The 55,906-nt window shown below is 64.9% G+C and carries 52 protein-coding genes and 1 pseudogene (1 of these 53 cut by a window edge); 26 read left to right on the top strand and 27 right to left on the bottom strand.

What is annotated here, in order from left to right:
• Positions 1 to 137 carry the start of a rubrerythrin family protein gene (locus NO876_RS05405; protein WP_305882868.1) on the bottom strand. It extends 547 nt beyond the left edge of the window, so 137 of the gene's 684 nt are visible here — the first part of the coding sequence; its start codon is at positions 135 to 137; its stop codon lies off the left edge, out of view.
• Positions 138 to 286: 149 nt separating this feature from the next.
• On the opposite strand from NO876_RS05405, the gene NO876_RS05400 reads away from it, so the two are divergent.
• Positions 287 to 2,191: a globin-coupled sensor protein gene (locus NO876_RS05400; RefSeq protein WP_256420662.1), complete on the top strand. Its 1,905-nt coding sequence runs from the start codon at positions 287 to 289 to the stop codon at positions 2,189 to 2,191.
• 142 nt (positions 2,192 to 2,333) lie between these two features.
• Here the strand turns inward: NO876_RS05400 and NO876_RS05395 are convergent, their stop codons facing one another.
• The 3 genes from NO876_RS05395 to NO876_RS05385 form a co-directional block, all read right to left on the bottom strand.
• Positions 2,334 to 2,660, bottom strand: coding sequence for a 2Fe-2S iron-sulfur cluster-binding protein (locus NO876_RS05395; RefSeq protein WP_256420661.1), 327 nt, complete (start codon positions 2,658 to 2,660; stop codon positions 2,334 to 2,336).
• A gap of 102 nt (positions 2,661 to 2,762) precedes the next feature.
• Positions 2,763 to 3,206, bottom strand: coding sequence for a universal stress protein (locus NO876_RS05390; protein WP_256420660.1), 444 nt, complete (start codon positions 3,204 to 3,206; stop codon positions 2,763 to 2,765).
• Between the two features lie 144 nt (positions 3,207 to 3,350).
• The gene (locus NO876_RS05385) at positions 3,351 to 3,695 is read right to left on the bottom strand and encodes a DUF7964 domain-containing protein (RefSeq protein WP_256420659.1); all 345 of its coding nucleotides are present in this window, start codon (positions 3,693 to 3,695) and stop codon (positions 3,351 to 3,353) included.
• A gap of 171 nt (positions 3,696 to 3,866) precedes the next feature.
• Here NO876_RS05385 and NO876_RS05380 point away from each other — a divergent pair, with 171 nt between their 5' ends.
• Positions 3,867 to 5,609: a flippase activity-associated protein Agl23 gene (locus tag NO876_RS05380; RefSeq protein ID WP_256420658.1), complete on the top strand. Its 1,743-nt coding sequence runs from the start codon at positions 3,867 to 3,869 to the stop codon at positions 5,607 to 5,609.
• A 39-nt stretch (positions 5,610 to 5,648) separates the two neighbouring features.
• On the opposite strand, the gene NO876_RS05375 is transcribed toward NO876_RS05380, so the two are convergent.
• Positions 5,649 to 6,602, bottom strand: a complete 954-nt coding sequence (locus NO876_RS05375; protein ID WP_256420657.1) for a transcription initiation factor IIB — start codon at positions 6,600 to 6,602, stop codon at positions 5,649 to 5,651.
• A 108-nt stretch (positions 6,603 to 6,710) separates the two neighbouring features.
• Here NO876_RS05375 and NO876_RS05370 point away from each other — a divergent pair, with 108 nt between their 5' ends.
• The 3 genes from NO876_RS05370 (at position 6,711) to NO876_RS05360 (ending at position 8,919) form a co-directional block, all read left to right on the top strand.
• Positions 6,711 to 7,697 carry a lamin tail domain-containing protein gene (locus NO876_RS05370; protein ID WP_256420656.1) on the top strand — a complete coding sequence of 329 codons (987 nt, stop codon included), beginning with the start codon at positions 6,711 to 6,713 and terminating at the stop codon, positions 7,695 to 7,697.
• 82 nt (positions 7,698 to 7,779) lie between these two features.
• Positions 7,780 to 8,100: a quaternary ammonium compound efflux SMR transporter SugE gene (gene sugE / locus NO876_RS05365; protein WP_256420655.1), complete on the top strand. Its 321-nt coding sequence runs from the start codon at positions 7,780 to 7,782 to the stop codon at positions 8,098 to 8,100.
• A gap of 171 nt (positions 8,101 to 8,271) precedes the next feature.
• Complete coding sequence (locus tag NO876_RS05360; RefSeq protein ID WP_256420654.1) at positions 8,272 to 8,919, top strand: METTL5 family protein; 648 nt, start codon at positions 8,272 to 8,274, stop codon at positions 8,917 to 8,919.
• 49 nt (positions 8,920 to 8,968) lie between these two features.
• Here the strand turns inward: NO876_RS05360 and NO876_RS05355 are convergent, their stop codons facing one another.
• The 3 genes from NO876_RS05355 to NO876_RS05345 form a co-directional block, all read right to left on the bottom strand.
• Positions 8,969 to 10,666 carry a rhomboid family intramembrane serine protease gene (locus NO876_RS05355; RefSeq protein WP_256420653.1) on the bottom strand — a complete coding sequence of 566 codons (1,698 nt, stop codon included), beginning with the start codon at positions 10,664 to 10,666 and terminating at the stop codon, positions 8,969 to 8,971.
• A gap of 134 nt (positions 10,667 to 10,800) precedes the next feature.
• Positions 10,801 to 11,079 (bottom strand): UPF0058 family protein, encoded by a 279-nt coding sequence (locus NO876_RS05350; RefSeq protein WP_256420652.1) that lies wholly within the window; start codon positions 11,077 to 11,079, stop codon positions 10,801 to 10,803.
• Between the two features lie 54 nt (positions 11,080 to 11,133).
• On the bottom strand, positions 11,134 to 11,343 hold the full coding sequence (locus NO876_RS05345; RefSeq protein ID WP_103991912.1) for a ribbon-helix-helix domain-containing protein: 210 nt from the start codon (positions 11,341 to 11,343) through the stop codon (positions 11,134 to 11,136).
• Positions 11,344 to 11,577: 234 nt separating this feature from the next.
• Here NO876_RS05345 and NO876_RS05340 point away from each other — a divergent pair, with 234 nt between their 5' ends.
• From NO876_RS05340 to NO876_RS05325, 4 genes are all read left to right on the top strand, one after another.
• Entirely contained in the window at positions 11,578 to 12,171 is a 594-nt protein-coding gene (locus NO876_RS05340; RefSeq protein ID WP_256420651.1) for a sulfite oxidase-like oxidoreductase, read from the top strand.
• An 81-nt stretch (positions 12,172 to 12,252) separates the two neighbouring features.
• Complete coding sequence (locus NO876_RS05335; protein ID WP_256420650.1) at positions 12,253 to 13,611, top strand: isochorismate synthase; 1,359 nt, start codon at positions 12,253 to 12,255, stop codon at positions 13,609 to 13,611.
• A gap of 78 nt (positions 13,612 to 13,689) precedes the next feature.
• Positions 13,690 to 15,486, top strand: a complete 1,797-nt coding sequence (gene menD, locus NO876_RS05330) for a 2-succinyl-5-enolpyruvyl-6-hydroxy-3-cyclohexene-1-carboxylic-acid synthase (protein WP_256420649.1) — start codon at positions 13,690 to 13,692, stop codon at positions 15,484 to 15,486.
• Positions 15,487 to 15,559: 73 nt separating this feature from the next.
• Entirely contained in the window at positions 15,560 to 16,477 is a 918-nt protein-coding gene (locus NO876_RS05325; protein WP_256420648.1) for a 1,4-dihydroxy-2-naphthoyl-CoA synthase, read from the top strand.
• Between the two features lie 98 nt (positions 16,478 to 16,575).
• Here NO876_RS05325 and NO876_RS05320 read toward each other — a convergent pair whose 3' ends face one another.
• Positions 16,576 to 17,019: an acyl-CoA thioesterase gene (locus NO876_RS05320; RefSeq protein ID WP_256420647.1), complete on the bottom strand. Its 444-nt coding sequence runs from the start codon at positions 17,017 to 17,019 to the stop codon at positions 16,576 to 16,578.
• 110 nt (positions 17,020 to 17,129) lie between these two features.
• Here NO876_RS05320 and NO876_RS05315 point away from each other — a divergent pair, with 110 nt between their 5' ends.
• Together NO876_RS05315 and NO876_RS05310 are read left to right on the top strand one after the other, a co-directional pair.
• Positions 17,130 to 18,080, top strand: a complete 951-nt coding sequence (locus NO876_RS05315) for a 1,4-dihydroxy-2-naphthoate polyprenyltransferase (protein ID WP_256420646.1) — start codon at positions 17,130 to 17,132, stop codon at positions 18,078 to 18,080.
• A complete protein-coding gene (locus NO876_RS05310; RefSeq protein ID WP_256420645.1) occupies positions 18,080 to 19,120 on the top strand; it encodes a mandelate racemase/muconate lactonizing enzyme family protein in 1,041 nt (346 codons plus the stop codon). The genes NO876_RS05315 and NO876_RS05310 overlap by 1 nt, the downstream gene beginning before the upstream one ends.
• A 226-nt stretch (positions 19,121 to 19,346) precedes the next feature.
• On the opposite strand, the gene NO876_RS05305 is transcribed toward NO876_RS05310, so the two are convergent.
• The 4 genes from NO876_RS05305 to NO876_RS05290 all read right to left on the bottom strand — a co-directional run bounded on the left by NO876_RS05305 (position 19,347) and on the right by NO876_RS05290 (position 23,467).
• A complete protein-coding gene (locus NO876_RS05305; protein ID WP_256420644.1) occupies positions 19,347 to 20,195 on the bottom strand; it encodes an alkaline phosphatase family protein in 849 nt (282 codons plus the stop codon).
• Between the two features lie 540 nt (positions 20,196 to 20,735).
• Entirely contained in the window at positions 20,736 to 21,206 is a 471-nt protein-coding gene (gene pyrI, locus NO876_RS05300; protein ID WP_256420643.1) for an aspartate carbamoyltransferase regulatory subunit, read from the bottom strand.
• Positions 21,203 to 22,123 carry an aspartate carbamoyltransferase gene (pyrB, locus tag NO876_RS05295; protein WP_256420642.1) on the bottom strand — a complete coding sequence of 307 codons (921 nt, stop codon included), beginning with the start codon at positions 22,121 to 22,123 and terminating at the stop codon, positions 21,203 to 21,205. Before pyrB ends, pyrI begins: the two co-directional genes overlap by 4 nt.
• A 93-nt stretch (positions 22,124 to 22,216) precedes the next feature.
• Positions 22,217 to 23,467, bottom strand: coding sequence for a Glu/Leu/Phe/Val family dehydrogenase (locus NO876_RS05290; RefSeq protein WP_256420641.1), 1,251 nt, complete (start codon positions 23,465 to 23,467; stop codon positions 22,217 to 22,219).
• Positions 23,468 to 23,785: 318 nt separating this feature from the next.
• Between NO876_RS05290 and NO876_RS05285 the strand changes: the two genes are divergently transcribed.
• Both NO876_RS05285 and NO876_RS05280 read left to right on the top strand, forming a co-directional pair.
• Positions 23,786 to 24,553 carry an IclR family transcriptional regulator gene (locus NO876_RS05285; protein WP_256420640.1) on the top strand — a complete coding sequence of 256 codons (768 nt, stop codon included), beginning with the start codon at positions 23,786 to 23,788 and terminating at the stop codon, positions 24,551 to 24,553.
• 75 nt (positions 24,554 to 24,628) lie between these two features.
• Positions 24,629 to 25,606 carry an amidohydrolase family protein gene (locus tag NO876_RS05280; RefSeq protein WP_256420639.1) on the top strand — a complete coding sequence of 326 codons (978 nt, stop codon included), beginning with the start codon at positions 24,629 to 24,631 and terminating at the stop codon, positions 25,604 to 25,606.
• 209 nt (positions 25,607 to 25,815) lie between these two features.
• On the opposite strand, the gene NO876_RS05275 is transcribed toward NO876_RS05280, so the two are convergent.
• A complete protein-coding gene (locus NO876_RS05275; protein ID WP_256420638.1) occupies positions 25,816 to 26,601 on the bottom strand; it encodes a 2-keto-4-pentenoate hydratase in 786 nt (261 codons plus the stop codon).
• Positions 26,602 to 26,774: 173 nt separating this feature from the next.
• On the opposite strand from NO876_RS05275, the gene NO876_RS05270 reads away from it, so the two are divergent.
• The 3 genes from NO876_RS05270 (at position 26,775) to dmpG (ending at position 30,440) form a co-directional block, all read left to right on the top strand.
• A complete protein-coding gene (locus NO876_RS05270; protein WP_256420637.1) occupies positions 26,775 to 28,259 on the top strand; it encodes an aldehyde dehydrogenase family protein in 1,485 nt (494 codons plus the stop codon).
• A gap of 191 nt (positions 28,260 to 28,450) precedes the next feature.
• Positions 28,451 to 29,395 (top strand): acetaldehyde dehydrogenase (acetylating), encoded by a 945-nt coding sequence (locus NO876_RS05265; protein ID WP_256420636.1) that lies wholly within the window; start codon positions 28,451 to 28,453, stop codon positions 29,393 to 29,395.
• Complete coding sequence (gene dmpG, locus NO876_RS05260; protein WP_256420635.1) at positions 29,388 to 30,440, top strand: 4-hydroxy-2-oxovalerate aldolase; 1,053 nt, start codon at positions 29,388 to 29,390, stop codon at positions 30,438 to 30,440. Before NO876_RS05265 ends, dmpG begins: the two co-directional genes overlap by 8 nt.
• Before the next feature lie 89 nt (positions 30,441 to 30,529).
• On the opposite strand, the gene NO876_RS05255 is transcribed toward dmpG, so the two are convergent.
• Positions 30,530 to 30,916: a VOC family protein gene (locus NO876_RS05255; RefSeq protein ID WP_256420634.1), complete on the bottom strand. Its 387-nt coding sequence runs from the start codon at positions 30,914 to 30,916 to the stop codon at positions 30,530 to 30,532.
• A gap of 136 nt (positions 30,917 to 31,052) precedes the next feature.
• Here NO876_RS05255 and NO876_RS05250 point away from each other — a divergent pair, with 136 nt between their 5' ends.
• Complete coding sequence (locus tag NO876_RS05250; RefSeq protein ID WP_256420633.1) at positions 31,053 to 31,835, top strand: 2-keto-4-pentenoate hydratase; 783 nt, start codon at positions 31,053 to 31,055, stop codon at positions 31,833 to 31,835.
• A gap of 33 nt (positions 31,836 to 31,868) precedes the next feature.
• Here NO876_RS05250 and NO876_RS05245 read toward each other — a convergent pair whose 3' ends face one another.
• From NO876_RS05245 to NO876_RS05225, 5 genes are all read right to left on the bottom strand, one after another.
• Positions 31,869 to 32,813, bottom strand: a complete 945-nt coding sequence (locus tag NO876_RS05245) for a VOC family protein (RefSeq protein ID WP_256420632.1) — start codon at positions 32,811 to 32,813, stop codon at positions 31,869 to 31,871.
• Between the two features lie 185 nt (positions 32,814 to 32,998).
• Complete coding sequence (locus tag NO876_RS05240; RefSeq protein ID WP_256420631.1) at positions 32,999 to 34,675, bottom strand: aldehyde ferredoxin oxidoreductase family protein; 1,677 nt, start codon at positions 34,673 to 34,675, stop codon at positions 32,999 to 33,001.
• A gap of 89 nt (positions 34,676 to 34,764) precedes the next feature.
• On the bottom strand, positions 34,765 to 36,162 hold the full coding sequence (locus tag NO876_RS05235; RefSeq protein ID WP_256420630.1) for an SLC13 family permease: 1,398 nt from the start codon (positions 36,160 to 36,162) through the stop codon (positions 34,765 to 34,767).
• 623 nt (positions 36,163 to 36,785) lie between these two features.
• Positions 36,786 to 37,574, bottom strand: coding sequence for an ABC transporter permease (locus NO876_RS05230; protein WP_256420629.1), 789 nt, complete (start codon positions 37,572 to 37,574; stop codon positions 36,786 to 36,788).
• Position 37,575: 1 nt separating this feature from the next.
• Positions 37,576 to 38,382: an ABC transporter ATP-binding protein gene (locus tag NO876_RS05225; RefSeq protein WP_256420628.1), complete on the bottom strand. Its 807-nt coding sequence runs from the start codon at positions 38,380 to 38,382 to the stop codon at positions 37,576 to 37,578.
• 228 nt (positions 38,383 to 38,610) lie between these two features.
• Between NO876_RS05225 and NO876_RS05220 the strand changes: the two genes are divergently transcribed.
• The 3 genes from NO876_RS05220 to NO876_RS05210 all read left to right on the top strand — a co-directional run bounded on the left by NO876_RS05220 (position 38,611) and on the right by NO876_RS05210 (position 41,567).
• A complete protein-coding gene (locus NO876_RS05220; RefSeq protein ID WP_256420627.1) occupies positions 38,611 to 39,696 on the top strand; it encodes an ABC transporter substrate-binding protein in 1,086 nt (361 codons plus the stop codon).
• A 79-nt stretch (positions 39,697 to 39,775) separates the two neighbouring features.
• Entirely contained in the window at positions 39,776 to 40,483 is a 708-nt protein-coding gene (locus NO876_RS05215; RefSeq protein ID WP_256420626.1) for an ABC transporter permease, read from the top strand.
• A 175-nt stretch (positions 40,484 to 40,658) separates the two neighbouring features.
• Positions 40,659 to 41,567, top strand: a complete 909-nt coding sequence (locus NO876_RS05210) for a DMT family transporter (protein WP_256420625.1) — start codon at positions 40,659 to 40,661, stop codon at positions 41,565 to 41,567.
• 28 nt (positions 41,568 to 41,595) lie between these two features.
• Here NO876_RS05210 and NO876_RS05205 read toward each other — a convergent pair whose 3' ends face one another.
• The 4 genes from NO876_RS05205 to NO876_RS05190 form a co-directional block, all read right to left on the bottom strand.
• Positions 41,596 to 42,324, bottom strand: coding sequence for an SDR family NAD(P)-dependent oxidoreductase (locus NO876_RS05205; RefSeq protein ID WP_256420624.1), 729 nt, complete (start codon positions 42,322 to 42,324; stop codon positions 41,596 to 41,598).
• Between the two features lie 123 nt (positions 42,325 to 42,447).
• Positions 42,448 to 42,972, bottom strand: a complete 525-nt coding sequence (locus NO876_RS05200) for a universal stress protein (RefSeq protein WP_256420623.1) — start codon at positions 42,970 to 42,972, stop codon at positions 42,448 to 42,450.
• Between the two features lie 87 nt (positions 42,973 to 43,059).
• On the bottom strand, positions 43,060 to 43,869 hold the full coding sequence (locus NO876_RS05195) for an ABC transporter permease (RefSeq protein ID WP_256420622.1): 810 nt from the start codon (positions 43,867 to 43,869) through the stop codon (positions 43,060 to 43,062).
• A 167-nt stretch (positions 43,870 to 44,036) separates the two neighbouring features.
• Complete coding sequence (locus NO876_RS05190; RefSeq protein WP_256420621.1) at positions 44,037 to 44,834, bottom strand: ABC transporter ATP-binding protein; 798 nt, start codon at positions 44,832 to 44,834, stop codon at positions 44,037 to 44,039.
• 331 nt (positions 44,835 to 45,165) lie between these two features.
• Between NO876_RS05190 and NO876_RS05185 the strand changes: the two genes are divergently transcribed.
• The 3 genes from NO876_RS05185 to NO876_RS05175 all read left to right on the top strand — a co-directional run bounded on the left by NO876_RS05185 (position 45,166) and on the right by NO876_RS05175 (position 49,128).
• Positions 45,166 to 46,410 (top strand): twin-arginine translocation signal domain-containing protein, encoded by a 1,245-nt coding sequence (locus NO876_RS05185; RefSeq protein ID WP_256420620.1) that lies wholly within the window; start codon positions 45,166 to 45,168, stop codon positions 46,408 to 46,410.
• Positions 46,411 to 46,416: 6 nt separating this feature from the next.
• On the top strand, positions 46,417 to 47,238 hold the full coding sequence (locus NO876_RS05180) for an ABC transporter permease (RefSeq protein WP_256420619.1): 822 nt from the start codon (positions 46,417 to 46,419) through the stop codon (positions 47,236 to 47,238).
• A 171-nt stretch (positions 47,239 to 47,409) separates the two neighbouring features.
• Positions 47,410 to 49,128, top strand: coding sequence for a thiamine pyrophosphate-requiring protein (locus NO876_RS05175; protein ID WP_256420618.1), 1,719 nt, complete (start codon positions 47,410 to 47,412; stop codon positions 49,126 to 49,128).
• Positions 49,129 to 49,157: 29 nt separating this feature from the next.
• On the opposite strand, the gene NO876_RS05170 is transcribed toward NO876_RS05175, so the two are convergent.
• Positions 49,158 to 50,603 carry an aldehyde dehydrogenase family protein gene (locus NO876_RS05170; RefSeq protein ID WP_256420617.1) on the bottom strand — a complete coding sequence of 482 codons (1,446 nt, stop codon included), beginning with the start codon at positions 50,601 to 50,603 and terminating at the stop codon, positions 49,158 to 49,160.
• Positions 50,604 to 50,760: 157 nt separating this feature from the next.
• On the opposite strand from NO876_RS05170, the gene NO876_RS05165 reads away from it, so the two are divergent.
• The 3 genes from NO876_RS05165 to NO876_RS05155 all read left to right on the top strand — a co-directional run bounded on the left by NO876_RS05165 (position 50,761) and on the right by NO876_RS05155 (position 54,602).
• The gene (locus NO876_RS05165; protein ID WP_256420616.1) at positions 50,761 to 51,750 is read left to right on the top strand and encodes an amidohydrolase family protein; all 990 of its coding nucleotides are present in this window, start codon (positions 50,761 to 50,763) and stop codon (positions 51,748 to 51,750) included.
• A gap of 122 nt (positions 51,751 to 51,872) precedes the next feature.
• Positions 51,873 to 53,216: a hypothetical protein gene (locus tag NO876_RS05160; RefSeq protein WP_256420615.1), complete on the top strand. Its 1,344-nt coding sequence runs from the start codon at positions 51,873 to 51,875 to the stop codon at positions 53,214 to 53,216.
• Between the two features lie 627 nt (positions 53,217 to 53,843).
• Positions 53,844 to 54,602 carry an IclR family transcriptional regulator gene (locus NO876_RS05155; RefSeq protein ID WP_256420614.1) on the top strand — a complete coding sequence of 253 codons (759 nt, stop codon included), beginning with the start codon at positions 53,844 to 53,846 and terminating at the stop codon, positions 54,600 to 54,602.
• Between the two features lie 106 nt (positions 54,603 to 54,708).
• Here NO876_RS05155 and rdfA read toward each other — a convergent pair whose 3' ends face one another.
• Both rdfA and NO876_RS05145 read right to left on the bottom strand, forming a co-directional pair.
• Complete coding sequence (gene rdfA, locus NO876_RS05150; protein ID WP_256420613.1) at positions 54,709 to 55,335, bottom strand: rod-determining factor RdfA; 627 nt, start codon at positions 55,333 to 55,335, stop codon at positions 54,709 to 54,711.
• A gap of 64 nt (positions 55,336 to 55,399) precedes the next feature.
• Positions 55,400 to 55,906 (bottom strand): annotated as a pseudogene (locus NO876_RS05145) (archaea-specific SMC-related protein); the annotation flags it as partial.

Genomic DNA, 55,906 nt, shown 5'->3' with positions numbered 1-55,906 from the left:
GGTCCGCCCGCTGCGGCGGTGCGGAACCGCTCCGATCCCAGCAACGCGAGTTCCGCGGAGTACTCGGATTCGAGTCGCGTCCGGAGGCCTTCGGGGGTCCGCTCGCTCCCGGTGGCGGTCGCGTCGTCGCTGCCCATATCGATACCGCGGGTCCCCGTCACCTAATCGTTGCTCCCGACGCCAGAGCGTCTCCGAAGCCCGGGGTGATTCTACACACGCTCCCCGCGGCTATCAGATGTGATATCCGCTGCGAACAATCTTAAGTCGAGACGTCGGTATCCCACGTATGAACACTCAGGACGTCGCCGTCGACGAGCAGAACCGGGGGGGCGTCGACGGCGAGGAGCTGATCGACGCGCTGGACATCGACGACGCGGAGATCGAGTGGCGGAAGTCGTTCGTCCGTCTCGAGGACGCGGACAGAGAACGGATGCGGGGCCTGGAGTCGACGTTCGACGACGTGGCGGACGAGGTCGTCGACGAGTTCTACGAGCACCTCACGAGCGACGCCAACGCGACGGACGTTCTCGGCCGATCGAGCAAGGGTATCGATCGACTGAAGACCGACCAACAGTCGTATCTGCGATCACTGACCGACGGGGACTACGATCGGGACTACTTCGCACGGCGGGCGCGTGTGGGCAAGGTCCACGAGATGCTGAATATGGGGCCGAAGTTCTATATGGGCGCCTACAGCGTCTACTACGAGGGCCTGATCGACGCTATCGGTGAGAAAGTGAAAGCGGAGTACGGGAGTGCGGACGGTTCGGGAGTCGAGAGCGGTGAAGACGGGGCGGCCCACGCCTCCGGAGGCGGGAGATCTTCCGATGGCGGCGTCGGGAATGCGGCCGACTCCCGATCGGAACGACGTGGTCTCCTCGCCGGCCTCCTGGGTGGATCGACGGACGAGGACGTGGACGCCGAGACGACAGCAGCGGACGACGCAACCGACGCAGCCGTCGACGAGGCGGTCGACGCCGTCGTCGCGCAGACGACGTCACTGTTGAAAGTACTCGCGCTCGATCAACAGATCGCGATGGACACGTACATCCACGCGTACAGCGAGGAGGCACGCCGCGAAGCGAAACACCGCGAGCAGTTGGCACGGGACGTCGAACAGGATCTTCAGGAGCCGATCGACGACGTCTCTTCGTCGTCGTCGGTCGTCGCGGAACGCTCGGCGGCGATCCGCGACATCGCGAACGAACAGGCCGGTGATATGGAGGACGTCGCGGCGGAGATCTCACAGATGAGCGCGACGGTCGAGGAGATCGCCGCGACCGCCGACGAGGTGGAGGGAACGAGCGACGAGGCGGCGTCACGAGCGCGCTCGGGCGAGGAGGCGGCCGACGAGGCCATCGACGTGATGGAGGAGGTCGCCGACGCCGCCACGGAAGCGTCGGCGGACCTCGAGCGCCTGCAGTCGCAGATCGACGAGATCGACGCGGTCATCGAGGCGATCGACGACATCGCCGAGCAGACGAACCTCCTCGCGCTGAACGCGTCGATCGAGGCCGCGCGAGCGGGCGAGGCGGGCGACGGGTTCGCGGTCGTCGCCGACGAGGTGAAGCAACTGGCCGAGGAGTCCCGCGAGCGCGCCAGCGACGTCGAGGAGACGGTCGGACGCGTGAAGGCCGACGCCGCCGACACGATCGAGAGCCTCTCGGAGACGACCGACAAACTCCACGAGGGAATCGACCGCGGCGAGGACGCGATGGACAGCCTCGACGAGATCGTCGACGCGGTCGAGCGGACGACGGAGGGGATCACCGAAGTGGCGGTCGCGACCGACGAACAGGCCGTCAGCGCAGAGGAGGTGACGGCGATGGTCGAGAAGACACGCGATCGGGCCGACGAGGTGGCAGAGCGCGTCGACGACGTCGCCGAGGCGAGCAAAGAACAGACGCAGCAGATGGAGCGAATCCGGCGCGCCGCGGATCGACTGGCCGACCTGGACGCCGGCGGGACCCCGCCGAACGGGGGCACGGGCGAGCCCGCTCCGGCGCCGATGAACGAGTTCTCCGGCGATGCAACGCGCTCGACTGACGGGGACGGATCCCCGGACGCGTCGGCACCTCCCACCGATCCGGTCGCGGAGGGACTGTCCGACAAAGAGTTCGCCTTCGTCGGAACCGGCGGCGGCGTGTCGTCGGAGGACCCGGACGAGCGGTCGAACGGCGTCGGTCAGTGAGGATCGGCACTGGGACGTATCGAGACCGCGACGAAACACACGTCCCCGGACGCTGCGGCGTGACTCTTCGTCCGATTCGAGGCCGTGCCTGCGAAACGGTTCGAGATGGACTAGTACGACTACCCACCGGCGAGAGAATCTATCAGTCGTCGTCGGCCGCTGCGGCCGCGTCCGCGGCGTCCTGTTCGATGCTCGGCGGATACACGCCCCGATCGAGTTTCAGATCGCTCTGCGGGCGGGCCATACAGGTGAGCGCGTAGTTCTCGCGCTCCTCGTCGGTGAGCCCTCTCGCTGCAGGCTGGGCGACGTCGCCCGCGACGATCTCGGCGGAACAGGCCAGACACATCCCGACGCGGCAGGAGTACTCCTGGGCGATGCCCGCCTCGATACAGGCCTTCAGAATCGTCTGCTTGTCGGAGACTTCGATCGTCTCGCCCGTGCCGACGAACTCGACGGTGTAGTCAGTCATACCTCGCCGTTCGACGGACCGATTCAAAACTCTTCGCGAAGCGGTCGGCGTGTGGCCGTCCCGGACGGTAACCCTGACTCGCGGCGTGCGTCCCGACCCCGTTCACTCTTCGGTTTCCTCCTTGTTGGCTCGAACCGTCATTACCGGTGCGTCGGCCGTTCTGACGACCTTCTCGGCGACGCTGCCGAGGAGGAATCGACCGACGCCGGTCCGACCGTGAGTTCCCATCACCACTAGGTCGATCTCCTCCTCGGAGACGTACTCGACGATCGCTCGATGGGCGATTCCGGTTCGGACCGACGTTTCGACCCGGATCCCGGCATCGTCGGCCTCGCTCGCGACCCGCTCGACCGCCTGGTTGCCCTCCTCCTGGAGCGCCTCGATGACGATGTCCGAGCCGACTTCCATCGACGAGTACGCGCCGGTATCGACCACGTACAGCGCGTGCAACGTCGCGTCGTACTGTTTCGCGAGTTCGATGGCGTGATCCACTGCCCCCTCGCTGGCGGCGCTACCGTCGGTCGGAACGAGGATGTTGTCGTACATCGTCTCAGACTGGAGTACGACGCCGAGGGTTTAGAAACTACCCCGTCGGTGCGATTGCCAGACGGCCGGTCGCGACGCGCCGGATCGGTACCTCGTCAGCCGTAGAATCACGCATAGACGGCGGGTTTCGATTCTCCGCTGGCGTCACTCGTTCCCGTCGACGGCTGGTTCGTAGGTCCCGGGTGCATTCGCGGCTGTCACTTCCGCCGGGTCGTCGCCGCGGAACCGAAGGATCTCGGCCTCACAGGCCTGCAAGGCGTCGACGCGCTCGATTCCGTCGCCGAGCGAGACGGTCTCGACGACCGCCCACGACCCGGCGTCCGGGTCGAAACCCAGGCCTTTCACCCAGGTCGCCGTCGCGATCAGCACTCCCGTCACTCGGCCCTCGTCTTCGATCGGAACGGCCATCTCCAGCGCCTCGGCGGCGTTGAGTTCCAACAGCTCCTGCGGTTCCAGCGGTCGCGACGGCAGCGACTCGACCACGCTCATAGGCGGACTGGGGCGGGAGGTCGCTTGTGCGTTGCGGATCGCGGCTGTCCGCCTGGCGAGCCCGTCGGTGGCGGAGTCGATCCGGGGCGATACGAACCGTTTCGGCGAGCCGGCGCCGCTCCCCCGGCGCCGATCACAAAACTTCTACCCCCCGAGCGGCGACGGCACCGTATGTCCGGCGAGGACGAGGACGCGTCCGATGGATCCGAAAAGCGGCGCGCGCCGCTCGCGGACCCGATTTCGCTATCGGACTCTGTCGTTCTCGCCGTCGTCGCGGTCGCGCTCGGGGGTCTCGGACTCCGGCTGGTCGGCCTCGGCGCTCGGCCGTTCCACTGGGACGAGGCCCGCGTCGGGTACTGGGCGCTCAGGTTCATCGACACCGGCGCGTACCAGTATCGCCCGATCGCGGGCGGGCCGCTACTCTACCTGCTCGATCGCGCCCTGTTCGCCCTCCTCGGCGTCTCAGAGGGGATCGCACGACTTCCAGTCGCCGTTCTCGGAGCCGCACTCCCGCTCGTCGCGCTGCTCTTCCGGGACTACCTCGACGACGCGGAGACGGTGCTCTTCGCGGTGATCCTCGCTGTCCAGCCGTTCCTTCTGTACTACTCACGCTTCCTTCGCGGCGACGTCCCGCTCGCGCTGTTCGGCCTCGCCGCCGTCGGTTTCGCGCTCAGAGCGTGGGATCGCCGGAGCCGACGCGACGCCTACGCCGCGGCCGTTTCGCTGCCGCTCGCGGCGGCGTCCTCCGGCTTCGTCAGCGGCTATCTCGTCTGCTGGGTCGTGGCGTGGATCCTCCTCGTCGACCAGCGGAGCGTCGCCGCCGATCGGGGATCGAGCGTTCGGGCGACGCTGGGCGTCCTCCGCGGTCGACTCGCGGGAACGACGACGCCCGCGGCCCGCGCCGGCCTCCTCGCGGTGGGCGTCACGGCGTTCCTGTTCGCCCCGCGGTCGGGTCCCGGGGTCGAGGTGGGAATCTACGATCCGACGACGCTTCACCTGGCGTTCTACGAGGGGACGGTCGGCGCGCTCAGGCGACTCGTCGGCGTCCGCATCGTCCACCGATTCCCCGACGGCACGCACGCGTTCCTCCCGTACGTCGGCGACGCGGTCGGACTCCTCGTTTCGGCTGCGCTCCCGGTGCTCCTGCTGGGCGTCGCAACCACGCTCTGGACGCGCTACGCGCCGTCTCGCCGACCGCTCGTCGAGGGCGTCGGCTACTGGGGTCTCGCCGCAGTCGTCGTGTTTCCGACGCTCTCGGAGGTGTCCGCGCCGTGGACGCTCGTCCACGTCGTCGCACCGCTGTCGCTGCCCGCGGCCGTCGGCCTCGCTGCGGTTCTTCGACGCGGTCTCGCCGCCGTCTCACGGGTCGAACCCGACGCGGGAACGATCGTCGCGGTCGTCCTCGTCGTCGTCGCCGTCACCGCACAGGCGGGCGCGGTCACCGCGGCCGACGTCTACGGGCCGTCAGACAGGAGCAACGAACTGGCCCAGTTCGCGCAGCCGAGCGACGACCTGGAAGGGCTTGAATCGACCGCCCGTGACGTTGCCGACGACGACCCGTCGACGGCGGAAGTGCACTACGTCGGTTCGGCCTATCACGTCCCGGCGGATCGAAGTACCCGCTATCCACCTGTCGACGACGCCTGGGGGAACCGTCTTCCCCTGCCGTGGTACTTCGAGGCGGCGGGCGCGGACACGGCGAGTACGGGGAACGTTTCGACGTTCGATTCGACGTACGCGAACGCGTCGCTCCCGCGGATCGTCGTCGCCGACCCCTCCCACCGCGACGCCCTCGCGGAGCGTCTCGGTCCGGACTACGAAGTGACGACCTACCGGCTGGGACTGTGGAACCGCGAAGTGGTCGTGTTCGTTCGGGAAACGGGCGTGGCGGAACAGCGCGCGGTCGAGACGTGAGACGTGTGGGAGCAGCGGAGAACCGTCGGTGTGAGAACGCTAGCGGAAGCCCATCGCTTCGATCTGCTCCTGATACCGATTTCGGATGGTGACCTCGGTCACCTGCGCGACGTCGGCGACCTCGCGCTGGGTCTTCTTCTCGTTGCAGAGCAGCGAGGCCGCGTAGATCGCCGCGGCCGCGAACCCCGTCGGGGACTTCCCGGAGAGCAGTCCCTGCTCGGCGGAGACGTCGATGATCTCCGTCGCCTTCGACTGGACCTCCTCGGAGAGTCCGAGCGAAGAGGCGAAGCGCGGCACGAACTGCTTGGGATCGACGGGTTTCAGTTCCAGGCCGAGTTCCTGAGAGATGTAGCGATACGTCCGTCCGATCTCCTTCTGGGGGACGCGCGAGACCTCCGCGACCTCGTCGAGTGAGCGGGGGATCCCTTCCTGGCGACAGGCGGCGTAGAGCGCGGAGGTGGCGACGCCCTCGATGGATCGCCCGCGGATGAGGTCCTCGTTGAGCGCGCGCCGATAGATCACGGAGGCGACCTCCCGTACGGAGCGCGGGACGCCGAGCGCCGACGCCATTCGATCGATTTCGGAGAGCGCGAACTGGAGGTTGCGCTCGCCCGCGTCCTTCGTCCGGATGCGCTCCTGCCACTTGCGCAGGCGGTGCATCTGCGAGCGCTTCTCCGAGGAGAGCGATCGCCCGTAGGCGTCCTTGTCCTTCCAGTCGATCGTCGTCGTCAGGCCGCGATCGTGCATCGTCTCCGTGATCGGCGCGCCCACGCGGGACTTCGATTGCCGCTCGGAGTGGTTGAACGCCCGCCACTCCGGCCCTCTGTCGATCTGCTGTTCGTCCAACACCAGGCCACAGTCGTCACAGACGAGCTCCCCCTGATCGGCGTCCGTGACGATGTTTTCGGACTCGCACTCCGGGCAAACGACCCGTTCGTCGCCTGTCTGTTCGGTCTCCTGCTCTCGCTGGCGCTGACGACGCGAACGTTCCATTATAAGGTTTGTGGTGAACAGTGAATTTAAACCTTTGTGACAGAATACCAATATGAAATCCCGCGGAGCCCCCAATCGGTATATGCCTCGGCCGTCCCAAAGCCGTGTATGCGCGCCCTGACGGTCGTTATCGTCTTTCTCGTCGTTACCACTGGTTGCCTCTCCGGAACGCCGGTCTCCGAGAGCGAGGCGGGTGCGACGACCACGGCTGCTGGCACGGAGGCACCGACGCTCGATCCCTCCGTCGAAGGCCTCCGAGTCACCGTCACGGACGTGGTAGACGGGGACACGGTAACGGTCGCGTATCCGAACGGGACGCGGGAGACCGTCCGGTTGCTCGGCGTCGATACGCCGGAGGTACACGGGTCGAACTCCCCGGACGAGTTCGAGGGCGTGCCCGAGACGGAGGCGGGCGAGGCCTGTCTCCGGTCCGCGGGAGAACGGGCATCGGCGTACGCGAACGAGCGGTTGGCCGGGGAGACGGTCTCGCTCGTCTTCGACGAGCGGTCGGATCGGCGAGGGTACTACGGGCGGCTGCTCGCGTACGTGTTCGTGGACGGCGAGTCGTTCAACCACGCGCTCCTCCGGGAGGGCCACGCCCGCCTGTACGAGAGCACCTTTACCGAACGTGAACGGTACGAGCGGACCGAGGCGAGCGCGCGGGAAGACCGGCGCGGCCTGTGGGCCTGCGCCGACCCCGAAGCCGTCTCGAACACGGCCGGATCGACGACCGACGCGGCCGCGGCCCGCACCGACGGCGGCGACGGGTCGCTGACCGTCGCGGAGATTCACTACGACGCCGCGGGCAACGACAACGAGAACCTGAACGACGAGTACGTCGTGTTCCGTAATTCGGGCGAGGAACCGCTCGACGTCTCGGGATGGATCGTCTCCGACGCGGCGGACCACACCTATCCGTTCCCCGAGGGGACCGTCGTGGATCCCGGTTCGGACTTGACTCTGCGAACCGGGTCGGGAGCAGATACCGAAGAGACCCTCTACTGGGGCGCTGGGGGCGCCGTCTGGAACAACGACGGCGACGTGGTCACCGTCCGCGACGCCGACGGGTCGGTGGTCGTGCGGAAGTCCTACTGACAGCGGCGTCCGACCGACGCCGGCGAGTTCACGTTCGTCGAAACACGGAACCTATAGCCGGGTAGGGAACGGAGCAGACGCTATGTCGTGGTATCTCCTGATCCTCGCGGGCCTGTTCGAGATCGGCTGGGCGATCGGACTCGAATACTCCGAGGGGTTCTCGAAACCGGTGCCGACGCTCGGCACGGCGGTCGCCATCGTCGCCAGTATGGTGCTGTTGGCTCGGGCCGTCGAGGACCTCCCGATCGGAACGGCGTACGCCGTCTGGACCGGTATCGGGGCGGTCGGAACGGCTTCTCTGGGCGTCGTTCTCTTCGACGAACCGGCCTCCCCGCTTCGGGTGGCGTTCATCGGCCTGATCGTCGTCGGCATCACGGGGTTACACGCAGTTTCCGGTGGCTGACGACGGGAGAGCGATCGTGTGAGTGCGCCGTGAAGGGCATCGAACGGAGCCGGGTTTTTATACTCTCGGGGGATACGCTACGGCGATGAGACCGATCTTCGCGCCGCCCCGTTACGCCGAGGGAGCCGCCGCGGACGGGGTCGCCGTCGGGGTGACCGGGGGGTGTCACTGATGGGAACGAAGTCGGCGCTGGAGACGCAACTGGCCGTCGTCGCGGGGTTCGAGGATCCGCAGGCGGACCTCGAACAGTATCCGACGCCCCCGGAACTGGCCGCCCACGTCGTCCACGTCGCGGATCTGAACGGCGACGTCGAGGACCGGCTCGTCGTCGACCTCGGTACCGGCACGGGGATGTTGGCGCTCGGGGCCGCGCTCAGGGGTCCGTCCCGCGTCGTCGGCATCGACGTCGATCGCACGGCGCTTTCGACGGCCGTGAAGAACCGACGACGGGTCGGGACGCGGGCGCCGATCGACTGGGTCCACGCGGACGCGACGCGTGCACCGCTGTGTCCGGACGGCCCGACGACCGTCCTGATGAATCCCCCCTTCGGCGCGCAGCGCGGGAACGAACACGCCGACCGGGCGTTCCTCGAAACCGCCGCGTCGATCGCCGACGTCTCCTACTCGGTCCACAACGCGGGATCGCGGGAGTTCGTCGAGTCCTTCGCGGCCGACAGGGGAGGCTCGGTGACGCACGCGTTCCAGGCGACGCTCGCTTTGGAGCGGCAGTTCGACTTCCACGAGGCCGACGCCGAGGAGATCGACGCCGAGGTCTACCGGATCGAGTGGTCCGGCGGTGACGGCGACAACCGCGAGTAGTGGCCGGGGATGGCAAACGGCGGATTCGTGTGTGAGCGCCCCGCCCGACTCACTCGTAGGTTTCCTTCGCGAGCAGTTGTAACCGGGTCCCGTCGTAGGAGACGGACACGCGGGAGCCGTTGCGCGTGAACGTCAGTCCGTCGAGCGTCACCGACTCGTTTTTCGCCGGGATCTGAGTGCTGAGAGACTCGTTTCCGCGGTCGACGCGCAGGAGATACCGGTTTTCCGTCGGAACGACGGTCACGTTCCGCTCGGCGAGCGTCGGCGCGGCGGTAACCGGATCGGACGTGTACACGACCCGTCCGGACTCGTTGTCGCCGAGCGCGACGCGGTAGGCCGTGCCGTTGCCGAGCACGTTCCACCCGTCGCGCTGTGCGTACACGGTTTCTCGCCACCCGACGCCCCCGAGGCGGACGGCGACCTGCCCGTCGAAGGCGAGTCGCCCCTTCGTGACCGTCGTCGTCCAGATGCCGCGCTGCTCGCTGCGAACGATGACGCCGGAGGTGTTGACGGCGGTCGTCTCCCCGAACGCCTCCACGTCGACGACCGCGACGAGACCGTTCTCGACGTCCTCGGCGTACGTCACCTCGTAGTCGCGGACGGTCAGTTCGTCACCCGGAAGCTCGCCGGACTCCGCGGTGAACAGGTTCGCAGGTACCGCGGGACCCGCGATCGCAGCCGTCGAGAGCAGGAGAACGACGGCGGCGACCTGCCAGTTTCGCACGACCACGCTGTCGCGGGACTTCGTCCGGCTGTCAGAGGCGCTTTGGGCCTCGCTGTCGCCGGCGAGTTCCCAAGTGAAGAGCGGGTCGTCGCGAGCGACGACGGCGAAGACGACGACGAGTGCGAGCGCCGCGACGAGGATCACGCCCGCGGCCCGGTAGAGCACGAAGGTCTCGCCGCCCCGGAACCAGTACACCGCCCACAGCGACTGTTCGACGGCGAACAGCACTGTGCCGAGCCAGAGACGCCGCGCGCTCGGTCGATCGCCGCGGGAACGGCTCCGGACGACGGCGAGGCCGACGAGCACGCCGATGAGCAGGCCCAGGGCGTGCCCCTGGATGGCGATGTCCGCCCACCACGGCGTGATGTATCCCGGGCGGCCGCTGGCGGTGAGCACCGGCGTCTGGAGCGTGTTGTACACCAGTCGAAGCGCGCTACCGCCGGCGAGTGCGACGACCGTTCCGAGAGGATAGTTGACGAGGGCGACGCCCGCGAACGCGAAGACGACGCCGGAGAACCCGATGATCGGACCGATCGCGAAAACGGACGTGAGCAGTCCCACGACGACGACGGCGACCGGAAAGACGAGAAAGGCGCGGACGTAGGGGTTGGTCCGCAGCGACCCGAACGAGTGCGACCCGCGTTCGCGCGGGAAGTGTCCCCAGGCGTACTCCGCGAGGGGCGCGAGCGTCAGCGTCCCGACGAGGTTGCCGACGAGGTGCCCCGCCCCGCCGTGTGAGAACGCGGCGCTGGCGATTCCGAGCGGGTAGAAGTACGACCACGCCCGGAACGGGATCGTGACCGGCGAGTACCAGTGCTCGTACCCGCCCTGGAGGAAGAGATACACCGCGAGCACGAAGACGACGGTGACGAGCGTCCCCCACGGGACGCCGAGGACGAACCGTCGGCGGAGTCGCGCACCGAGCGTCGACGGCCGATCCAGGAAGAACACGACCCCGAGGGAGAACAGCAGCGCGATCACGACGCCGATACGCTGCAGCAACTCGACCGGGAGGGGCTCCATCGTCTCCCAGAAGTGACTGGGCGGTTAAGAAACTACGTCGTTTCGACCGGGCGATCGATCAACCTACGGAGAGCTTCCGAGGAGTGCACACGAGTGACTTGCGGGCGGTGTTCGTCCGGATACGAGCCCCGAACTCAGATCTTCCCTTCGGCGTCCTTCGCGAGTTCCTCCATCCGCTTGCCCACGCGTCCGGCGTTCGAGAACTCGTCTTCGCTCATCGCCGTCGCGAGCGCGTTGCCGAGCACGAAGACGGCGTGTTTGTGCTCGCTCTTGGATTTGTGCACGTGAGACGGGTCGACTTCGAGGTTCTCGTACTTGTCGAAGATGCTGCCGTCGACGTCCTCGCGCGCCGCGAAGTTGTCCTTGATGATCACCATCTGCTCGTGCAGTTCCAGAAGCTCGTCTTTGTGCATAGACGTGGATACGTGAGAGCCCGATTTAAGGATTATTGGTGGGAACTGACACGGTCAGAAGACGTACTCGTCCTCGTGGCCCATCATCCCGTCGTCTTCGAAGCGATCGTCTTCGTCCATCGGGCCACTCGTCTTGAACGCCCGCAGACCTGTGGAGAGCAGTTCTTCGATGGCTTCCTCCCTGTTGACGAACTCGCCCTGGTCGACGAGTTGTGCGATCTGCATCTCGAGGTGTTCGGGGACGTTGATGTTCACCTTGGGCATCTGAACGTGAGGGGGTTTGGAGCCGGGTTATTTAAACCCTACGGCGAAGTTTCCCGGATAAGAGAAGTATAGTTTACAAAATGAGTATCTTAATTTGTTAATAAGCGCATAATTATTAGGTTTCGTGGTACTCGGCGCGGGGGCTGATCCAGCACGGAGGAGCTAGTCATCCGTAGTCAACCTCCAACCATACAGGAACGGCACCGTAAGGTGTGTCGACTCATAGGAGTACGTATGGACGAAGACGTGACAGACCTCTATCGGGAGTTTGGGGATTCACGACTCCCGCCCGGACAGCGTGAAACCGACGACTTCCCCGTGCTCTCGAAGAGCGGGACGCCATCCTGGACGCCCGAGACGTGGTCGTTCGACGTTTGGGGTGCCGTCGACGACGAGCGCAGCTACGATCTCGAGGAGTTCCGGGGCCTCCCAGCCACCACGCAACGCCAGGACTTCCACTGCGTCACGGGATGGAGCACGTTCGACTGCGAGTTCACCGGCGTCCCGTTCCCGACGCTCGCCGCGGAGGCCGGGATTCGAGACGAGGCGACGCACGTGCTCTTTCACGCGCTCGACGGGTACACCACCGACCTCCCACTTTCGGAGTGTCTGCGTGAGGACGTCCTGTTCGCGTACCGTCTGGACGGCGACGCGCTGCCGGAACCCCACGGCGGGCCGCTCCGTGTCGTGACGCCGCACAAGTACGCGTACAAGGGGGCAAAGTGGGTCGACGGCGTGGAGTTCCTCACCGAGACCGAGCGGGGCTACTGGGAGCAGCGCGGCTACTCCGCGTCGGCGAACCCCTGGGAGGAAGAGCGGTACGGTTGACCGGGCGCGAACTGGATCCGTGGTCCGATCTTCGCCCCCGGTATAGTCAAATAAAAGAGCGTGGCGTCCTCAGGACGGGTAATGGAATCGTTGCGGACCGACGCCGCGGAAACTGACCTCGTCAGCCGGTCGGTCCCCCTCTCGACGCCGTCGTTTCGGGCCGTTCTGCGCGACGCCGACGCGCCGCGAACGGTCTGGAGCGCTCCCGAGGAGGCCACCGTCGTCGGCAGCGGCGCGGCGGCGACGCTCATCGCCGACGGTTCGAGCCGCTTTTCGTCGATTCGCGAAGCGGCTGAGTCGCTCTTCGCCTCCGGGGACGTCCACGCCGGGACGGAAGCCGCCCGTCCCAGACTGTTCGGAGGGTTCGCCTTCCACGCTGACAGCACCTCGGGACCGCCGTGGGAGGACTTTCCCGGGGCGAGATTCGTCTTTCCGCGCGTGCAGGTCACGTGGACCGACGGCGACGCGTGGGTGACAGTCAACGCCGTGGGACGGGACGTCGACCCGGATACCGTCGAGTCGCGACTCGACCGAGAACGTGAACGCATCGACTCGCTCAGGGGCCCGGGTTCGACGGCCGGTCCCCCGGGCGTCACCGACCGACGACGCACTACGGCGCGGGCGGACTGGCGGACGGGCGTCGAGGCCGCCGTCTCTCGCATCAAGTCCGGCGACCTCCGGAAGGTCGTCCTCGCGCAGGCGCTCGACGTCGACCTCGCGGGGACACTTTCGCTCCCGGACGTCCTCACCCGGCTCGGGCGAGCGTATCCGGAGTGTTACCGCTTCCTCGTCGAGCCCGAACCGTCCGAATCGCGTCCGCAGCCCTCCTTCTTCGGGGCGACGCCCGAGCGACTCGTCTCGCTGCGCGGTCGGACGGTCGAGACCGACGCGCTCGCCGGGACGACGGGTCGCGGCGAGACGCCCGCCGAAGACGAGTGGCTGGCGCAGGAACTCGCTCGGGACGAGAAGAACGCCCACGAGCACGACCTCGTTGCGGAGACCATAGCCGAGCAGCTCTCGCCGTTCGCGGGGACCGTCAGCACCGGCTCGCGCCGGGTTAAACGTCTGGCGACGGTCCAGCACCTCTGGACGCCGATCACGGCGACGCTGGATCGCGACGAGCACGTCCTCTCGCTGGTGGAGGCCCTGCACCCGACACCGGCGGTCGGTGGACTTCCGCCCGAGCGGGCGCTGGCGACGATCCGAGAGACGGAACCGTTCGACCGCGGCTGGTACGCCGCGCCGGTCGGCTGGATCGACGCCGCGGGATACGGCACCTTCGCCGTCGCGCTCCGCTCTGCGGTCGCCCGCGGCGACACTGCGACGCTGTTCGCTGGCGTCGGCATCGTCGCCGACTCCGATCCCGACCGGGAGTGGGACGAGGTGCAGCTGAAGTACCGGCCGATCCTGGACGAACTGGAACGGGAAGGCGATGATTGAACGACACCGACGGGGCAGCTATGACCGAGCGAGAACGAACAGGACGACGATGACCGAGCGAGAGCGAACAGGCCGACGATGACCGAGCGAGAACGAACCGGTGAGCCTCCGCGGAACCGCGACCCCAACCGCAACACGCTCTGGGCCCGCGTGCTCGTCGACGAACTCGTCGCCGCCGGCGTCGACGCCGTCTGTATCTCCCCCGGGAGCCGGTCGACGCCGTTGACGGTCGCGTTCGACAGACACGAGGACGTCCACGTCTACTCGCACCTCGACGAGCGCTCCTCGGCGTACTTCGCGCTCGGCCGCGCCCGCCGAACGGGCGAGGTGACGCCGCTGGTGTGCACGTCGGGGACGGCGGCCGCGAACTACCATCCGGCGGTGATCGAGGCCTCTCAGTCCCGCGTGCCGCTGCTGTTGCTGACGGCTGATCGCCCACCCGAGATTCGCGACTCGGGAGCGAACCAGACCATCGACCAGGAGAAGCTCTACGGCGACGCCGTGCGGTGGTACCGAGACGTCGCGGAACCGGAGGCGACGCCGCGAAAGCTCCGGTCGCTCCGGACGACGGCCGCCCGGGCGGTCACCAAGGCGACGGGGACGCCCGCGGGGCCGGTCCACCTGAACTTCCCGTTCCGCAAACCGCTGGAACCGACGCCCGTGGAAGGCGACGTGCCCTCGGACCTACCAGACACCGCCACCGACGGCCGCGACGGCCCGTTCGTCGACACGACCGCGGGCGTAGCTGAACTCGGCGACGATGCGCTGCGAGACCTGACCGCAGACCTCTCGGAGCCGCGCGGACTGCTCGTTGTCGGGCCCGCGGACGCTCCCGGAATCGATCCAGAGGCGGTCGCCGCGTTCGCCCACGCGAGCGGTTTCCCCGTTCTGGCCGACCCGCTCTCGGGGATCCGCTACGGCGGGCCGGTCCGCACGACGCCGGTGATCGGCGGGTACGACGGCTTCCTGGGCGAGCGCGTCCGGGAGGCGTGGCCGGATCCGGACGTCGTCGTCCGCGTCGGCGCGTCGCCGACGTCCAAGCCGCTCCGAGAGTACCTCGCCGCCGCGGACGCCCGTCAGTACGTCGTCGACCCGGCGGCGGGGTGGCGCGAGGCGGAGTTCACCGCGACCGACCTGATCGTCGCGGACCCCTCACGGCTGCTCGGCCGGCTCTCCCGGCTGCTCGCGGGCCCGGGAAGCACCGCGTGGCGCGATCGTTGGACGGACGCCGAGGCGGCCCACTCGACCGTGATCGACGAAACCGACGCGTTCTGGGAGGGGCGGGTTCTGTCTGACGTCGTCGACCTCGCGCCCGACCCCGCCACAGTGTTCGTCTCGAACTCGATGCCGGTCCGTGATCTGGATCGGTTCGGCGGAGCCACGACCGCGACGCGGACGGTCCTCGGCAATCGCGGCGCGTCCGGGATCGACGGGATCGTCTCGACGGCGCTCGGTGCCGGTTCGGCGACGACGGACGACCTCACGCTCGTTACTGGTGATCTGGCGTACTACCACGATATGAACGGGCTGCTGGCGCTCGGTCGCTGCGACGTCGAGGCGACGATCGTCCTCCTCAACAACGACGGGGGCGGCATCTTCCATATGCTCCCGATCGAGGCGTACGATCCGCCGTTCACGTCGCAGTTCGTGACGCCGCACGGTCTGGACTTCGCACCCACGGGGGATCTGTACGACCTCTCGTTCGCGCGTGTCGCGGGCGAGGATCGAGAGGGGTTCCGCGAGGCGTACGCCGAGGCGACGGAAAGCGACGGATCGCACGTCGTGGAAGTCGTGACCGACGCCGAATCGAGCCACGAGGTCCGAGCGGATCTTCGAGAGCGAGCCATCGAACGGGTTCTCGAAGAGACGACGTAGCCGCCTGCGACGACGGGACCGCTGCCGAACGGACGAAACCAATCTTTTTGCGGATTCCCGGCCCTCTCCGGGTATGGTCTCGGAGATCTTCGACGACGCGCGCTGGGAGCAGGTCGACGGCGCCGACGCCTTCGACGACGTCACGTACCACCGTGCAGTCGACGTTCCGGCGGTCCGGATCGCCTTCGACCGCCCGGAGAAGCGCAACGCGTTCCGTCCGGGCACGGTCGACGAACTCTACGCCGCGCTCGACGACGCCCGCAAACGAGCCGACGTCGGCTGCGTCCTCCTGACGGGGAACGGACCGTCCTCGAAGGACGGCGGCTGGGCCTTCTGCGCCGGTGGAGACCAGTCGGTCCGCGGCGAGTCGGGCTACGAGTATCGCGACGACGACGAGGCCGACGAGGCCGACGACCCGCTCGTCCGCGAGGCGAAGGCCGGTCGGCTCCACATCCTGGAGGTACAGCGCCTCATCCGATTTATGCCGAAACCAGTCATCGCCGTCGTCCCCGGCTGGGCGGTGGGCGGCGGCCACTCCCTGCACGTCGTCTGTGATCTGACGCTCGCCTCGGCGGAGCACGCCAAGTTCCTCCAGACCGATCCCGACGTCGCTTCGTTCGACGGCGGGTTCGGGTCGGCGTATCTCGCGAAGCAGATCGGACAGAAGAAAGCCCGAGAGGTGTTTTTCCGGGGGAAAACCTACTCGGCCGAGGAGGCCGTCGAGATGGGGATGGCGAACGAAGCGATCCCGCACGGGGAACTGGAAGCTGTCGCCCTCGATTGGGCCGACGAGATCACCGATAAATCACCCACCGCGATACGAATGCTCAAGTACGCGTTCAACCTGACCGACGACGGCCTCGTCGGCCAGCAGGTGTTCTCGGGAGAAGCGACGCGCCTGGCGTATATGACCGAGGAGGCCCAAGAGGGACGGGACGCGTTCCTCGAGGGACGCGACCCCGATTTCTCGGGGTACCCTTGGCACTACTAGGGTCCGATTTTCGAGACGGGTTTTCCCCCAACTTCACGCCAGGATCCAGCAGGCCCTTCGGTCGCCGTCGATTTGCTGAAACCTGTGCATAATTGCTCTCAATCGCCGCCTTCACCGGCGAGCGCCGCGTCCCGCAAGTTCTCACAGCGCTCGGACTCGACCGTGAGTTCCGGAACCGGCGCGGGCGTTCCCGCCTCGTCGACGGCGACGAAGACGAAGTAGGAGTCGGTCGTCTGCTCGCGCTCGCCCGTTCGCGGGGCCTCGTGAAACGCCTGCAATCGGACTCGGAGGCTCGTCCGGCCCGTTTCGTACACGTAGCCGCTGATGACGCAGGTGTCTCCCCGGGGAATCGGACGTTTGAAATCGAGGTTGTTGACGTACGCCGTCACACACGTCTCCCCGGCGTGGCGCATCGCACTCATCGCGCCGATCTCGTCCATCCACCGCATAATGTTGCCGCCGTGAGCACTGCCGTAGTTGTTGGTGTCGTTGGGTTGAATGCGTTCTCTGTTCTCGATGTACGTCTCGCTGATGTTCGCCATACCGTGCTGTCTCGTCCGATCCACAAAAACGAGATGCCGCCGAGGGCATCGATCTCCGATTGAACCACCAAACCGAACTTTGACGCCGTCGCCGTTCTGAGGTAGCACCAATGAGCACGCAGGACGTCACGAAACGCGAGGCGTGGGTGATGGCCGCCCGCCCCCAGACGCTGCCGGCGGCCGCTTCGCCGGTGGTCGTCGGAACCGGAATCGCCGTCCACGACGGCGTCTTCGCCGTTTTTCCGGCCCTGGCGGCCCTCGTCGGTGCCGGGCTCATCCAGATCGGCACCAACTTCGCCAACGACTACTACGATCACGTGAAGGGAGCCGACACGGAGGCACGCGAAGGCTTCACCCGCGTCACGGCGGGCGGTCTCATAGACCCCGAGACGGTCAGGCGCGCGATGTATCTCACCTTCGCCGCGTCGATTCTCCTCGGAACGTACCTAGTCTACGTCGGCGGCGCGCCGATCCTCGTGATCGGGCTCCTCTCTGTCGCCTCCGGGATCGCCTACACCGGCGGCCCGTACCCGCTCGGCTACCACGGCCTGGGGGACCTGTTCGTCTTCGTGTTCTTCGGTCTCGTCGCCGTCACCGGAACGTACTACGTCCAGGCCGCTGCGGTCCTCGCGGACCCGTTCCCGCTCGGGGTTCCACCCGAGACGCTCCCGCTCGCGGTCGTCGTCGCGGCGCTCCCCATCGCGGCGCTGTCGACTGACATCCTCGTCGTCAACAACGTCCGCGACAAGGAGGAAGACGCCACCACCGGCAAGCGGACGCTCGCGGTCCGGTTCGGCTACGGGTTCGCCCGCGCGGAGTTCCTCGCGATGCTGCTCGTGGCCTACGCCGTGCCGCTGTGGTTCCTGAGACAGCCGGGGTTCACGGTCGCCGTCGCGCTCCCGTACCTCACCCTCCCCTACGCCGCCAGCATCACGCGGACGATCCTCGGAGAGACCGACGGTCGGATCCTCAACCCGACGCTGGAACGGACCGGGCGGCTCCTCGCAGGCTACGCCGTCCTGTTCGCCGTCGGCCTCTCGTTCGCGACGCTCCCGCTGTAATGGACTCCGAATCGTTCTCTCTCGCCCTCCGGTCGCCGCTGTCGACTGCCGCCGGGTCCATCAGACGACGAGATGGCTTTCTCGTTCGGGTCGACCGCGACGGCGTGATCGGCCTCGGCGAGTCGACGCCCCTCCCCGGCTGGACCGAGTCCCACGAGGAATGTGAGGCGACGCTCGCGGCGACGCAGGATCCCGAATCGATGCTCGCCGAGACCGACGAGACCGGCAGATCCCGTCGTCCGGCCGCCCGGCACGGCGTCGAACTCGCCGTCGCGGACGCGGAGGCGCGTGTCGCCGGGAAATCGCTAGCGGCATTTCTCTCGGACGGGGCGATCGCCGAGACAGTCCCGGTCAACGCCACCGTCGGCGACGGATCCGTGGATGCGACCGTCGAGGCGACGTGCGAGGCCGTCGACGGGGGGTTCAGTGCGCTGAAAGTGAAGGTCGGCGCGCGCGATCCGGACGTCGACGCGGCCCGACTCCGAGCGGTCCGCGAGGCCGCCGGCGACGGCGTCGAACTCCGCGCGGACGCCAACGGTGCGTGGGACGTAGAGACTGCGACGCGAATGCTCGATGTCGCCGCCGAGCTCGACTTCTCGTACGTGGAACAGCCGCTCGACGCCGACGATGTCGAGGGCCACGCGGAGCTCCGAGGTCGCGGCGTCGGCGTCGCGCTCGACGAGTCGCTTGCGACGGTCGGTCCCGCGCGGATCCTCGCGTCCGACGCCGCCGACGTCCTCGTCTGCAAACCGATGGCGCTCGGTGGTCCGATCCGGACGCTCGACGTGGCGTATCAGGCCTCGGAGCGTGGCGTCGACGCCGTCGTCACGACCACGATCGACGCCGTCGTCGCACGCGTCGGTGCGGTACACGTCGCCGCTGCGCTCCCGGAGCGACTCTCCTGCGGCCTCGCGACTGGGTCGATGCTCGCTGACGACCTCGCGCTCGATCCGGCCCCGGTGGAGGGTGGTCGCGTACGCGTTCCGGCGGGTCCGGGACTCGCGGGCGACACATTCTCCGCTCTGCGTGAGCGGTCGTAGCGACGACGTTTCGGTCCCCCCGAGGACCGACCGGACGCCCTGCCGGCGAGTATTTACGAGACTGGTCCATACGCCCGGATATGGCCGAGCCGACCCCGGAGCAACGCCGACTCCTCGCCGGGTTGTTCGTGTTTGCGGTGCTCGTATTCGTCGTCGGAATCGTGGTCGTCGCCTTCCTCGCCGGTGCAATCTGACGGGCGCTACTCGGTGCTCTCGTTCCGCTCTCTCACTCGGATCCGCTGTCCGGTCGGTGGGTGACGCCCGATCGCTCGTCCGCCCCCTTGCGGCGGATCGCCGCGGCCGCGTTGGAGGCGTCGTACCCGAAGTACACGTCCTCCGCGTACGTCTCCACGACCTCCGTCGCTCCGACGAGCGCATCGAGATCGACGTCGACGGCGTACAGTTCGATCGAGAAGGGTATCCCGTACGGGTCGAGCAGGCTCTCGAACCCCTTGGCGATCGTCTCGAGCCAGTAGGTCGTCGCGTAGGCGGTGTCGTACAGCGGGACGACGAACTCGTCCACGTATTCGGCGAGCGCCTCGACGTCGATCCCCTCGCGGCCGAAGAGGTGTCCCGGGTACGGATCCGGATACAGCGTCAGGTAGGTCCGTCCCGGAATCCGCTCGGCCGCGTCGGCGACGAAGCCGGTGATCTCGCTGGCGCGCCAGTCGAGACGGTCTTCGTGGTCGCTCCCCGCGAAACGCCGTTCACAGCGATCACACCGACAGTATCCCTCCCGTGGAAACCCGACGTCGTCCAGTCTGACGTCGCCGTTTTCGGCCGCGCAGTCTGCGACGATTTCGAGGAGCCCCGCGCGATACTGTTCGTTGGTCGGACAAACGTGCGACCAGTCGAAGTAGGGCTGCTCGCGGGTCGCCGGCGTGCCGTCGCCGTCGACCGCGACGAGGTCTCGGTCGGCGTCGACCGCCGCGTTGTCGCCGAAACACGAGATCATATTCACCGCGTTCGGAAGCGGCTGTGCGGCCCGCCCTGTCACGTCCTTGACCTCGTAGAAGCCGACGTCGAACTCGCTCCATTCGACCTCTTCGGCGTTCCGCGTGACGACACCGTACATAGACGCCGTTTCGGGCCGAGCGGTATGAGTCCGTCGGCACGGTTCGAAGCGACCGGGCGAACCTGCTAAACGCAGGGTGGCGACTGAAGCGTTCTCCACGCTCGAATAGCAAGGTCCGAGCGTATGTCGGAGTTCGAGGGCCACGAGCGTACGGTCCGTCGAGCGTGGTTCGCGGCGTATCCGGACGTCAACGCCGCACGGCGTGGCCACTGCTCGCCGTCGTGTGTGTTGGAAGGGAAAGGCCTCAGATAGCGAGGCCTCGATAACGCAGTCGATCGGGCGTTACTCGTCGTCGACTTCGACCTCGACGGGGTCCTCGCCGCCGGAGACGACGAAGTAGACGAGTGCGATGAGGGCCAGTACCAGGATGAACTTCGATTTTCCGGACATACCAGTGTCTATACCCCCTCGGTACAAAGTGGTTTCCCTCCCGAGAGACCGCGCCACGGCGGGGCGGAAACCGATCGACGCCCGGAGAGTGTCGCCGTCACCGGCTCTCCCGCCGTCCGAACCTGCGATAAAAAGGTCCGTCGCAGCGGCTCAGGCGACGTCCAGGTGCGTTGCGACCTCTTCCTCGCGGACGATCTCGCCGCAGTAATCGCAGCGGAGCGCGTCGTCGAGGACGGCAAAGCGCGTCCGAATCGGTTCGTCGTCGTTGGTGATGCAGTTCCGGTTCGGACACGAGAGGACGCCGTCGACCGACTCGGGACGGTCGATCCGCTTCTTCTCGACGACGTCGTACTCCCGGACGATGTTGATCGTCGCCTCCGGGGCGATCACCGCGAGCACGTCGACCTCCGACTGGCTCAACTCCCTGTCCTCGACCTTCACGATGTCCTTCTTCGCGAGTTTGTCCGAGGGGACGTTCATCCCGACGGAGACGCTCTCGCCCCCGGACCCGTCGATTCCGAGGAGCGCGAGGACGTTCAGCGCCTGTCCGGCGGCGAGGTGATCGATGACGGTGCCGTTTCGGATCTTCGAGACGCGGAGTTCGCGATCGGTGTCGCTCATCGATCTCCCTCCGTCGACAGCAGCATATCGAGAAGCGCCATCCGGACGGGGACGCCGTTGTGGGCCTGCTCGAAGTACGTCGCGTGTTCGGTCTGATCGACGTCCGGTGCGATCTCGTCGACCCGGGGAAGCGGGTGCATGACGGTCAGCGAATCCTTGGCCGCCTCGAGGTCTTCGGCGCTGATTTGGTACTCCCCCGCGACTTTCAGGTACTCGTTCTCGTCGGGGAAGCGTTCCCGCTGGATACGGGTGACGTACAGGATGTCCAGTTCCGAGAGCACCTCCTCCAGTGCGGTGTGCTCTCGCACCTGTGCCCCCGATTCGTGGAGGTCGTAGCGGACGCCCCGTGGGAGGCGGAGACTCTCCGGGCTGATGAAGTGTTGGCGGGTATCGAAGTTCGTCAACGCGGCGGCGAGCGAGTGCACCGTCCGGCCGTACTTGAGATCGCCCATGATCCCGACGGTGACGTCGTCGAGCCCGGCGTTCTGTCGCATCGTGTAGAGGTCGAGCAGGGTCTGCGTGGGGTGTTGGCCCGCGCCGTCGCCCGCGTTGACTAGCGGGACGTCGACGAACTCCGTGGCCATCTTCGCCGAGCCCTCGGAGGGGTGTCTGAGGACGAGCGCGTCCGCGTACCCCTCCAGGACGCGCATCGTGTCGGCCAGCGTTTCGCCCTTCTTCACCGACGACGACTCGACCGATCCCATATCGATCGTGCGGCCGCCCAGTCGTTTCATCGCGGTGTCGAAACTCATCCGCGTCCGGGTGCTCGGCTCGAAGAAGCAGAGGCCGAGGATCGCGCCGTCGTGTCGCCCCTGTAAGGCGCTCGGGTCGGCGTCGATCTCCGCCGCGCGGTCGAGCACCGCCTCGATGTCGGGTCGCGACAGTTGTGTCGCGGAGATGAGGTGGTCCTGACGCATTGTATGCAATCCCGCCCGGAACCGACTTGAATCGCTCGGGTCGGAGGCGAGTGTGCTCCGCCACGGTCGGCAGATCCCGGACCGCGCCGGAAACTACGGCCAGTTGCCGCCTTCGAGGTAGGAGTCGACGACCCGGCGAGTCGCGACGACGTACGCCGCCGTCCGGAAGTTCGGGAGGTCGTTAGTCTCGTACGCGGCGACGAGGTCGTCGAAGGCGTCAGTGATCACCGCTTCGAGTTCGTCGTTCACGCGCGCCTCGGTCCAGGAGAAGCGCTGGCGGTTCTGGACCCACTCGAAGTACGAAACGGTGACGCCGCCGGCATTCGCGAGGATGTCCGGCACGACGTGGACGTCGCGCTCGGTGAGGACGTCGTCGGCGCGGGGGGTCAGCGGCCCGTTGGCCGCCTCGACGATCACGTCCGCGGAGACGTCCTCGGCCAGATCGCCGTCGATGGCGTTCTCCAGCGCCGCCGGGACGAGGAGGTCGACGTCGAGCGCGAGCAGCTCGTCGTTCGTCAGCTCCTCGGCGTCGTCGTAGCCGGTGACCGTCCCGGTCTCGTTCTTGAACGACTTCACCGCGCGTGCGTCCAGTCCGTCAGAGTCGTATATTCCCCCGGACGAATCGGAGACGGCGACGACGGTCGCGCCGAGATCCTCGATCAACCTCGCGGCGATCGATCCCGCGTTTCCGTATCCCTGGACTGCGACGGTGGCGTCCGAGACGTCTCTATCGAGGTATTCGAACGCCTCACGGGCAGCGAGCATCGTCGAACGACCGGTGGCCTCGACGCGACCCGCGCTCCCGCCGGAACTGATCGCCTTGCCGGTGATCACGCCCGGCGCTGTCGTCCGCTCGAGCGTCTCGTAGGTGTCTTTGAACCAGTTCATCTCCCGCTGGCCCGTGTTCACGTCGGGGGCGGGAATGTCACGATCTGGGCCGACCAGCGGGCGAAGTTCCGTCGCGAACGCCCGCGTCAGCCGTTCGATTTCCGAATCCGAGTAGTCGTCGGGGTCGACGACGATACCGCCCTTGCCACCCCCGAACGGGATCCCGACGATCCCACACTTGTACGCCATCCATCCTGAAAGCGCTTTGACCTCGTCCCGAGAGACGTCCGGATGATACCGGATCCCGCCCTTATACGGCCCTCTATCGCCGTTGAACTGTGAACGGAACCCCTTGAATCGACGGAGCGATCCATCGTCGAGTTCGACCGTGAGATTCACTTCGAGAACGCGCTCCGGGTGTTTCAGCCGAGTGAGAACGTCCTCGTCGATATCGAGATAGGCCGCAGCGTCGTCGATCTGCTCTTGAAGGCTCTCAAATGGGTTGGGGTCGGACATAGCGAGGCATTCAGTCGGGGGGAATTTAAGAACTACTGTATTGCGGCCAACGTCGTTCGGGCGGTTGGTGATTCGATAGCGATCCCGATGTAGCTAGCGACACGGCGAGGAATAACAACTTCACTATAATTGTAATAAAATATTGTGGTTCTGAAAACAGTTTATGAGCGCCGAATTATGGTGTTCTTGCGCCACCTATGGTTCTATTCAGTTAAAAATGAATTTTACTATGATTGTGGTTGTTAATTTCACCCTCTCCCGCGAGAGATGTGTTTTCACACCGAAAATGTATGTGTCCCCCGCGCGTATCGAGTAGATATGGGGAAAAAGGCGAACCATCCCGTCCGCACGAGCGAAAAAACACTGAGGCTGATCGAGACGCTCGACACCGACGACGGGTTTCGACTCAGCGAACTCGAAGATCGCCTGGATATGAGCAAAAGCGGGATCCACAACCATCTCAGCACCCTTCGGGAACACGGGTACGTCAAGAAAGATGGCGACGAGTACGCCCTCAGCCTGAAGTTCCTCTCGCTCGGGGGACACGTTCGAAGTCGATCGCCGCTGTACCAGTACGGTCGCTCGAAGATCGACCAGTTGGCGAGCGACACGGGAATGCTCGCGAACCTCGCGACCGAGGAGGGCGGGCGGGCGGTCTATCTGTACCAGTCCCGCGGGAACTACGCCGTTCACCTCGACACGCACGTGGGATACCGACTCAGACTGCACAATATCGGCATCGGAAAAGCCATCCTCGCTTCGCTCTCCCGCGACCGAGTCGAGTCCATCGTCGAGGAGTGGGGATTACCGGAGGCGACCGAGAACACGATCACCGACCGCGAGGAACTGTTCGAGGAGTTAGAGACGATCCGCGAACGGGGGTACGCGACCGATAACGAGGAACGAACCGAGGGACTCACCTGTATCGGCGCGCCGGTCAAACTCGGCGGGGACGTCCTCGGAGCTATCAGTATCTCCGCGCCCACGAAGCGACTCGGCAACGCCGGCTTCGACGACGACATCACCGCGGAAGTGGAAAGCACCGCCCACGAACTCGCCTTGGATATCAAGTACGCCAGGCAGTGAAGCGCGACCGCGAAGTCGGTGAGGACGAAACGCAGTGAGAACAATTATCACCTCGTTCGCGCGTACAACTCATATATGCCGGAAATCGTCGACGGCTACACGCACGTACTGACGGAACGGTTCTTCGAGGACCTCACGGACAAGTTCGGCTTCCAGGGCCTCTCGGGACGTCCGGAGTTCCTCTGGGATCACGACCAGCGGAAGCAGGACATGGCCGATTACGGGGTCGACAAGCAGGTCATCACGCTCGCGCTGCCGACGATGTTCCAGGGGATGGACCACGACCTCGCGCTGGACATCACCCGGTTGGCCAACGACGAGATCCGACGGCTCGCCGACGAACACCCGGACGATTTCATTCCCGTCGGAACGATTCCGAAGGTGAGCGAGGAGTTCCTCGCGGAGTTCGACCGCTGCGTCGACGACCTCGATATGGCCGGCGTCCAGATCTTCTCGAACGTCGACGGGAGACCCCTCGACGACGATCGCTTCTGGCCGCTCTTCGAGCGCGCGGAGGCGACCGGCACGCCGCTGTGGATGCATCCCCAGCTCTGGGAGTGGTACGACTGGGCCTCCGAGTACATGGAACACCGGCTCTTCGGGTGGCCGTTCGACACGACACTCGCCCTGTCGCGGCTGGTCTTCGGCGGCGTGATGGAGGAGTACCCCGACCTCCAGATCGTCTCACACCACGGCGGCGGGATGGTCCCGTTCTACGGCCGCCGGATCGAGATGTTCTACCAGCAGCGGATGGCCTACCCAGAGAACTACCAGGGATACCACGAGCACGCCGCCGAACTCTCGAAACCCGCCGAGGAGTACTTCAAGAAGTTCAACGCGGACACGGCCGTCTCGGGGTCGACGCCGGCGCTCGAATGCGCCGAGTCCTTCTTCGACGCCGGGAACGTGGTCTTCGGGACCGACTACCCGTTCAGCCCCGAGCGGGGTCGTCAAACGGTCGAGTACACCATCGACGCCGTCGACCGGATGGACGTCGACGACGGCACCCGTGAGAGCATCTTCGCAGACAATCTCTACGACCTCATCTCGTAGACCCCCCAGTTTCACGAATTCCGTTTTCACGGGCAAAACGCCGTCGTCAGTCTGGCGCCACCTGTAGACGTCGCGCTCCTACAGAAAACAGGCGTACATATGTTATCTGTTTCGGCGGACCGAGAGCGGTTTGGGCGAGTTAGACCTCCTCGCGTCGAGTTGGTTCGGCAGAGCAGATATTTTCAGATACAGAACTCCGGTCCGCTTCGTTACTCGGCGCGGATCTCCATCGAGCCGAGGTTCGCGAACTCGACGGTGTAGACGTCGCCGGGTTCGATGTCGATGGCGGCGGAGATGCCGCCGCTCATCACGAGTTCGCCCTCGCGGAGACCGTCGTCGACGTCGGCCAGTCGGTCCGCGAGCCACGCGACGGGGCGCGCGGGGTTGCCCATGATGTCGCCGCCGATGCCGGTGGCTTCGACCTCGCCGTTCACCGAGACGGCGACGCTCTCCATCTTCAGGTCGACGTCCGTCACGTCGCGGTACTGCTCGCCGACGATGACCTTGCCGGCGGAAGTCAGGTCTGCGATGACGTCCTGTGCGGAGGGGATCGCCCAGCCCTGATAGCGGCTCTCGAGGATCTCGACGACCGGGACCACCGCTCGCGTCGCCGTGAGGACGTCCATCGTCGAGACCGGTGCCGTGAGGTCCTCGTCGAGGATAAAGCCTATTTCGGCCTCGATCCGGGGAGCGATCATCTCGTCGGTCGGAATCGGCTCGTTCTCCAGTACCGTCTCGTGGGCGACGTAGCCGAAGATGGGTTCCGGAATGCCGAGTTGCTCCTGTTTCGCCTCACTCACGAGGCCGAGTTTGTGGCCGACGACGTCCTCGCGCCCACCCTCGCTGAGGCGGTCGAACACCTCGAACTGGATACGATAGGCGTCCTCCGTGGAGAATTCGACGTCGTCGGTCAGCGGTTCGATCGGCTCCTTCTCGTCGTAGGCCTCGTAGAGTTTCGTCGCGAGGCGGTCGACCTCGTCCTGGCTGAGTGGCATACACTCTACCCCTTCGCCGGTGCACTCATTATACTTTCGACAGGCAGATTTCTGATCACGAGAGGATACCGTTAGGTAACTGTATTTAGTTACTCGACATCGTTCAGAATATAATGAGAGCTGGGTTCCGGGGTCGACATCATTTTACTCGTGGCGCTCGTTGCATCGAGCGTATGCAAGAAGCCGAACGCGACCAACGGATATCGATCGATGCGCCCTGGGGCGGACTCTACATCGACGGCGAGTGGGAGGCGCCCGACGGCCGAGATCGGATCGACATCCGGAACCCGACGACCCAGGAATCGATCACGGAGGTGCCGGCGGCGACCGTCGAGGACGTCGATCGCGCGTTCGAGGCAGCGACCCGCGCACAGACGGAGTGGGAGGAGACGACCCCCGACGAGCGCGCCGCAGTCGTCCGTCGGACGGCCGATCTGATCGACGAGTACGAGGACGAGATTCGGGAGATCCTCGCCGTCGAGACGGGGGCCGCAAAGCCGCGACAGGACATCGAACACGGCGGAACGGTCACCTTCGTTCACGACGCCGCGTCCTTCGCGTTCCGCTCCTCGGGCGGCCACAACCAGTCGAAGATCCCCGGCAAGGAGAACATCATCCAGCGCGACCCCGTCGGCGTCGTCGGCGTGATCTCGCCGTGGAACGTCCCGATGAAGCTCTCGATCCGCGCGGTCGCGCCCGCCATCGCGCTGGGTAACAGCGTCGTGCTCAAGCCCGCCCAGGAGTCGACAATCTCCGGCGGCCTGCTGCTCGCGCGCCTCTTCGAGAAGGCCGGGCTCCCCGACGGCGTGCTCAACGTCGTTCCCGGACGCGGCTCCGTCGCGGGCGACCGCACGGCGGCGCACCCCGACTGCGACGTCGTCGCGTTCACGGGATCGACCGGCGCGGGCCGGCTCGTCGGCGAGAACGCCATCCAACACTTCGCGTTCCCGGCTCTGGAACTCGGCGGCAACAACCCCCACGTCGTCCTCGAAGACGCCGATCTGGATCAGGCCGTCGACGCCGGGGTCTTCGGTTCCTTCTGGAACCAGGGACAGGTCTGCATCTCGATCAACCGTCACCTCGTTCACGAGTCCCTCTACGACGAGTACGCCGAGCGGCTGGCCGAGCGCGCCTCGGAGCTGAAGATCGGCGATCCCACCGACGACGACGTCGTGATCGGACCGATCATCAACGAGTCCCAGCGCGACGAGATGCTGGATTACATCGACCGGACGGTCGAGGAGGGCGGTACGCTCCTCACCGGCGGCGACGCCGACGGCCTGTTCGTCGAGCCGACCGTCATCAGAGACGTCACGAACGATATGGCCGCCGCGTGCAACGAGCACTTCGGCCCCGTCGCGCCGATCATCCCGTTCGGCGACGACGACGAGGCGGTCGAACTCGCGAACGCGACCGAGTACGGCCTCGCGGGTTCCGTTCACTCGGTCGACCGCGGACGCGCACGCGACGTCGCCGACCGGATCCACGTCGGAATGATCCACGTCAACGACCAGCCGGTCAACGTCGAACCGCACGTCCCGTTCGGGGGCGTCAAGGATTCCGGACTCGGCCGCTACAACGGTAAGTGGATCATCGACGAGTTCACCGAGACCAAGTGGACGTCGGTCCAGCGGGAGCCGCGTGAGTACCCGTTCTAAGCGCGGGCGCTGACAGGCTTCCCGGATCGACTACCCGGATCTGTCAGCATCCCCCGGGACTACCCCGATCTGTCGGCACTTCGGTTGGACGCCGTTTTCGAGCCTTTCGGCACTATCTGTCGGTGAAACGCTCTCCAGTGCCGCTCGGTGCCAAGCGAAGTTATTAGTACGATAGATTCGTACCTGAGCGTATGTCGTTAGATGCGGCGATCGTCGGTCCGGGTAACATCGGAACCGACCTGATGTACAAGATACTCGACCGCGGAGAGGAGATCGATCTCCAGCGGATGATCGGCATCTTCCCGGTCGAGGAGAGCGAGGGGCTCCAGGCGGCCGTCGACGAGGGCGTCGGCGTCGGCACCGACGGCATCGACAGCGTCAAAGAGTACGCCGACGAGTTCGACGTGGTCTTCGAGGCCACCAGCGCGGGTATCCACGAGCAGCACGCGCCGGTCTACGAGGAACTCGGTCTGTTCGCCGTCGACCTCACGCCGGCGGCGATCGGCCCCTACACCGTCCCGGTCGTCAACGTCGACGACGTCGTCGCGAGCGGTCACGAGAACATCAACATAGTCACCTGCGGCGGGCAGGCGACGATCCCGCTCGTCCACGCGGTCGACCGCGTTTCGGACGTCGAATACGCGGAGATGCTCTCGCACATCGCCTCGAAGAGCGCCGGCCCGGGAACCAGACAGAACATCGATAAGTTCACGCAGACGACCGCGGCCGGCCTCGAAGAGGTCGGCGGCGCCGACGAGGGGAAAGCGATCATCACGCTGAACCCGGCGGAGCCGCCGATTATGATGCGGAACACCGTCTACACGATGGTCCACGAGGACACGGACGTCGACGAGGTCAAAGACTCCGTCTCCCGGATCGAATCGGCGGTCCGGGAGTACGTCCCCGGCTACGACGTCACGCTGGAACCGACGGTGAAGGATCAGGACGACGTCGCCTTCGACCTCGAAGACAAGATCATCCTCACCACGATGCTCGAAGTCGAGGGCGAGGGCCAGCACCTTCCCCCCTACGCGGGCAACCTAGACATCATGACAAGCGCAGCACTCGGAGCGGCCGAACGGGTGGCACAGCACGCAGTCGACGCCGACGCCATCGGGGGTGTCAGCGATGACTGACGCGGACGTCCGGCTGGTCGATATGACGCTCCGAGACGGGATGCACGCCGTCGACCACCAGTTCACGCCCGAGGAGATGGCCGAGGTCGCGGCCGCGCTCGACGCCGCGGAGATGGACGTCGTCGAGGTCTCCCACGGCGACGGGATGGGCGGCTCCTCGATCAACTACGGCTTCGCCGCGGCCGACACCGAGGAGTACCTCGACGCGGTCGTGCCCGAACTCACCGACACCGAGCTCTCGGTGCTCCTGCTCCCGGGCATCGGCACGGTCGAAGAACTGGACACGGCCGTCGACCACGGGGCGGACATCTGTCGGATCGCGACGCACGTCACCGAGGCCGACGTCTCCGAGGACCACTTCGAGTACGTCAAAGACCGGGGACTGGAGGCCAACGGCCTGCTGATGCTCTCGCATATGGCCGAACCGGAGCGGATCCTCAAGGAAGCGAAACTGATGGAGGAGTACGGCGCGGACGCCGTCTACCTGATGGATTCCGCGGGCGCGCTCCTACCCAACGACGTTCGCGACCGCATCAGCCTGCTCGTCGACGAACTCTCCATCGACGTCGGCTTCCACGCACACAACAACCTCGGGCTCGGCATCGGCAACACGCTCGCGGCGCTCGAAGAGGGCGCGGTGACCACCGACGGCTGCCTCCGCGGCCTCGGTGCCGGGTCGGGCAACGCACAGATCGAGGTCCTGGTCGGCGTCTTAGAGAAGGCCGGCTACGACATCAACCCCGACTTCTTCGGCGTGATGGACGCCGCCGAGGACGTCCTGGTTCCGATGATCGACGAGGACGAGATGCCGAAACTCGACAACGACTCGCTGATGCTGGGCTACGCTGGCGTCTACTCGTCGTTCCTCCGACACACCCGTCGCGCGGGGAAGAAGTACGGTATCGACCCCCGGGAGATCCTGGTGGAACTCGGCGAGATGGAGGTCGTCGGCGGCCAGGAGGACCTGATCACCGACGTCGCGTCCCGCCTCGCAGAGGAACGGGACGCTGGTCCGGCCGCGGAAGCCGCTTCCGACGACGACTGATCGGTCGGTTCCGATCGCAGAATTCGGTTCGCGCCGTTCGCGGTTTTCGCCCCGATTTTCCGACTCGATTACCGGCCGCCTGCTACGATTCAGAGGTCCTCGCGCGGCTCGATCAGTTCGATCACGTGGCCGTCGGGGTCGGTGACGAAGGCGATCCGCGCGCTCGCGCCGGTCGAGTCGAGGGGGCCGCGGAGGAGTTCGCTCTCGGTCTCTTCGGTGAGTCGCTCGGCTAGGGCGTCTGTGTCGTCGACTTCGAGAGCTAAGTGATCGAACCGTTGGGTAGAAGGCTCGCCGAGGTCGTGGTCGGCCTTGTGTTTGAACTGAATCTCCGTCTCGCTCTCGCCGCGCACGTAGACGTTCCGGGCGTCGTCGCCGCCGACGAAGTCGTTGGTCTTCTCCAGTCCCAACTCACCGACGTAGAAGTCGAGCGTCTGGTCGATGTCCGAGACCCAAATCGCGCTGTGGATTACGTCCATACCGGTGAATCGGGGGTAATATCGCATAAATGTCCGGGATCCACGTCTCCGGCGGAAATCGCCGACATCGCGCCGTCGTCTTGGTGGCATCGGCCGGATCACCAACCTATTTGACGCCTCCGGCGGTAGCGATCCTATGGCAGTTTCAGACGAGACACGCGAAGAGCTGGCGGAGGCGCTCTACGACGCGCTGCGGACGCAGGAACCGGTCGATCGGCTCACCGCCGAGCACGACCTGACGATGTCGGACGCCTACGACGTCCAAACGAGGTTTATCGACCGTCGCCTCGACGACGGCGCGGAGATCGCCGGCCACAAGATCGGCCTCACGAGCGACGGCATCCAGGAGCAACTCGGCGTCGACGAACCCGACTACGGCCGACTGCTGGACACGATGTTCGTCGAAGGGAGAGAGATCCCCGGAGAGGACCTGATCCAGCCGCGGATCGAACCCGAGATCGGCTTTATCATGGACGAACCGCTCGAACCGCCGGTGACGTATCTCGACGTCCTCGACGCGACGGGATCTGTCCTCCCCGTCGTCGAAGTCATCGATAGCCGCGTCCGCGACTGGGACATTCGAATTCAAGACACCATCGCCGACAACGCCTCCTCGGCGCTGTACGTCGCGGGCGAGCAGACGAGCCTCGCCGACACGGACCTCTCTCTGGAGGGCGTCAAACTCTACAAGAACGGCACGCTCGAGTCCTCCGGCGTCGGCGCGGCCGTCCTGGACCACCCGGCTCGGTCGGTGGCCTGGCTCGCGAACACGCTGTCGGACCTCGATGAGCGGATCGAATCGGGGCACGTCGTCCTGAGCGGTTCGCTGACGCCCGCGGTCGATCTGGAACCCGGCGACGTCGTCTCCGTCGAGTTCACTTCGATCGGGACCGTCAACGCCCGACTCGCCGACGAGTAGTACAGAACAGCGGAGATTCGCGGTGCAGACTACCTAGCGATCCGTGTACGGGATGCCGCCGAGGCTGTACTGTGTCCCGAACCACTGGTGGTCCGATTCCGAGCCGATGTCCTCCTGCCAGACGACCGTCTCCCAGTCGGGTTCGAAGTTGAGATAACCGGGTCCGGCGAACAGTTCGAGCCTGATGCCGCTAGCGGGGTCGTTCACGTAGAGGTAGTTCGCGTTCGTGATGGCGTGCTTGCCCGGTCCGCCGTCGATCTCGACGTTGTTCTCCGAGAGGATGTCGGCGGCGTCCCACAGGTCCTGGAGGTGATCGAGGTGGTAGGCGATGTGGTGGAACTCCGTCTCGTCCTCCTCAAGTCGGTGGACGGCGATGTCGTGCGGCAGCGGCGTCGTCGCGTGCCACCAGCCCCACGTCGTGCCGTCCTCGGATTTGAAGACCTCGTTGAGCCCCATCCCGAACTCCTCCTCGAAGAGCCGGGAGGTCGCCTCGGGATTGCCGTCCTGCACGTGCGTGTGGTCGATTCGCTGGGGGTACACCCGGTTCGCGTACTCGGGGCTGTACCGGCGCATCGGGATGTTCGAGCGCTGCTCGCCGTCGATGTCCGGCTTCTCCATCTCGTAGTAGATCTCGAAGCGGTGGCCCGACTCCGATTCGAACATTATCGAGTCGCCGATGCCGGCCTCGTGGCCGTCCTCAGTCCACCAGACGTCTCGACCGAGTTCCTCGAACCGGTCCGCGTACTCCTCGACGGACTCGGGGTTTTTCGCACGGAACCCGATGTGGTCGACCGCGCCTTTCTCACCCTCCGTGAGGCTCATCGTGTGATGCTCGTAATCCCGGAGCGCACAGAGATATGCGGTGTCGTCGTCGCGTTCGACGACCTTCATTCCCATCAGATCCCGGAAGAACCACAGCGACTCCTCGAGATCGGGCGTCTCGAAGGCTATGTGTCCGAGTTTGGCAAGTTCTGCCATACAAAATAGGTTGGTAGTTCTCTTATATACATTTTTCTAAGATGCGTAGCTCCGAGACCGCTGATCAGGTAAATATATGAGTTCTTTCGCAACGCGTCACGAGCCCGACGTCGGTACCCGTCGGGGGGGTGAGCCACCGAGTCGAAACGGCTCGCAGAAAACGAAGATTCGAGCGCCGAGGCCGTTCAGTCGTCGGCGGCCTGGGCGAAGTCCGCGACGAGGTCGCCGGGGACGATTCCGTCGTCGGTCCACCCGCGGGCCTCGTAGTACTCCTGAATCGAGGACTCGAGGTCCGGTAGGTCGTAGGGGAGGCGGTCGTCGTCGGCGTCGCGGCCGCGCTGGTTGCTGAAGTGCCGTTCGAGGTTCACGATTCGATCGCCGATCGCGAGGATGTCCTCGTAGTCCTCCTCGAAGAGGGCCTCGAAGACATCCTCTTCGATGACGCGGCCGAGCCCGAACTGACAGAGCACTGCACAGTCGCGGACAGCGTTGCGGTTCTCGTGATCGATCAGGAAGTCGGCCTTCCCGGCCGTCCCTTCCGCGGGGATGACGTCGTTGTACTCCGGAATCATCAGCGTCGAGTACATGTGGTCGGCACCGCGGTTAGCCACCGCGTAGGAGAGCCCCTGCCCGTGGACGACGCGGCCGTCGTGGGCGGCGAAGTCCATCCCCTTCACCGACCAGTTCTCGACGTCGAGGTCCTCGTGGATGCGGTCGATGCCCTCGGCGAGTTTGTCGCCGACGCCCTCGCGGCGGGCGATCTTCTCGATGAGTTCGTGGATCAACTCGACGTTGCCGAACTCGTCCTCGCTGGCGAGGTAGGCGGCGATGGTGTTTCCACAGGAGATGGTGTCCATCCCGAGATCGTCACAGAGGCCGTTAGACTTCATAACGTCGACGATGTCGCCGACGCCGGAGTTACTGCCGAAGGCCATGACCGTCTCGAACTCGGGTCCCTCCGTCTCCACGCCTCGCTCCTCGTCGCGGGTCGGGAGCTTACAGGCGAACGCGCAGACCGAACAGGCCGCCTTCTTGTACTTCTTCTCCTCGACGCGGTCGCCGTTGATCTTCTCGGCGTGCTCGAACGACATCTCCGAGAAGTACCGCGTCGGCAGCGAGAAGTTGTCGTTGAGGACCTGCACGAGGTGGGTCGTCCCCTGTCGGCGGAAGATGTCGTCGCTCGTGGCCGCCTGCCGATGGACGTCCATGTGGACGTCCTCGTTCGGCAGGTCGACGTCGGGGGCGGAGTCCCCCTCGAAGGTGAGACACTTGACGTTCTTCGAGCCGAGAATCGCCCCGAGGCCGCCGCGACCGAACGCCCGTTCGTCGTAGGTCATCGCGGCGGCGAACCGAACCTCGTTCTCGCCCGCGGGGCCGATCGTGACGAGGTTCTCCGCCTCGAGTCCGTACCGCTCGTTCATCTCCTCGGTCACCTCGGGGACGGTCGCGCCCGCCAGCTCCGGGACCTCCTCGAACTCGACGCCCTCGTCGGTGACGTGGACTGCGAGGAGTTCGTCGCTCTCGCCGGCGACTTCGACGACCGAGTGGCCGGTTCCGACGAAGTTCCGCGAGAGATACCCGCCGGCGTTCGAGGAGAGCAGTCCGTCGGTCAGCGGTGAGAGGCCGGTCATGTTCATCCGGCCGGTGAAACTCATCGATGACTGCTGGAGGGGCCCCGAGGCGAGGTAGACGCGGTTCTCCGGGCCGAGCGGGTCGGCGTCGAAGGGGATCCGGTCGTGCGCGAGTTTCGTCGAGACGCCTCGTCCGCCGACGAACTCCTCGAGTTCGTCGTCGATGTTCGTCGTCTCCGCTGTGCGGTCGCCCACGTCGACCGTCAGCAGCGAACCGTTGGCGTGTAGCATCGTACATAGATACGCAAGCGAGTACAAAAATCCGTCGCAGTCGCGCCCTCTCGTTCGAGGCCGATAGTGGATCGAATTCGGGGGAACGATCAGAACGCTACCGAGAGAATACCGAGTTGGATCGGCATCAACACCAGAACCGTGGCGAGGGCGACGGCAGATGCGACGCGGATCAGTTCCCGGGCGTCGACGATGTCGAACGCCAGGATGACGACGAGCACCGCCGACTGGTACGGGACGAACGGGACGCCGAGGGCGGCCGTAGACGCCAATATGACCGGAACGAGCGGGACCCCCGCGTCCGACGCGAGCGCGATGACGATCGGCGTCGCGACGCTCACGGCCGCGAGTCCGCCCATCACGACCATCAACCCGATAGTCGCGAGGAATACGATCGCGAGAACGGCGAACAGCGAGGCGTCCGTCGGGACGACGGTCAACATCCTCTCAGCGAGCGCGCCGGCGACGTTCGTGCGCGTCAGGCCCTCACCGATGGCGAGGACGGCGGCGACGAAGAACAGGATCGAGAAATCGACCTCGCCGACGGTCTCCTCGAAGTCCGCGATGCCGACGCGCGGGAGAAACACGAGCACGACCACCAACAGCGCGCCGTACACCGGGTGGAAGCCGTGGAAGGCGTCCGTCACCCACACGGCGACGCCGGCGGCGAGGAACCCGAGCATCCGACGCTCCGAGGCAGTCATCGGCGGCAATCTTCCCGCGGTCTCCTCCATTTTCAACGTCGCTGGCGGCCGGTACATCGCATATACGACACCGCCGATGAGGAGCAGGCGGCCGATCCCCATCACGGGGAACATCAGGAGGAACCACTCGGTCCAGGGGATCGACGTCCCCGCGACCGATTCGAGGACGCCGAGCACGATGATGTTCGGGGAACCGCCGGTCAGCACGGCGAACGTCCCGAGATACGTGGTCAGGATCGGTCCGAAGAACAGGCCGAGTTTGACCCGTCGAGAGTCGAAGCGCTCGCCGACTTCGAGGACGATCGGAGCGAGCACGAGCACGCGAACGATGCCGACGGGGATCACCAACACGAGGCACAGCCCCGCAGCGGAGAGCCCGAACAGCAGCCTCCGGTACGATCGCTTCGGATTCGAGGCCGGCGACTCCAGCGTAACGCGGTGAATGACCCACCGACCGGCCCACTCTGCGAGCCCGCTCCGACGCGTCGCCTCGCCCATCACCAGCCCGAACGCGATCAGCCACGTCGCCGGCGAACTGAACCCGGCGAGCGCGAGGTCGAGCGAGAACGCCAGGCCGACGAGCCCCAGACAGAGCACGCCAGTATAGGCTGGAGGAATCAGGTTTCCGACCCAGAGCACGATGCAGAACGTCGTGATCGCGAGCATCGTCGCGCCCGCGGGAGCGAACGGCGCGCCGATCCGCACGGCTATCGCCGCCAGTATCGCCATCGGAACCGAGAGCGCCGCGAGGTCCGGGATCCCTCCGTTCGAAAATCGCGTCATATCACGACATTGTGTCCCCTTTCGTGTCTCGGTACGCACATAACTCGGTTCTCGATTATCGACGACATATAGGTACGGGTTCGGTCGTCCTCCTCGGGAGGGGTACTGTGACGAGACGGTCGTCTGTCGACGATCGCCACCCTTTCATCATCGCCCACCACGCGGCCGTGTGGATGGTCTCACTTCGTCCCCGATCCAGAGACTATTACGAACGAGAAAATTCTGAATGTCAAAACGAATTGGTAGCTCGGTTGTATGTTCCTTGGGGAAAATTGATCGTCTATTCGTGGATTTCTTGGCGGTTTGTGACACCGAACCACCGACCGATCGGGGCTTATCGTCTATTATCGACAAAAATAAATAGCAAATATACCGATACTTGTAGGTCGCTCTGCACTGAATATATGGAGACACTCCGCAGCGGATATTTTCATTTTGAAAACTAACGTCGTGCGAGTTTTCGAGAGCTGATTACCGGTTGAGGGACGGTTCCTCCGATCGGTTCGGGCATCCGCGTATCTGACCGATGACAGCGTTGAGTGAGGCCAAATGATGCCGCTGGTTGGTCTATCGAACGGAAGCCACGCTCCCCGAAGTCGATGCCGAGAGGCCGATGAGTGGACTTATTCCGTCACCCTCACCCCCTCGGCGTCGGGTCGCCACTCCATCACGCGTTCGTGCAGCGGGGCGAGGACGCCGTACTCGACGACGATGAGGAAGACCACGAAGATGATGAGCCAACTCATCATCGTCGGGAGGTCGTACTGATCGAAGTACCGCCGGAACATGAACCCGACTCCCCGAGTGAGCAGGAACGCCTCCACGAGCAGCGTGATCTTCCACCCGATCGAGAGCGCCGAGCGGAAACTGGCGAACAGGAACGGCGCGAGCTGTGGGATGATGATGTCCGTGAACGTCTGGACGCGCCCCGCACCGAAGAACTCCGCCATCTCCGCGAGGTCGTCGTCGAGGTTTCGAGCGCCCTCCCACATGTTCAGGCCCACGAACGGCGTGATCACGAGCGGGATGGCGAAGTAGCCGCTGCTGGCGTCGAACCCGATCCAGATGGCCGAGACGAACACGATCACCAGCGAGGGAATCGCCAGCCAGGCGTATACCCACGTGGCGAGCGTGCTTTCGAGCGTCTCGCTGCGGCCGAGTGCGACGCCCAGGAGGGTTCCCGCGATCATCGAGACGATGAGTGACGCGAAGAGCATCTGGATCGTCTTCCAGACGTGGAAGTAGAACATATGGTCGTACGGTCCCGGCGTCGTCAGCACGACGACAAGTGCAGTGTAGGTCTCCGGCAATCCGGGGACGACCTCGGGGAGCGTGACGCCGCCGGCGTACCACAGCGCCAGGAGCGTGACGATCGACGCGACGGTGTAGAGGTACCGTGTCAGCCGGTCCATCTCAGTCCACCACTTGCTCGTGGAACTCCTTGTACAGTTCCGCCTCGCGCTGTGCGATGTCCGGATCGTCGTACTGCCTCGGTCTGTCGATGTCGATGTCCCGCCGGGCGAACATCTCGCCGTCGGTGTTCATCATGTAGATGTAATCGGAGAGGAACACCGCCTCGTTGATGTCGTGGGTGACGAACAGGATCGTCTTCTCCTCGCGGTTCCAGATGTCCAGGAGCTCTTGGCGGAGGTCGCGAGCGGTGATCTCGTCGAGGCTGCTGAACGGTTCGTCCATCAGCATGATCTCCGGTTCGGTCGCGAGCGCCCTGGCGATCGCGACGCGCTGTTTCATTCCGCCGGAGAGCCGCGTCGGGTAGTTGTCTCCCTCGTCCGCCAGGTTGACCATCTCCAGATAGCGCTCGATCCGCTCGTCCCACTCGGCCTCCGGGACGTCTCTGGCCTCGAGCGCGAACTCGATGTTGCCGGCGACGGTCTTCCAGTTGAGCAGACGGGGCTCCTGGAAGATGTACCCGAGCGAGAGATCGTCCGGAGAGACGTCGCGTCCGCCCCGCCGCATCGTTCCCCCGTCCGGTTCGATGAGTCCGGAAACGACGTTCATCAGCGTCGTCTTGCCGCAGCCCGAGGGACCGAGTAGTGAGATGAACGCGCCGGCCTCGACGTCGAGATCGACTTCGTCGAGGACGAGAATCTGCCCCTGCCCCGGCTTCTGGAAGGTCTTAACGATGTTCCGGAGTTCGAGGGTCTCTCCCGATTCGTCTCCGTTTTCTGAGGCGACTGTCGCCTCCTCAGCGGCGGTCATCGCCCGCCTCCTGAAGCGCTTCTCGATAGAATATCGGCACAGAGATCGTATCGGTACATAGATCGTGTGAACACCTGGCACAAGATTGTGAGTACATAATAATCTTTCTATGCTCTTTCCGATCGTGAAGGAACGGATCGCGGTGCGAGGAACGCCGGAAGACTCTCCCATTCGGTCGTTCACGATCTTCCCGGTGATTTTATTACCTTCGATAAATTTCGGAGTACTATGCATCGTGTTAGCAGAAGGCGGTTCATCGCTGGATCGGGTGCTGTTGGGATCGCCGGACTGGCCGGTTGTAGCAGCGGTGGGAACGGCGGCGACAGCGGTGACGGCGGTGGTAGCGGAGACGGTGATAGCGGCGATGGTGGGTCAGAGGGAACTACTGCCGGCTCCGGGGGGGACGATCTGACGTCCGTCCGGATCCAGCTCCCCGAGGGTACGATCCACTATCCGATGTACGAGGCCGCGACGGACGCGGGCGTCTTCGAGGCGGAAGGGATCGACCTCACGGTCGATTACGCGCCGTTCAGCGCACAAGTACAGTCGCTGACCAGCGGAGAAGTGGACGTCAATATGGTCTCGATGATCCCCTATATGGGCAACTACATCCAGGGGGAAGACCTCGTCACGTTCGGCTGGGACGGCTGCCTTCAGAGCATCAACGCGCTGTACACCCGAGCCAGCAGCGATTACGAATCGATCGGGGAACTGGAGGGCCAGCGAATCGGTGTCTGGTCGTGGGGATCCTCGACGGTCCAGGCGTTCCAAGCCGTCGTCGCCGAGGAGTCCGGCCTCCGACTGCGGCAGGACTTCGGAACGACGACCGCCGCGCCGCCCGCCCTCCTCGGCCTCCTGCAGGACGAGGAGATCGACGGCGTGATCAACGTGAGCGGGCTCACGATCACGATGGAATCCGACCCCGACACGTACCGCCGGCTGACGCAACTGAACGAGATGTGGCGGGAGCGGACTGGCTACACCCTGCCACTCACCTCGTGGTGGAGCTACTCGGATTGGTACGAGAACAACACCGAAACCGCCGCGGCGCTCCTCCGTGGCGGGCAGAGCGCCACGGAACACTGGCGGGAGAACACCGTCTCCATCCTCGACGAGTACGGCGAGACGGCCTCCATCGACAACCAGGCGAAGGTCGACGTCGTCGACGAGTGGGCCAACGACGGGCAGATCTTCCGTGACACCACCACAGACGACTACCGCGACGCCACTTGGGAGTTCGTCGAACTGATGAGCAGCTACGAGTTCCTCGAAGAGATGCCATCGCAGGACGACGTCCTCCGGAACCCGCAGTAACGGCTTCAACGTCTCGATATTACCTATGTATTCTTACATCCAAGAACGAAATATCGAAAAGAAGGCGGCCGTGGCGGTAGTGCTTCTGGCTGCCTGGCAGGTGGGCTCGCAGTTCTTCCCGTCGTACGTCCTCCCCGGCCTGGTCGAACTGGTCGTGGCCACTCAAACGGTGATCACTGACCCCCAGTTCGGCACCTACCGGAGCAACATCCTCGATACGTTCCGGCGACTGCTGGCCGGGTTCGCCATCTCGGTCGTCGTCGGCACCGTCGTCGGAACGGCGATGGGTCTTCGCAAGGAGGCGGAGGCATTTCTACGTGCGTGGATCGTCCTCGGGCTCTCGGTGCCGTCTATCGCGGTCGCGTTCGCGCTCATCATCGCGTTGGGCATCTCGGAGTGGGTGCCCGTCCTGACGGTCGTGATCGTCGGCGTCCCGTTCGTGATTCTGAACATGTGGGAGGGCACGCAGGAACTCGATCCCGAGATCACGGAGATGGCTGATTTCTTCGGCGCGGGGCGCCTCCAGCGGTACCGCGATATCCTCCTCCCGCAGGTCCTCCAGTACCTCTTCCCCTCGATGTACTGGGGGCTCGTCGTCTCCTGGAAGGTCCTCTTCATCGCCGAGGTGTTCGGCTCCGGCTCCGGGGTCGGCTATATGGTCAATTACTGGTTCCAGCAGCAGCGGGTCGACCTCCTCCTCGGGTGGGTGGTCGTTCCCGTGATCCTGATTATCGTCGGACAGGAAGGGCTACGTGCCGCCGAACACCGCATTATGCGGTGGCGATAGTCCGACCGGGCTCGCTTCCGCCACGCCCCTGTCGACTTCCCGATCCGATGCCGTCCGGTGAATGACAACTGTTATGTCGTGACACGTCCACGTCGGTATCGATGAAACGCAGCTCTATCGAGAGTCCCAACGCCCTGAAAGCCGCTCGTACCGACACCGGAACGGGAGCGACGCGATGATCCCCGGCGGAGAGGTCCTCTCGCTCGGTGTCCTCCTGGCCGCGTTCGGTGCGTTCGCACTGGCGGTGCAGTCGCTGTCGATCCGCTATGGAACGATCACCAGCGACTCGTCGGACGCCCTGGTCGTGGTTCTCGCGGTGAACGTCCTCGCCTTGGTCCCAGCTGCATTCCTGCTTGGCTCACCGATACAGGACCTGACGATCCGCTCTCTCGGTGCGTTCACTGCCGCGGGGCTGCTCGGCACGATGGTCGGGCGGGCGATGCACTTCGAGGGAATCAAGCGGATCGGGTCCAGCCGCGCCGAACCCATCAAGGCCTCACAACCGCTGCACGCCTCGCTCATCGCCGTCGTCGTCCTCGGCGAGGTCGTCACCGGCGGCCACCTCGTCTCGATGATCGCCATCGTCCTCGGCATCGCGATCATCACCTACGAGCACGGGCGTTCGGACAGCGGCGACGGCGGCGCGGGCTACGCCGGCCTCGCGTTCCCCTTCGCAGCGGCGTTCTTCTACGGCATCGAACCGACGTTCGCCAAACTCGGATTCGCGGAGGGCGCGGCGGTCCTCACCGGGCTGACGGTCAAGACGGTCAGCGCCGGTCTCGGGTTCCTCGTCTATCTCTGGTGGACGGAGGGGCTCCCTGATCTCCGGGATGTAGAGCGTCGCGAGCTCCCGTGGCTGGTCGGCGCGGGGCTCGCCAACACGCTCTTTCTGCTCGGCTACTACGGCGCGCTGGAGTTGGAGCCGGTGTCGCTCGTCGTGCCGCTGGTCCAGTCGAGCCCGCTCGTCGTGATCTTCCTGTCGATCCTCTTCGTGAGCGACAACCTCGAACGGATCACGCCGCGGCTAGTGGTCGGCGCGCTCGTCGCGGTCGCCGGCGCGATCGGCGTGACCCTTCTGAGTTGAACGTCGGTGGTTGAGGTTCTCCGCGACGTCAGTAGTACGAGAGCCCGGGGTCGGCGTTGATCGCCTGCCCGGTCATTATGCCGCTGTCGGGGCCGGCGAGGAAGGCGACGACGCCCGCGATGTCTTCGGGTTCGACGACTCGGTCGAGGTCCTGTTTGTCGACGTAGTCGTCCAGGTACTCGTCACCCGCCTGCTGAGACGCCTCCGACCAGGTGAACCCCGGCATTACGGCGTTGACGCGGACGCCGATGTCGCCGACCTCGGCCGCCATCGCCCGCGTCATCGCGAGCACCGCGCCCTTGGATGCGACGTAGTGGAGAAATCCTGGTACGCCCATCGTCACGACTGACGACGAGATGTTCACGATGCTCCCGCGACCGTCGAACGCGTCGAGCGCGTGTTTCGAGGCGAGGAACGTTCCCTTCGCGTTCACCGCGAGCACCGTGTCCCACTCCTCAGCAGGGATCTCGTCGAACCGCTTCTTGTCCGTGACGAGCGGCGCGTAGTACGCCGCGTTGTTGACGAGGATATCCAGGTCCAGACCCTCGAACAGCGATCGCATCTCGCCCTCGTCGGTGACGTCGGCCTCGCGGAACTCGGCGCTGCCGCCGGCCGCTTCGATGCGAGCGACCGTCTCGCTCCCGTCGGCGATGTCCGAGACGACGACGTGGGCACCGTCGGCCGCGAGCCGTTCTGCGATCGCCGCTCCGATCCCGGTCGCCGCACCCGTCACGACGGCTGTGTTCTCAGGGTTCATTTGACACGCGCCGTTTTCTCGCCGGAGGACATAATCGTTCTGTCACCGATCTTGTGATCGCCGGTGATCGCTCACTCACGAGCGTGACCTCGTGTCGGTTCCGACACCGGTCCCCAGTCCAGGTCACTTCTCGCTCATCACCGTCACCACCGGCCGGTCGGCTTCGAGCAGTAGCGACTGCGTGACGCTTCCGAAGATGGCCTTGCCGACCGGCGTCCGCTTCCGCCCGCCGACGACGAGGTACCGCGGGTCCTCCTCGCTCGCCACGTGCAGGATCTCCTCGGTGACGTCGCCCACGCGTCCCCGGTACGAGGCTTCGATGTCGTCGATATCGTCGACCGTTCGCTCCGTTACGTCCTCCGCGACGCCCGCCGCGTCGTGCTGGGCCTGCTCGAGCGAGTACCGGGAGTCGCTGCCCCCCGGTGTCCCCGTCTGGTCACCGAGTTCGCGGTAGGTGATCTCCGGAGCGAAGGTGAGCGCGAGGTCCGAGGTGCTCTCGACCGACGACTTCCGCTGCTCCTCGAAGACGTCCTCGGGGATCACGTGCAGGACCAGAAGCTCTTCTCCGTACTGCGATGCGAGGTCGGCCGCCACCTCGACGGCGCGGTCGGGAACGCTCGTACCGTCGGTAGCTGCGAGAACGGACATACGCTCAGGGTTCGCCGCCCACGTATATAATACTCCCTCCGATCTGAGCAGGCGGTCAGCGCGGAGACCGCGCGGGCGCTGTTCGGCTCAGAGTACGCCGAAGTCCGCCTCCTTGCGGTAGGCGAACACCTTCCGTTCGAGGGGGCGGAGCACCGCCATCTCGAGGAGGAAGACGATGACGACGAACACGGCGGCCCACGCCATCGCGGTGTCGTACTGGTAGCGCGAGAACGCCTCTATCGCTCGGTAGCCGACGCCGGAGTTCGAGGCGAAGATCTCCGCCTGCGTCTCGATCTTCCAGGAGATCGCGAGGCCGAACCGGACGGCGGTGAAGAGCGCCGGCGCGATGCTGGGGAGGATCATCCGCCGGAGCAGGCGGGTCTTCGAGATGCCGAAGGAGCGGCTCATCCGGATGAGGGTCGGATCGATGTCCTCGACACCCTTCCAGATCCGGAGCGAAATGTACGGGAACACGGTGACGGCGGTCGCGACGACGGGAGCGACCACGCCGAACCCGAAGATAATCGTCGTGATCGCCGCCCACGCGATCCCGGGGACCGACAGCGCGATGATGATGATCGGCGTCGAGAAGTGCTCGCCGAAGTTGTTGATCCCCATCGCGACGCCGAGCGCCCCGCCCACGAAGAAGGCGCCGATGAAGCCGAGGAACGTCCGGAAGAACGTCGCCTCCATATGTGTCCAGACGATGCCGGAAGCGAGCAGTTCCACCGAGGCGTTCACCGTCTCTATCGGCCCGGGGAAGAGCCCGCGGGGGAAGATCACCGTGACGAGCCACCAGGCGGCGAGTCCGAGCACGACGCTGATGAGCGCGGCTGCCCACTTGTCACCGAGCGTCGAGCGGAGCGGCGTCGGAAGCGACCGCGTGCGTGTCGACATCGACGCTCACTCCACCGACCCGGCCGTCGGCGATCCGCGGCCGCCGGTAATGAGTACTCGGTCCCGAGACTCTCGTGGGTCACTGACTCGCATACCCTCCCGGATTACGCTTATAGACTTAATTCTTTGCGTAGGAGAGTGTGGATTGCTTCTTCCCATCGGGACACTCACTTGATGGCGTGGAACCGGTTGATCGCGTCTTGTCTCACCTTCAGGAACTCCTCGGAGTCGACGTCGCGAGGTCGATCGAGATCGATCGACATATCGTCGAAGATCTCCCCGTTGCCGAGCATCAGGATCCGATCGGAGAGTTCGATGGCCTCGGTGATGTCGTGCGTGACGAAGAACACCGTCTTCCCGAGTTTCTGCCAGATCTCGATGAGCTCCTCGCGGAGCGATTCGGCGGTGATCTCGTCGAGGTTGCTGAACGGTTCGTCCATCACGAGGATCTCGGGGTCGATGCTCAACGCCCGCGTGATGCCCACGCGCTGGCGCTGCCCACCGGAGAGCTGCGAGGGGTACTTGTCGTAGTGATTCGAGAGGCCGACGAGGTCGAGGTACTCCTCGGCCAGTTCCCTGGTGTAGTCGGGGTTCGCTTCGTGAACGTACTCGATGTTCTCGACGCACGTGTTCCAGGGTAGCAACCGAGGAGACTGGAACACGTGCCCGAGCGTGACGTCGCCGTCCTGCGTCGCCTCGAACTCGACGCGTCCCTCCGTCGGTTCGAGGACGCCGCTGATGATGTTCAGCATCGTCGATTTTCCGCTCCCGGAACGACCGATGAGTGTCACGAACGAACCCGGTTCGATGTCGAAGCTCACGTCCTCGAAGACCGTCTCCGTCCCCTCGTCGGTGTCGAACACCTTCGTGAGGTTCCTGACGTGGATCGCGCCGGCCGCTGACGTCCCGTGTGTGACCCCCGCCGTGTCGTCTGTCTGCTCCGACTGTCGCACCTCAGATGCCATTCGGGCCACCTCCGTCGGTCGCGACCGCCGAATACGATCGGGTACGGACTGTGAGAGACTCGTTTCGGTTCATAGCTGTGATCCTGTATAGATATTCGGTGTACTTTAGGTTTGCTACGGGAAATCAACCCACGATGGTTCCGAGTCGTCTCACCGCGCGCTAGTGTTCGTCGGGACGTGGCTCTTCTCCCCGTTTCGTGTGTCGTTTCTTCTCCCCGTTTCGTGTGTCGTTACGTCTCCGTGCGCGTCGCGGTTCGGAATCCTGCGTGGTCCCGCCGTCCGGGGAGTGTGACCGATGGGTTTTTAATGATCGATGCTGATTTGATACCGTATGCCACGGGAAGAGCGGCCAATTCGGTCAGTCAGTCGTATAAACAGACGGAAGTTCATCAAGGCGACCGGTGCAAGTGCGGTCGCAGCAACTCTCGCCGGCTGTACGAGCGGGGGAGACGGCGGTGGGGATAGTGGCGGGGACAGCGACGGGGGTGGCGACTCCAGCGGGGACAGCGGCGGCGATTCCGACGGAGACAGCGGTGGCGATTCCGGCGGCAGCGATGACCTGACGACGGTGTCGTTCGCGACGCCGCCGGTCGGGATGCCGGTGAACATCGTGATGGAGTACTACCTCGCCGAGAACGACCTCATCCAGCCGCGCTTCGAGGAAGACGGATACCAGCTCGACTACGAGCTCACGTTCGAGGACGCGACGCTCTTCGCCTCGGGGCAGATCGATATGGGGACCGTGAGTTGGGTGGAGGACGCGCGTCTCGGCGTCGAACAGGACCAGCAGTTGGTCACCTTCGGCAACATCGAGGGGGTCGTCTCGACTCCGTGGGTCGAGGTCGGCGGCCCGTACGACCCCGACGAGACCGGCAGCGTCCAGGCGTCGCTCGACAAGATCGTCGACGAGGGCGCGCGATTCGGGATTCCCGGCTGGGCCGCCGGCGCGGTGCCGCACCTCCAGAACATCATCCAGGAGAAGTACGGCTACAACCTGGCGCAGGACGGCGGCGACTTCAACGTCCAGACGACCGACCGCGGAACGATGCCGCAACTCACGCTCCGCGGCGACCTCGCCACGGCCGTTCACTCGGCCTCCTCGGCGGGGCTCACGGAGATCGTCAACGGGGAGCTCAAACCCCTACTGTGGATCTGGAACGACTACCTCGAAGAAGGGTGGGGCCGACCGCCCCTCGTCAGCCTCTCGACGCGACTCGACTTCGCCGAGGAGAATCCGGAGGTGCTCCTGAATATGATCAATATGTGGAGCGAGGGCCTCAACTACGTCCAGGACAACATTCCGGAGATCGCCGAAGACCCGGCGGGACAGGAGACGCTGGAAGCCGAGAGTCAGGAAGAAGCGCGGTTCCTGATGGATCTGTTCTCCGGCAACGAGGTCGAGCAGATCCAGAGCCTCTCGCGCTCGGCGCTGTACTCCGAAGTCGGTCTCGACGAACAGTCCGTCGAGGACGCCCGGAGCGTCATGAACGTGATGGAGGACCTCGGACAGGTCCCCTCGGGGTGGCAAGACCACCTCACGTTTATGACGGTTTCCGACCTCGAAGAGATGGTCTGAGGTCAAATGAGTACCTCACAGCTTCGCGGGACGATCGAACGCGCTCTCGTCGGCAACCGCAGAGTCGTCTTCGTCGAATCGGTCCTCCTGCTCGTCCTCGTCTGGGAGGTGAGCGCCCGCGTCTTCGGCATCACCGACCTCATCGCCTCCCCGCTTCTGGTGGGCGCGGCGATGTACGAGATGCTCCAGACCGGCGAGTGGGTGATGCACTTCGTCGCGTCGATGAAACGGATCGTCTACGGGTTCGTCGCCGCCCTCGTCGTCGGCGTCATCGGCGGCATCGTCCTCGGCGTGAGCAGTTTCTGGGGACGGGTGCTCCGCTACTACGTCCTGGTCGGGATGGCAGTCCCGGGGTTGTTCGTCGTCATCTTCACCGCGATGGCGTTCGGGATCAGCGACACGACGCCGATGCTCGCGACGGCGGTCATCACGGCCCCGTTCGTCGTGGACATGATTCAGAGCGGCGTCGAGAACGTCGACTCGGACCTGCTCAATATGTCGAGCGCGTTCGGCGTGTCGCGAACTCGGGTGTACAGGCGAGTCCTGTTCTCGTCGATCCTCCCCGAGGTGTTCTCGAGCATCCGGTTCACCTTCTCGGTCGCCTGGAAGGTGACCATCCTCGCGGAGGTCGTCATCTCGAACATCGGGATCGGCTTCCTCATCCGCGACAACATGAGCCGGTTCTCGATGGTCGGCGTGCTCCAGTACGTCGTCCTGTTCGTGATCGTGATGATGATCATCGAATACGGCGTCTTCAGCAAGGCCGAATCGTACCTCTTCTCCTGGCGCGAGGACATCAAGTCCTCGATGGGCACCGGGCCCCGCTGAGACGGTCTGTCACGGCACCCCTCTCTTCCGGGCTTCTCGACGGCGCTTTCGATCCTCTGTCTCCAGACGGTTCCGCCGGCTACCGAGGGCGCTCCCGACACTCGCGAGCACCCGTCGGCATAGTTATATCCGGATCGACAGTGAGTATCTCACGTAGGAGAGACCACTCCCGTGTCACCATCCGAACCGGACCCCACGAACGTCGACCGTACCGCCGCAGAGAGATTCCTCCGTTCGTTCCACCGCCACGGTGTGACGCACGTCTTCGCGAACCTCGGAACCGACCACACGCCGCTCCTGGAGGCCGCCGCCGCGATCAGACGCGATGGAGACGGAGACGAGATCCCCCAGATCGTCTCCTGTCCCCACGAGTTCGCGGCGATGAGCGCCGCGCACGGCTACGCCGCCGTGACGGGAGAGCCACAGGTCGTCTTGGTCCACGTCGACGTCGGCACCCAGAACCTCGGCGCGGCGATGCACAACGCTCACCGCGCCGGTGCGCCGGTGTACGTCCTCGCCGGACTCGCCCCCGTGACCGACGCGGGCCACTCCGGATCGCGCGATCACCCCGTTCACTACTTCCAGGACGTCTTCGACCAACCGGGAATCGTCCGAGAGTACTGTCGGTGGGTCGATCAGTACCGACCGCCCGCCGATCCCGCCGAGACGGTTCGGCGCGGGCTCGAACGCGCGGCGTCGGAGCCGGCGGGCCCCGTCTACGTCACGGCGACGCGCGAGGCGCTCAGCGAGACCGTCGATCCGACGCCGACGACCGCCACCCGCCGTCAGGTCGGACCCGGCGGTGCCGACGGCGACGAAGTTCAACGGCTCCTCGACCTCGTCCGGGACGCGGAGCGGCCGGCCGTGATCACGAGCGACGTCGGCCGAGTGCCGGCCCAAGAGCGCGTCGAGGCGCTCGTGAGATTCGCCGAAACGAGCGGTGCCGGCGTCGTCGAACAGACGCCGACGACGCTCTGTTTCCCGCGGGATCACGAACAGCACGTCGGCTACGACCCCACGGTGGCCCTCGAACAGGCCGATCTGGTGGTCCTGGCCGATACCGACGTCCCCTGGATCCCCGACGGGGACGCGGTCGCGACCGACGCCACGGTCGTCCAGGTCGATCCCGATCCGACCAAGCCCGCGTTCCCGCGGTGGCCCTTCGCGATCGACGAGTCGATCCAGGCCGACGCCGCGGCGACGCTTTCAGCCGTCGCCGACCGACTCGATTCGACGGGCGACGCGGGGCGGTCCTTCTGGCGTGACGTCGCCGCCGAACGTCGGGCGGACACCGAAGACCGACTTTCGGCGGATGTCGAGGCGGGTCGCCTCACGCCGACGGTGCTCTCGGACGCGGTCGATTCAGTCGTCGACGAGGAGACGATCGTCGTCGAGGACGCGGTCACGAGCCGTCCCGCGATTATGTCGCAGATCCAACTCGCGGAGCCGGGGAGTTACTTCTGGAAGGGCGGGGCCGGCCTCGGGTGGGCGGGCGGAGCGGGCGTCGGCGCGAAACTCGCCAGTCCCGACAGTCGCGTGATCTCGCTGGTCGGCGACGGTTCCTACCTGTTCGCCAACCCCTCGGCGTGCGCGTTACTCGCCGCCGAGTACGACGCGCCGACGCTCACCGTGGTGTACGACAACCAGGGGTGGAACGCCGTCGAGGGCGCGACGACGGCGCAGTACCCCGACGGGGCGGCCGCCGCAGACGCCGTTCCGGAGAGCCGTATCGAGACGACGATGGACCTCTCGGCTCCGGCGACACTGGTCGACGCCCACACGCGCGTCGTCGAGGACCCCGACGAACTGCCGCGGGCGCTGGAGGACGCCGTCGAGGCCGTCGACAGCGGGACGCCCGCGGTGCTCGACGCCAAGGTCGAGCGGCCGTAAAAACCAGAATCGCACCGACGACGGCTCCCTCACTCGTCGGCGACGGAGCCGATGTCGACGTTGACCGTCTTCAACTGCGTGTAGTGATCGACGGCCTGCATCCCCTTTTCGCGGCCGAGACCGCTCTTCTTGTAGCCGCCGAACGGCGTCTGCGGCCGTGAGCCGGCGTATTGGTTGACCATCACGCTGCCCGCCTCGATCCCGTTAGCCACGCGGTGGGCGCGGTCCAACGTGTTCGTCCAGACGGTCGCGTAGAGGCCGTACTCGGTGTCGTTCGCCCGACGGATCGCCTCTTCCTCGTCGGAGAACGAGTAGAGGTTGATGACCGGTCCGAACACTTCCTCACAGGAGATCGCGGCGTCGTCGTCGGCTCCCTCGATGACCGTCGGTTCGTAGAAGTGACCGTCTCGGTCTGCCGGCTGGCCGCCCGTGAGAACGGTCGCTCCGTCGTCGACAGCGCTCTGAACGTAGCTATCGATTTCCTCGACGGCGTCGGCGGAGATCACCGGGCCCAGGTCGGGGTTCTCCGAGCCGGGGCCGAGAGTGATCGACTCGACGGCGTCGACGTACCGCTCCTTGAACTCGTCGTAGACGTCCTCGTGGACGAAGATCCGGGTCGTCGCGAAGCACACCTGGCCGTTGACGAGCGTGATCGCCTTCATCGCCCCGTCGAGCGCGTCGTCGAGGTCGGCGTCGTCGAAGACGACGGCCGGGCTCTTCCCGCCCAGTTCCAGCACGGTCGGAACGACCTGATCGATCGCCGTCTTGCCGACGATCTGCCCGGTCGACACCGACCCGGTGAAGGTGATCTGCCCGACGCGGGGATCCGTTGTCAGCGATTTGCTGGTCTCGACCAGTCCGGGTACCACGTTGAACAGACCGTCCGGGAGGCCCGCCTCGCTCGCGATCTCGGCGAGCTTCAGGATGACGCCGGGCGCGAAGGGAGACGGCTTGACGACGACCGCGTTGCCGGCGGCGAGCGCGGGCGCGACGCCGCGGAAACACAGCAGTACCGGCGCGTTCCACGGGACGATCTGCGCGCTGATCCCGATCGGCTCTTTCCGGCTGAACGCCTGGTTGGACTGTTTCAACGGGAAGGTCTGACCCTCGATTTTGTCGGTCATCCCCGCGTAGTAATCGACGTAGTCGACCGCGTTGGCCACCAGTCCTCTCGACTGGCCGATCGGACGCCCGATCTCCTGCGTCGAGACGTCGGCCAGTTCCTCGACGTGATCTTCCAGCGCGCGGGCGACGTCGCGCAGCACGCGACCGCGCTCGACGGGGTCCATCGACGCCCACTCGGCCTGTGCGCGCTCGGCGGAGTCGAGTGCGGCGTCCACGCCGGACTCGCCGGCGTCGGTCACCGACGCGATCTGTTCCCCGGTCGAAGGGTCCTCGACCGAGAACGTATTATCTGAATTTTGATACTTCCCGCTGACGAACATTCCACGGTGCTCGACGCGCTCCTGAGACATACGCAGTCCTACCCGGGTAACGGTATTAGGCTTTGCGACCAGATCGGTTCGAAACGGCTGATCGACTCGATTCACAACCGCCTCTGTTGCGACGCGCGTGCGGTCACTCACCCGAGGCACACAATGATTTAAGTAATTTCACACCAACCACTCCACGATGCCCGAGATCATAGACGCCACTTCGCACATTATGTCGAGCGAGGCGCTCGACGAACTGGAGAAGGTCCACCCCTCCTCCGAACTGGACAGCCTCCGCAACGCGCCGCGGATGTTCGACGTCGAGGGACGGATCGAGTATCTCGACAAGAACGGGATCGACAGGCAGGTGATCAACCTCGCCGCGCCGATGCTCTGGCAGGGCATCGACCCGGACGACGCCCTGGAGGCGACCCGAATCGCGAACAACGAGATCCGACAGATCGCCGACGAACACCCCGATCGATTCATCCCGTCGGCGACGGTGCCGTTCCTCACCGACGAGTACGTCGACGAGGTTCGCCGGTGCATCGACGACCTCGGGATGCACGGTGTCCAGATCTTCTCGAACATCGACGGTCGGATGCTCGACGACGAGGACTTCGAGGAGTTCTACGCGACCGTCGACGACCTCGACACGCCCATCTGGATCCACCCGCAACTCGCCGACTGGCACGATTACGACCAGTCTCACACGTGGATCTACAAGATGCTGGCGTGGCCGTTCGACACGAACATCGCCCTGGCCCGACTCATCTTCTCGGGCGTGCTCGACCGCCACGAGAACCTGAAGATCATCTCTCATCACCTCGGGGGGTCGTTCCCGTATCAGATCGGTCGGATCCGCTCGTGGTATCAGACTCGGACCGAAGAGCCCGAACTGTACCAGAATCCCGCGATCGCCGACCTCTCTGAACCGCTCGACGCCTACTTCGACCGGATCTACGGCGACACCGCCGTCAGCAGCCAGGGCGAATCGTACCCGCTTGAGTGTGGGTTGGAGTTCTTCGGCGCGGACAACGTCGTCTACAGCGCCGACTACCCGTTCGGTCCCGACAAGGGACAGTACTGGGCCACCGAGATCATCCCGCTCATCGAGAATCTCGACATTCCGCAGGCGGACAGAGAGAAGATTTTCTCCGGCAACATCAAGCGACTGCTCGACCTGTAGAGAGGTCGGCGGGCTCCGGAGCCAGGGATTCGTCTCTTATATTATTTCCCGATAATCTCTTCGGGTTTTTCAGAGGTTCCGAGTAGGATATATTTAAGTGTGTGGGGGAATCCCCTCAAGGTATGGACCCCGAAGAGATTCAGGCGTCTGGTAACCCCGTCGAAGTACTGCGACGGAAGGGCGGCAACTACACGGACAACTTTCCGGTCGTCCCGAACGAGCAGACGAACTGGCTCGACGAGCAGCGCGCCGTCACGGAATCCGTATCGCTCGCCGACCTCTCGCATCATATGACGTCGCTTCGCGTCACTGGCCCCGACGCGCGTGATCTGCTGCGCGATCTCAGCGTCAACAGCTTCGAGAACTTCGACGTCGGGCGGGCGAAACAGCTCGTGATGTGTAACCCAAACGGCCACATCATCGGTGACGGACCGATGCTCCGACTGGGCGAAGACGAGTACTACAGCGCCGGTATGCTGTCGGCGAACTGGGTTCGCTTCAACCTGGAGACCGGCGACTACGACGCGACCGTCGAAACCGAGCCCAGGACCTCCGCACACGAGGGCGATCCCGAGAACTTCGTCTTCCAGGTACAGGGCCCCAACGCGCGTGAGGTGCTCGAACAAGTCACCGATGCGGACCTGGATTCGATCCCGTTCTACCACTTCGAGGAGATCGACCTCGCCGGCGTCGACACGCTGGCGGTCGGTCACGGGATGTCGACGGAGTTCGGCTTCGAGTTCATCGGTCCCTTCGAGCACGCCGACCAGGTGAAAGAAGCGATCGTCGAGGCGGGCGATGAGTACGGGCTCGAACAGCTCGGATCGAAGGCGTACCACACGCTTTCGGTGAAGCTCGGGTGGGTGCCGCCGGGCGTGCCGCCGATCTACAACGTCGAGGAGATGAGCGACTATCGCGAGTGGCTCGACGCCGACAGCCGGGAGGCGACGTACTCCATCGACGGGAGTTTCGTCTCCGACGATATCTCCGAGTACTACATGGATCCGATCGAACTCGGGTACGAGAAGCTCATCAGCTTCGATCACGACTACGTCGGCCGCGAGGCGCTCGAAGCGAAGGTCGAGAATCCGGATCGGACCCTCGTCTCGCTGGCGTGGGACGCGGAGGACGTCATCGACGTCTACGCGTCGCTGTTCCGCGAGGGCGCGACGAACAAGTTCATGGACCTGCCGCGGATCGCCTGGGGTCGGGCGAACTACGACGAGGTGCTGAAAAGCGACGAACTGGTGGGACTCTCGCACTCGCGCTCCTACGAGTACGACGCGGGAACGATCATCTCTCTGTGCAGTATCGACGTCGAACACAGCGACCCCGGGACCGAAGTGACGCTGATATGGGGCGAGGAAGACTCACCGAATCCGAAGGTCGAAGACCACGCCCAGTGTGAGATCACTGCCACGGTCGGCGAAGTGCCGTATTCGGCGGATCAGCGGAAAAGCGAGTAGCTTCGAGCCCGAACGTAGGAGACTCCGTTCTTCCAGTATCGCTTCCCGTAATCGACGGTATGACGACCGCTGTTTCGCCTCCGGATCAGTGTTCTAACCGGTCGCCCGGCGTGTTCTGTGAGCACGAAGCGGTCACGTCTCGACTCCAGAGTCTCGGATCTCCGTCTCCCGATCGATCGGCCCTGGCCGATCGGACTCGTTTCGAGGGATGAATCGCACGTCTGCGCCGGTCTCGATGAACTAGTACTAACCAGAGATCCGATACTGTCGGATGATATAAAATTAATTATTATGAAGATTGTGCGGGTCTCCACCGAGAATAACAGAAGTACGACTGTTATAAATAGAAATATCCGCTCGGAGTGCGGCGTCGAGCCATTCGAGATGACCGGATAGGCGGATTCACTATCCACTCCCCGAACTCGCCACCGAACCCCGTCGCTCTGTCGACTACCCTGACCGCGGGCGTAGTTCGAATTCGTCTGATACGCTCCGACGGTACCGAAAACGGACACGCCGGGGAAAGTAATCGGTCTCTCCACACGAATCCGATAGTATCGGTCGACGTGTGACGGACGAGAGACCACAAAGATAAATTTATGTGCTCTCTTGAAGCACTGTATGACAATGACAGACGACGCCGTTAAACTACAATCGATCCAGCGTGTATCCGAGATTATCGAATTACTTCAGGACGAGGGTCCGCTCGGTGCGACCGAGATCACAGAGACGCTCGACGTGCCGACGAGTACTGCTCACGACTACCTGTCTTCGCTATACGACCTCGAATACTTGGTGAAGACGGAGGGAAAGTACGATCTAGGACTCCGGCTCCTTGATCACGGCATCGCGGCCCGAGACCGCCACGCCATCGCCGAGATCGGCAAGCAGACGATCTCCCAACTGGCGAACGAGACCGGCGAGGCCACGTGGCTCGTCACCGAGGAGCACGGCCGCGCGGTGTACCTCGACTACGCGCTCGGAGAGCACGCGGTCCAGACGCACGCCCGAATCGGAACTCGCTCGTACCTCCACCAGTTGGCGTCGGGAAAGAGTATCCTGGCGTATCTCTCCGAAGAGCGCGTCGAAGAGATCATCGAGAGGCACGGTCTCGAGCAGCGGACGCCCCACACCATCGACTCCCGTGAGGCGCTCTTCGCCGAACTGGAAGCCACGCGGGAGCGCGGGTACGCGGTCAACGATCAAGAAGCCGTCGAAGGGGCACGCGCGATCGGAAAAGCAATCATCGTCGGCGGCGATGTCGTCGGGGCGATAAGCATCGTGGGCCCGGCGAACCGAATGACCGATCAGCAGCTCGCCGACGGTATCGTCGATCAGATCCGCGGTGCTGCCAACGAACTGGAGCTGAAACTCGGTCAGGCGTGACTATCGCAGCGTTTCGAGTTCTACCCACCCTCACGCGAGCGTGCCATCGCTTCGATCCTCACTCGCGACTCGCGGGAACGCTACGACAGCACGAGCGTCGCATCGGTCACTGTTCTGAGTCCTTCTGACAGGCGCAACCGCGGTTCTCGAGGAATTCCGAGACGGAGTACTGTTCCCCACACTCCTGGCAGAGCACCTGCACGTCCAGCAGCACCTCGAACGCGTCGACGTCGATGCGTTCGGTCTCGCGCAGCTTCTCGATCCGTTCTTCCGTCACCGAAAGCGTCCGCGTCATCAACCGCTGAATGCTCTGGAGGTCCTTCTCGACTTTCTCCTCGTCGGAGAGCCGTCGATACTCGGCATCGCGATACTCGGTGAGATACGAGCGGATCGCCTGATAACTGACGAAGTCCGACTCGAGCGCGTCGACGTCTATTTGATTCTGTTCCAGACGGCTGCGCGTGTCGGTTCGCACACCGGTGCTCACCTCGTCGTCAGTCAGGTTCTGATACATCGTCGAGACGTCGCTCTCCAGCGCGTTCATACCGGCGTCGATGAGCGTCTGTTCCAGAAGCCGCTCGTTGAAGTAGTCCGCGAGATCACGGAGGCTCGTCCGCTCGACGCCGTCTCCAGTCCAGCGGGCCTCCAGTTCGTCGCCCAGCCCGTCGAGGTCGTACTCGGCGATCAGCCGCGCCACCTTGCTCGACGGCCGGTTATCGGTCGTGTCTGGCATTGGCGTCCCTTCGCCGAAGAGCCTCAAAAGTGTACTGGGCTCTCTCCGGCGAACCGGGTAGTCCCTAGATGGAGGTGACGCGGGTGAACTCGTCGTCGAGCGCTTGGGCGTCCTCGGGCAGCAGCGCCACCACTAGGAAGTCCGCGTAGTCCGCGAAGTACTCCACCAAGTCGGCGATCCGGTCCGAATCGATCGCTTCCAAAGAGTCCAACAGCATGAACGGCACCGTCTCGTGGAGGTCGTGGACCAGATACCCCGCCAGCGCGAAGATCAGTCCCGTCACCTCCCGTTCGCTCTCCGAGAGGTGGTCGATCGTGTCCTCGTAGGCCGCCCCGTTTTCGGTCGTCCGCACGATGTGCAACTCGAAGCGCGTCTGCCCCTCGCTCGTTCCAGCCCCCTCGATCCGCTCGATCCAGATCCGCTCGATGTTCTCGTAGCCCAGCAGTTCCAGGATCGACTCCATGTGCTCGTTGAACGAGTCGACGGCCTCCGCTTCGATCTGGTCGATCTTCGTCCGCTGGTCGGTGAGTTCCTCGACCAACTCCGAGCGCTCCTCGCGGAGCTCGTCCGC

The sequence above is a fragment of the Halobellus rarus genome, assembly GCF_024494595.1.
GTDB lineage: Archaea > Halobacteriota > Halobacteria > Halobacteriales > Haloferacaceae > Haloquadratum > Haloquadratum rarum.
This window is presented reverse-complemented; position numbering and strand designations above follow the sequence as displayed.

What these genes read in the sequence shown, in the direction of transcription:
- NO876_RS05400 (WP_256420662.1), top strand. Translation starts at nt 287, where the DNA reads ATGAACACTCAGGACGTCGCCGTCGACGAGCAGAACCGGGGGGGCGTC.
- NO876_RS05395 (WP_256420661.1), bottom strand. Translation starts at nt 2,660, where the DNA reads ATGACTGACTACACCGTCGAGTTCGTCGGCACGGGCGAGACGATCGAA.
- NO876_RS05390 (WP_256420660.1), bottom strand. Translation starts at nt 3,206, where the DNA reads ATGTACGACAACATCCTCGTTCCGACCGACGGTAGCGCCGCCAGCGAG.
- NO876_RS05385 (WP_256420659.1), bottom strand. Translation starts at nt 3,695, where the DNA reads ATGAGCGTGGTCGAGTCGCTGCCGTCGCGACCGCTGGAACCGCAGGAG.
- NO876_RS05380 (WP_256420658.1), top strand. Translation starts at nt 3,867, where the DNA reads ATGTCCGGCGAGGACGAGGACGCGTCCGATGGATCCGAAAAGCGGCGC.
- NO876_RS05375 (WP_256420657.1), bottom strand. Translation starts at nt 6,602, where the DNA reads ATGGAACGTTCGCGTCGTCAGCGCCAGCGAGAGCAGGAGACCGAACAG.
- NO876_RS05370 (WP_256420656.1), top strand. Translation starts at nt 6,711, where the DNA reads ATGCGCGCCCTGACGGTCGTTATCGTCTTTCTCGTCGTTACCACTGGT.
- sugE (WP_256420655.1), top strand. Translation starts at nt 7,780, where the DNA reads ATGTCGTGGTATCTCCTGATCCTCGCGGGCCTGTTCGAGATCGGCTGG.
- NO876_RS05360 (WP_256420654.1), top strand. Translation starts at nt 8,272, where the DNA reads ATGGGAACGAAGTCGGCGCTGGAGACGCAACTGGCCGTCGTCGCGGGG.
- NO876_RS05355 (WP_256420653.1), bottom strand. Translation starts at nt 10,666, where the DNA reads ATGGAGCCCCTCCCGGTCGAGTTGCTGCAGCGTATCGGCGTCGTGATC.
- NO876_RS05350 (WP_256420652.1), bottom strand. Translation starts at nt 11,079, where the DNA reads ATGCACAAAGACGAGCTTCTGGAACTGCACGAGCAGATGGTGATCATC.
- NO876_RS05345 (WP_103991912.1), bottom strand. Translation starts at nt 11,343, where the DNA reads ATGCCCAAGGTGAACATCAACGTCCCCGAACACCTCGAGATGCAGATC.
- NO876_RS05340 (WP_256420651.1), top strand. Translation starts at nt 11,578, where the DNA reads ATGGACGAAGACGTGACAGACCTCTATCGGGAGTTTGGGGATTCACGA.
- NO876_RS05335 (WP_256420650.1), top strand. Translation starts at nt 12,253, where the DNA reads ATGGAATCGTTGCGGACCGACGCCGCGGAAACTGACCTCGTCAGCCGG.
- menD (WP_256420649.1), top strand. Translation starts at nt 13,690, where the DNA reads ATGACCGAGCGAGAACGAACCGGTGAGCCTCCGCGGAACCGCGACCCC.
- NO876_RS05325 (WP_256420648.1), top strand. Translation starts at nt 15,560, where the DNA reads ATGGTCTCGGAGATCTTCGACGACGCGCGCTGGGAGCAGGTCGACGGC.
- NO876_RS05320 (WP_256420647.1), bottom strand. Translation starts at nt 17,019, where the DNA reads ATGGCGAACATCAGCGAGACGTACATCGAGAACAGAGAACGCATTCAA.
- NO876_RS05315 (WP_256420646.1), top strand. Translation starts at nt 17,130, where the DNA reads ATGAGCACGCAGGACGTCACGAAACGCGAGGCGTGGGTGATGGCCGCC.
- NO876_RS05310 (WP_256420645.1), top strand. Translation starts at nt 18,080, where the DNA reads ATGGACTCCGAATCGTTCTCTCTCGCCCTCCGGTCGCCGCTGTCGACT.
- NO876_RS05305 (WP_256420644.1), bottom strand. Translation starts at nt 20,195, where the DNA reads ATGTACGGTGTCGTCACGCGGAACGCCGAAGAGGTCGAATGGAGCGAG.
- pyrI (WP_256420643.1), bottom strand. Translation starts at nt 21,206, where the DNA reads ATGAGCGACACCGATCGCGAACTCCGCGTCTCGAAGATCCGAAACGGC.
- pyrB (WP_256420642.1), bottom strand. Translation starts at nt 22,123, where the DNA reads ATGCGTCAGGACCACCTCATCTCCGCGACACAACTGTCGCGACCCGAC.
- NO876_RS05290 (WP_256420641.1), bottom strand. Translation starts at nt 23,467, where the DNA reads ATGTCCGACCCCAACCCATTTGAGAGCCTTCAAGAGCAGATCGACGAC.
- NO876_RS05285 (WP_256420640.1), top strand. Translation starts at nt 23,786, where the DNA reads ATGGGGAAAAAGGCGAACCATCCCGTCCGCACGAGCGAAAAAACACTG.
- NO876_RS05280 (WP_256420639.1), top strand. Translation starts at nt 24,629, where the DNA reads ATGCCGGAAATCGTCGACGGCTACACGCACGTACTGACGGAACGGTTC.
- NO876_RS05275 (WP_256420638.1), bottom strand. Translation starts at nt 26,601, where the DNA reads ATGCCACTCAGCCAGGACGAGGTCGACCGCCTCGCGACGAAACTCTAC.
- NO876_RS05270 (WP_256420637.1), top strand. Translation starts at nt 26,775, where the DNA reads ATGCAAGAAGCCGAACGCGACCAACGGATATCGATCGATGCGCCCTGG.
- NO876_RS05265 (WP_256420636.1), top strand. Translation starts at nt 28,451, where the DNA reads ATGTCGTTAGATGCGGCGATCGTCGGTCCGGGTAACATCGGAACCGAC.
- dmpG (WP_256420635.1), top strand. Translation starts at nt 29,388, where the DNA reads ATGACTGACGCGGACGTCCGGCTGGTCGATATGACGCTCCGAGACGGG.
- NO876_RS05255 (WP_256420634.1), bottom strand. Translation starts at nt 30,916, where the DNA reads ATGGACGTAATCCACAGCGCGATTTGGGTCTCGGACATCGACCAGACG.
- NO876_RS05250 (WP_256420633.1), top strand. Translation starts at nt 31,053, where the DNA reads ATGGCAGTTTCAGACGAGACACGCGAAGAGCTGGCGGAGGCGCTCTAC.
- NO876_RS05245 (WP_256420632.1), bottom strand. Translation starts at nt 32,813, where the DNA reads ATGGCAGAACTTGCCAAACTCGGACACATAGCCTTCGAGACGCCCGAT.
- NO876_RS05240 (WP_256420631.1), bottom strand. Translation starts at nt 34,675, where the DNA reads ATGCTACACGCCAACGGTTCGCTGCTGACGGTCGACGTGGGCGACCGC.
- NO876_RS05235 (WP_256420630.1), bottom strand. Translation starts at nt 36,162, where the DNA reads ATGACGCGATTTTCGAACGGAGGGATCCCGGACCTCGCGGCGCTCTCG.
- NO876_RS05230 (WP_256420629.1), bottom strand. Translation starts at nt 37,574, where the DNA reads ATGGACCGGCTGACACGGTACCTCTACACCGTCGCGTCGATCGTCACG.
- NO876_RS05225 (WP_256420628.1), bottom strand. Translation starts at nt 38,382, where the DNA reads ATGACCGCCGCTGAGGAGGCGACAGTCGCCTCAGAAAACGGAGACGAA.
- NO876_RS05220 (WP_256420627.1), top strand. Translation starts at nt 38,611, where the DNA reads ATGCATCGTGTTAGCAGAAGGCGGTTCATCGCTGGATCGGGTGCTGTT.
- NO876_RS05210 (WP_256420625.1), top strand. Translation starts at nt 40,659, where the DNA reads ATGATCCCCGGCGGAGAGGTCCTCTCGCTCGGTGTCCTCCTGGCCGCG.
- NO876_RS05205 (WP_256420624.1), bottom strand. Translation starts at nt 42,324, where the DNA reads ATGAACCCTGAGAACACAGCCGTCGTGACGGGTGCGGCGACCGGGATC.
- NO876_RS05200 (WP_256420623.1), bottom strand. Translation starts at nt 42,972, where the DNA reads ATGTCCGTTCTCGCAGCTACCGACGGTACGAGCGTTCCCGACCGCGCC.
- NO876_RS05195 (WP_256420622.1), bottom strand. Translation starts at nt 43,869, where the DNA reads ATGTCGACACGCACGCGGTCGCTTCCGACGCCGCTCCGCTCGACGCTC.
- NO876_RS05190 (WP_256420621.1), bottom strand. Translation starts at nt 44,834, where the DNA reads ATGGCATCTGAGGTGCGACAGTCGGAGCAGACAGACGACACGGCGGGG.
- NO876_RS05185 (WP_256420620.1), top strand. Translation starts at nt 45,166, where the DNA reads ATGCCACGGGAAGAGCGGCCAATTCGGTCAGTCAGTCGTATAAACAGA.
- NO876_RS05180 (WP_256420619.1), top strand. Translation starts at nt 46,417, where the DNA reads ATGAGTACCTCACAGCTTCGCGGGACGATCGAACGCGCTCTCGTCGGC.
- NO876_RS05170 (WP_256420617.1), bottom strand. Translation starts at nt 50,603, where the DNA reads ATGTCTCAGGAGCGCGTCGAGCACCGTGGAATGTTCGTCAGCGGGAAG.
- NO876_RS05165 (WP_256420616.1), top strand. Translation starts at nt 50,761, where the DNA reads ATGCCCGAGATCATAGACGCCACTTCGCACATTATGTCGAGCGAGGCG.
- NO876_RS05160 (WP_256420615.1), top strand. Translation starts at nt 51,873, where the DNA reads ATGGACCCCGAAGAGATTCAGGCGTCTGGTAACCCCGTCGAAGTACTG.
- NO876_RS05155 (WP_256420614.1), top strand. Translation starts at nt 53,844, where the DNA reads ATGACAGACGACGCCGTTAAACTACAATCGATCCAGCGTGTATCCGAG.
- rdfA (WP_256420613.1), bottom strand. Translation starts at nt 55,335, where the DNA reads ATGCCAGACACGACCGATAACCGGCCGTCGAGCAAGGTGGCGCGGCTG.